This window comes from Massilia luteola (genome assembly GCF_034420155.1).
Taxonomy (GTDB): domain Bacteria; phylum Pseudomonadota; class Gammaproteobacteria; order Burkholderiales; family Burkholderiaceae_D; genus Telluria; species Telluria luteola.
This window is the reverse complement of the sequence record NZ_JAXOFN010000002.1, coordinates 115,344-173,014: the sequence shown is the minus strand read 5'-3', so window position 1 is coordinate 173,014 and position 57,671 is coordinate 115,344. Positions and strand designations below refer to the sequence as shown.

45 protein-coding genes (2 of these 45 cut by a window edge) are annotated in these 57,671 nt (G+C 66.0%); 20 read left to right on the top strand and 25 right to left on the bottom strand.

Features of this window, described 5'->3' with window-relative positions:
• The 7 genes from U9J41_RS03745 to U9J41_RS03715 form a co-directional block, all read right to left on the bottom strand.
• A protein-coding gene (locus tag U9J41_RS03745) for a TonB-dependent receptor (RefSeq protein ID WP_322400348.1) crosses the window boundary here: on the bottom strand, positions 1–2,551 show its 5' portion. Its footprint begins 599 nt before the window's first position; 2,551 of the gene's 3,150 nt are visible here — the first part of the coding sequence; its start codon is at positions 2,549–2,551; its stop codon lies beyond the left edge, outside the window.
• Positions 2,552–2,611: 60 nt separating this feature from the next.
• The gene (locus U9J41_RS03740) at positions 2,612–3,889 is read right to left on the bottom strand and encodes a hypothetical protein (RefSeq protein ID WP_322400347.1); all 1,278 of its coding nucleotides are present in this window, start codon (positions 3,887–3,889) and stop codon (positions 2,612–2,614) included.
• A 459-nt stretch (positions 3,890–4,348) separates the two neighbouring features.
• Positions 4,349–5,548, bottom strand: a complete 1,200-nt coding sequence (locus U9J41_RS03735) for a XylR family transcriptional regulator (protein WP_322400346.1) — start codon at positions 5,546–5,548, stop codon at positions 4,349–4,351.
• Positions 5,549–5,758: 210 nt separating this feature from the next.
• Positions 5,759–6,349 (bottom strand): PEP-CTERM sorting domain-containing protein, encoded by a 591-nt coding sequence (locus tag U9J41_RS03730; RefSeq protein ID WP_322400345.1) that lies wholly within the window; start codon positions 6,347–6,349, stop codon positions 5,759–5,761.
• Positions 6,350–6,377: 28 nt separating this feature from the next.
• A complete protein-coding gene (locus tag U9J41_RS03725) occupies positions 6,378–7,865 on the bottom strand; it encodes a cellulose binding domain-containing protein (RefSeq protein WP_322400344.1) in 1,488 nt (495 codons plus the stop codon).
• On the bottom strand, positions 7,808–8,890 hold the full coding sequence (locus U9J41_RS03720; RefSeq protein ID WP_322400343.1) for a WD40/YVTN/BNR-like repeat-containing protein: 1,083 nt from the start codon (positions 8,888–8,890) through the stop codon (positions 7,808–7,810). The genes U9J41_RS03725 and U9J41_RS03720 overlap by 58 nt, the downstream gene beginning before the upstream one ends.
• 443 nt (positions 8,891–9,333) lie before the next feature.
• Positions 9,334–10,533 (bottom strand): helix-turn-helix domain-containing protein, encoded by a 1,200-nt coding sequence (locus U9J41_RS03715; protein ID WP_322400342.1) that lies wholly within the window; start codon positions 10,531–10,533, stop codon positions 9,334–9,336.
• Positions 10,534–11,009: 476 nt separating this feature from the next.
• Here U9J41_RS03715 and U9J41_RS03710 point away from each other — a divergent pair, with 476 nt between their 5' ends.
• Both U9J41_RS03710 and U9J41_RS03705 read left to right on the top strand, forming a co-directional pair.
• Positions 11,010–11,417 (top strand): alpha-L-arabinofuranosidase C-terminal domain-containing protein, encoded by a 408-nt coding sequence (locus tag U9J41_RS03710; RefSeq protein WP_322400341.1) that lies wholly within the window; start codon positions 11,010–11,012, stop codon positions 11,415–11,417.
• A 145-nt stretch (positions 11,418–11,562) separates the two neighbouring features.
• On the top strand, positions 11,563–13,032 hold the full coding sequence (locus U9J41_RS03705; protein ID WP_322400340.1) for a glycoside hydrolase family 43 protein: 1,470 nt from the start codon (positions 11,563–11,565) through the stop codon (positions 13,030–13,032).
• Positions 13,033–13,436: 404 nt separating this feature from the next.
• Here U9J41_RS03705 and U9J41_RS03700 read toward each other — a convergent pair whose 3' ends face one another.
• From U9J41_RS03700 to U9J41_RS03690, 3 genes are all read right to left on the bottom strand, one after another.
• Positions 13,437–14,651: a glycoside hydrolase family 27 protein gene (locus U9J41_RS03700; protein ID WP_322400339.1), complete on the bottom strand. Its 1,215-nt coding sequence runs from the start codon at positions 14,649–14,651 to the stop codon at positions 13,437–13,439.
• A gap of 218 nt (positions 14,652–14,869) precedes the next feature.
• Positions 14,870–16,915: an alpha-L-arabinofuranosidase C-terminal domain-containing protein gene (locus tag U9J41_RS03695; RefSeq protein WP_322400338.1), complete on the bottom strand. Its 2,046-nt coding sequence runs from the start codon at positions 16,913–16,915 to the stop codon at positions 14,870–14,872.
• Positions 16,916–17,022: 107 nt separating this feature from the next.
• On the bottom strand, positions 17,023–19,185 hold the full coding sequence (locus tag U9J41_RS03690) for a dockerin (RefSeq protein WP_322400337.1): 2,163 nt from the start codon (positions 19,183–19,185) through the stop codon (positions 17,023–17,025).
• Between the two features lie 731 nt (positions 19,186–19,916).
• On the opposite strand from U9J41_RS03690, the gene U9J41_RS03685 reads away from it, so the two are divergent.
• The 4 genes from U9J41_RS03685 (at position 19,917) to U9J41_RS03670 (ending at position 24,459) form a co-directional block, all read left to right on the top strand.
• Complete coding sequence (locus U9J41_RS03685) at positions 19,917–20,888, top strand: PA14 domain-containing protein (RefSeq protein WP_322400336.1); 972 nt, start codon at positions 19,917–19,919, stop codon at positions 20,886–20,888.
• A 76-nt stretch (positions 20,889–20,964) separates the two neighbouring features.
• Complete coding sequence (locus U9J41_RS03680) at positions 20,965–21,501, top strand: hypothetical protein (RefSeq protein ID WP_322400335.1); 537 nt, start codon at positions 20,965–20,967, stop codon at positions 21,499–21,501.
• Between the two features lie 245 nt (positions 21,502–21,746).
• The gene (locus U9J41_RS03675; RefSeq protein ID WP_322400334.1) at positions 21,747–23,387 is read left to right on the top strand and encodes a pectinesterase; all 1,641 of its coding nucleotides are present in this window, start codon (positions 21,747–21,749) and stop codon (positions 23,385–23,387) included.
• 235 nt (positions 23,388–23,622) lie between these two features.
• Positions 23,623–24,459, top strand: coding sequence for a hypothetical protein (locus U9J41_RS03670; protein WP_322400333.1), 837 nt, complete (start codon positions 23,623–23,625; stop codon positions 24,457–24,459).
• Between the two features lie 8 nt (positions 24,460–24,467).
• On the opposite strand, the gene U9J41_RS03665 is transcribed toward U9J41_RS03670, so the two are convergent.
• Positions 24,468–26,906 (bottom strand): TonB-dependent receptor domain-containing protein, encoded by a 2,439-nt coding sequence (locus U9J41_RS03665; protein ID WP_322400332.1) that lies wholly within the window; start codon positions 26,904–26,906, stop codon positions 24,468–24,470.
• A gap of 185 nt (positions 26,907–27,091) precedes the next feature.
• Positions 27,092–28,888 carry a hypothetical protein gene (locus tag U9J41_RS03660; RefSeq protein WP_322400331.1) on the bottom strand — a complete coding sequence of 599 codons (1,797 nt, stop codon included), beginning with the start codon at positions 28,886–28,888 and terminating at the stop codon, positions 27,092–27,094.
• Positions 28,889–29,047: 159 nt separating this feature from the next.
• On the opposite strand from U9J41_RS03660, the gene U9J41_RS03655 reads away from it, so the two are divergent.
• Positions 29,048–29,419 (top strand): hypothetical protein, encoded by a 372-nt coding sequence (locus tag U9J41_RS03655; RefSeq protein ID WP_322400330.1) that lies wholly within the window; start codon positions 29,048–29,050, stop codon positions 29,417–29,419.
• 53 nt (positions 29,420–29,472) lie between these two features.
• Positions 29,473–29,904 carry a DsrE family protein gene (locus U9J41_RS03650; RefSeq protein WP_322400329.1) on the top strand — a complete coding sequence of 144 codons (432 nt, stop codon included), beginning with the start codon at positions 29,473–29,475 and terminating at the stop codon, positions 29,902–29,904.
• Here U9J41_RS03650 and fdhD read toward each other — a convergent pair.
• Entirely contained in the window at positions 29,889–30,758 is an 870-nt protein-coding gene (gene fdhD, locus U9J41_RS03645; RefSeq protein ID WP_322400328.1) for a formate dehydrogenase accessory sulfurtransferase FdhD, read from the bottom strand. The genes U9J41_RS03650 and fdhD overlap by 16 nt on opposite strands.
• A 38-nt stretch (positions 30,759–30,796) precedes the next feature.
• Positions 30,797–31,897 carry a catalase family protein gene (locus U9J41_RS03640; RefSeq protein ID WP_322400327.1) on the bottom strand — a complete coding sequence of 367 codons (1,101 nt, stop codon included), beginning with the start codon at positions 31,895–31,897 and terminating at the stop codon, positions 30,797–30,799.
• 191 nt (positions 31,898–32,088) lie between these two features.
• On the opposite strand from U9J41_RS03640, the gene U9J41_RS03635 reads away from it, so the two are divergent.
• The 10 genes from U9J41_RS03635 to U9J41_RS03590 all read left to right on the top strand — a co-directional run bounded on the left by U9J41_RS03635 (position 32,089) and on the right by U9J41_RS03590 (position 45,609).
• Complete coding sequence (locus tag U9J41_RS03635) at positions 32,089–34,416, top strand: FdhF/YdeP family oxidoreductase (RefSeq protein WP_322400326.1); 2,328 nt, start codon at positions 32,089–32,091, stop codon at positions 34,414–34,416.
• A gap of 130 nt (positions 34,417–34,546) precedes the next feature.
• Positions 34,547–35,173 carry a response regulator gene (locus U9J41_RS03630; RefSeq protein ID WP_322400325.1) on the top strand — a complete coding sequence of 209 codons (627 nt, stop codon included), beginning with the start codon at positions 34,547–34,549 and terminating at the stop codon, positions 35,171–35,173.
• A 70-nt stretch (positions 35,174–35,243) separates the two neighbouring features.
• The gene (locus U9J41_RS03625) at positions 35,244–37,214 is read left to right on the top strand and encodes a peptidase U32 family protein (protein WP_322400324.1); all 1,971 of its coding nucleotides are present in this window, start codon (positions 35,244–35,246) and stop codon (positions 37,212–37,214) included.
• Positions 37,215–37,307: 93 nt separating this feature from the next.
• Positions 37,308–38,075 carry a tol-pal system protein YbgF gene (ybgF, locus tag U9J41_RS03620; protein WP_322400323.1) on the top strand — a complete coding sequence of 256 codons (768 nt, stop codon included), beginning with the start codon at positions 37,308–37,310 and terminating at the stop codon, positions 38,073–38,075.
• A 566-nt stretch (positions 38,076–38,641) separates the two neighbouring features.
• A complete protein-coding gene (locus U9J41_RS03615) occupies positions 38,642–39,979 on the top strand; it encodes a sigma-54 dependent transcriptional regulator (protein WP_322400322.1) in 1,338 nt (445 codons plus the stop codon).
• 282 nt (positions 39,980–40,261) lie between these two features.
• Positions 40,262–42,532 (top strand): hypothetical protein, encoded by a 2,271-nt coding sequence (locus U9J41_RS03610; protein WP_322400321.1) that lies wholly within the window; start codon positions 40,262–40,264, stop codon positions 42,530–42,532.
• Positions 42,533–42,592: 60 nt separating this feature from the next.
• The gene (locus U9J41_RS03605; RefSeq protein WP_322400320.1) at positions 42,593–43,021 is read left to right on the top strand and encodes a hypothetical protein; all 429 of its coding nucleotides are present in this window, start codon (positions 42,593–42,595) and stop codon (positions 43,019–43,021) included.
• Positions 43,018–43,695, top strand: coding sequence for a C39 family peptidase (locus U9J41_RS03600; protein ID WP_322400319.1), 678 nt, complete (start codon positions 43,018–43,020; stop codon positions 43,693–43,695). The genes U9J41_RS03605 and U9J41_RS03600 overlap by 4 nt, the downstream gene beginning before the upstream one ends.
• An 11-nt stretch (positions 43,696–43,706) precedes the next feature.
• Positions 43,707–44,210, top strand: coding sequence for a hypothetical protein (locus U9J41_RS03595; protein WP_322400318.1), 504 nt, complete (start codon positions 43,707–43,709; stop codon positions 44,208–44,210).
• A 22-nt stretch (positions 44,211–44,232) separates the two neighbouring features.
• Complete coding sequence (locus U9J41_RS03590; RefSeq protein ID WP_322400317.1) at positions 44,233–45,609, top strand: acetate kinase; 1,377 nt, start codon at positions 44,233–44,235, stop codon at positions 45,607–45,609.
• A 131-nt stretch (positions 45,610–45,740) separates the two neighbouring features.
• On the opposite strand, the gene lpxO is transcribed toward U9J41_RS03590, so the two are convergent.
• From lpxO to U9J41_RS03570, 4 genes are all read right to left on the bottom strand, one after another.
• Entirely contained in the window at positions 45,741–46,640 is a 900-nt protein-coding gene (lpxO, locus tag U9J41_RS03585) for a lipid A hydroxylase LpxO (RefSeq protein ID WP_322400316.1), read from the bottom strand.
• Positions 46,641–46,833: 193 nt separating this feature from the next.
• Positions 46,834–47,061, bottom strand: coding sequence for a DUF6139 family protein (locus tag U9J41_RS03580; RefSeq protein ID WP_056446582.1), 228 nt, complete (start codon positions 47,059–47,061; stop codon positions 46,834–46,836).
• Positions 47,062–47,172: 111 nt separating this feature from the next.
• Positions 47,173–47,373 (bottom strand): hypothetical protein, encoded by a 201-nt coding sequence (locus U9J41_RS03575; protein ID WP_322400315.1) that lies wholly within the window; start codon positions 47,371–47,373, stop codon positions 47,173–47,175.
• Positions 47,374–47,648: 275 nt separating this feature from the next.
• Positions 47,649–48,572, bottom strand: coding sequence for a class I SAM-dependent methyltransferase (locus tag U9J41_RS03570; RefSeq protein WP_322400314.1), 924 nt, complete (start codon positions 48,570–48,572; stop codon positions 47,649–47,651).
• A 180-nt stretch (positions 48,573–48,752) separates the two neighbouring features.
• On the opposite strand from U9J41_RS03570, the gene U9J41_RS03565 reads away from it, so the two are divergent.
• Positions 48,753–50,150: a diguanylate cyclase domain-containing protein gene (locus U9J41_RS03565; protein ID WP_322400313.1), complete on the top strand. Its 1,398-nt coding sequence runs from the start codon at positions 48,753–48,755 to the stop codon at positions 50,148–50,150.
• On the opposite strand, the gene U9J41_RS03560 is transcribed toward U9J41_RS03565, so the two are convergent.
• Together U9J41_RS03560 and U9J41_RS03555 are read right to left on the bottom strand one after the other, a co-directional pair.
• On the bottom strand, positions 50,134–50,823 hold the full coding sequence (locus tag U9J41_RS03560; RefSeq protein WP_322400312.1) for an ankyrin repeat domain-containing protein: 690 nt from the start codon (positions 50,821–50,823) through the stop codon (positions 50,134–50,136). The genes U9J41_RS03565 and U9J41_RS03560 overlap by 17 nt on opposite strands.
• Before the next feature lie 3 nt (positions 50,824–50,826).
• Positions 50,827–51,609 (bottom strand): TatD family hydrolase, encoded by a 783-nt coding sequence (locus tag U9J41_RS03555; protein WP_322400311.1) that lies wholly within the window; start codon positions 51,607–51,609, stop codon positions 50,827–50,829.
• Between the two features lie 264 nt (positions 51,610–51,873).
• Between U9J41_RS03555 and U9J41_RS03550 the strand changes: the two genes are divergently transcribed.
• Positions 51,874–52,095, top strand: a complete 222-nt coding sequence (locus tag U9J41_RS03550; protein ID WP_322400310.1) for a DUF7661 family protein — start codon at positions 51,874–51,876, stop codon at positions 52,093–52,095.
• Between the two features lie 89 nt (positions 52,096–52,184).
• Here the strand turns inward: U9J41_RS03550 and U9J41_RS03545 are convergent, their stop codons facing one another.
• From U9J41_RS03545 to tmk, 5 genes are all read right to left on the bottom strand, one after another.
• A complete protein-coding gene (locus tag U9J41_RS03545) occupies positions 52,185–55,079 on the bottom strand; it encodes an FAD-binding and (Fe-S)-binding domain-containing protein (protein WP_322400309.1) in 2,895 nt (964 codons plus the stop codon).
• Between the two features lie 276 nt (positions 55,080–55,355).
• Positions 55,356–55,877 (bottom strand): GNAT family N-acetyltransferase, encoded by a 522-nt coding sequence (locus U9J41_RS03540; protein ID WP_322400308.1) that lies wholly within the window; start codon positions 55,875–55,877, stop codon positions 55,356–55,358.
• An 18-nt stretch (positions 55,878–55,895) separates the two neighbouring features.
• On the bottom strand, positions 55,896–56,297 hold the full coding sequence (locus U9J41_RS03535) for a PilZ domain-containing protein (protein ID WP_322400307.1): 402 nt from the start codon (positions 56,295–56,297) through the stop codon (positions 55,896–55,898).
• A 27-nt stretch (positions 56,298–56,324) separates the two neighbouring features.
• Positions 56,325–57,347, bottom strand: a complete 1,023-nt coding sequence (locus tag U9J41_RS03530; RefSeq protein ID WP_425260025.1) for a DNA polymerase III subunit delta' — start codon at positions 57,345–57,347, stop codon at positions 56,325–56,327.
• A gap of 2 nt (positions 57,348–57,349) precedes the next feature.
• Positions 57,350–57,671: the 3' portion of a dTMP kinase gene (gene tmk / locus U9J41_RS03525; RefSeq protein WP_322400305.1), read on the bottom strand. Its footprint extends 305 nt past the window's final position; the window shows 322 of its 627 coding nt (coding positions 306–627); the start codon falls outside the window, past its right edge; it ends in the stop codon at positions 57,350–57,352.

The window sequence follows — 57,671 nt, the reverse complement described above, 5'->3', positions numbered from 1 at the left end:
CCGGCACATTGTTGAAGTAGGTCTGGCCCGCCAGTTCCAGGCCCGTCACCGAACCCTTGGCGACGTTGTCCGGACCGGTGATCAGGAACGTCTGGTCGTTGCCGGCCAGATCCTTGTAGCTCCGGGTGAACGCCGTGTTCAGGATGATGTCACGCACGTTCTTGCGGAACACGGCCAGGGTCAGCGACGATCCGCTGCCCGGATACCATTCGAGCGTCCAGTCGAAGTTGGTGGAGCGGATCGGCTTCAGGTTGGCGTTACCCCTGTCGTTGCCCGTGTAGCTGATGCTCTGGATTTTGCCGCTGTCGGCGCCGGTGCCCGCCGTGATGTTCTGGTTCAGCGTGACGTACTCGTTCAGGTTGTCGAACGGCGGACGGTACATCGACTTGGCGAACGCGAAGCGGGTTTGCAGCTTGTCCGTGAGGTCGGCCTTCAGGTTCAGGCTGGGCAGGACATCGACGTACTGCTGCGACGCATTCACCGGATCCTTGATCGGGGCGAAGCGCGGGATCACCGGCGACGTGTCCGAGCCATACGTCGGATTGAAGATCGTGAAGCCGTGGGACTCGCTGCGCGTGTGGATCACGCGTACGCCGAGATTGCCCTCGACGGGGAAGCGCAGGTTGTCGAAGCCGAAGCGCAGTTGTCCGTAGCCGGCTTCGGTGCGCTCCTGCTGGCTGCTGGTCTGGGCCGGATCGTCATTGTAGGCCAGTGGTTTCCAGCCCCCATCCGCGGTCGAGCAATCGTTGTTGGTGCCATAGTATGCGTTGGCGTCCTGGCACTGCATCAGCATGTACGGCTTGAGCAGCGCATTATTGGCCAGGTTGCGGACAAAGGCCGGGTCCGGCACTACCATCGTCGGCACTTGGGGCACCTTGCCGTTGAAGAAGGTCGGGAAGTTATACTGGGTTGTCTTGACCAGGTCGCCGAAACGCGGGTCGCTGAAGTAACTGTTGTTTGCGCGCGATTGCCAACCCCTGTCCCCGACGAGGGGCAGCGTACCCGGAATCTTCGTCTGGTTGACGGACCACGGCTCGGCCACGCTCTTCCAGCCGCCGATGCCGCCGGTGGCGTCGACGTGGACCGCCGTACGCTTGGTCAGACGCACGCCGAAGCGCAGGTCGCGCAGGACATCGTCGTCGAAGCGGAAACGCGCATCGGTCTTCCAGGCATACAGGTCACCCTTCGCCTTCGTCATCGACGGCATCAGGAAGCCCATGTAGTAGTTGTCGCGATTCGCCAGGAAAGCGCGGTCATTGTCGTCGAACGTCACCTTCGGCAGATTGCCCGACAAGTCGATGCCCATGCTCGGCACGAACGTGCCCAGGGTCATGACGTTGCCTTCGGCGCTGTTCGTCGCATGCACCCACTGCACGTCGTTCTGGATCGCCCAGCGGTCGTTGATGGTCCACTTGAAGTTCCAGGCCATCTCGCGCGTCTGCGACCTGCTGGTATCGAAGCCGGAGTCGGACTGGAAACCCAGGCCGCCGGCCGCGAAGTTGTTCGCACCCAGGCCGCCGGTCGGGTAAGTGTAGAGGGCTTTCTGCAAGATGCCGTTCTGGTTGAACTCCGGATTGAGCGGCTTGACCAGGTACGGCGACTCGACGGCCGTGAACGTGGCGTTCTCGGTATTGGCCGACTTGTAACCGGAGTGGAAGTACGTCAGGGCCGATTCCATGCCGTTGTTCTTCCACTGCAGCGCGCCATAGATACCGGCACGGTCGTTCTGGCTCGTGTTGGTGCGGAAAGACGCGGACTTCGGTATCCAGACGGTCTGGCCGGCAACGAGGTCGGTGCGTGGGTAATACGCATCCACCTGCACCGTATCGTTGTGGGAATTGGTGCGGTTGACCGACAGGTCGATCAACGCGCCCCACTGCCCGGTGCTGGTATGCCAGCGCTTCGACACCAGGGCCGACAGGCCCGGCGATTTCTTGCTGCCCAGGGCGTTGTAGTTGCCGTTCGCCGACAGGGCGACCTTGCTGTCCTTGTAGTCGAACGGGAGCGCGGTACGCAGATCCACCTGGCCGCTGACGCCGCCTTCAACCAGCTCGGCGGGCGGATTCTTGTGCACGACCACTGCGGACATCAGTTCCGGCGGAATGTCGCCCCAGCTCAGTTCGCGGCCCGGATAACCGGCCGAGAAGGATTCACGGCCATTCAGCGTGGACGAACCCCAGGTGAGGCCACGCACCGAGATGCCCGAACCTTCGACCGAGAAGTGTTCCGGGTCGCCGCGCGAACGGTTGCGGTCGATCGTCACGCCCGCGATGCGCTGCAGCACTTCGGTGATCGACTTGTCCGGCAGTTTGCCGGCTTCTTCCGCGACGACGGCATCGACGACTTCCTCGGCGTTCTGCTTGAGCTTTTGCGCCGACTGCATGGCGGCGCGCTGGCCGGTCACGACCACCGTCTGCGTGGCCGGGTCGCCGGCCGGCGTGGACTGCGCGTGCGCCGCACCACCCCAGACCAGTGCAGCCTGCGCCACCGCGAACGACAGCGCAGTCATCTTGATCGGTTTCCTCACGATCTTCGTCTCAATTCTTGTCATTATCTATATCCTCTTGTATATGCCCTATTGCCACTGCGCCGGGGCAGTGGCCGTACGTCGTCATTGGAAGGTGATCGGTCCGGTGAGCGTGCCCCGGGTCCGGAAGGTCGCCGTCGTTCCCGAGAGCGGTACGGAGATGTTCGAGCTGTTCGCTGCGAAATCGACCTTGGAAACCGGGTAGTCCTGCAACTCGAACCAGGGATCAAGTCCGGTCATACCGCACGCATCCGCGATCGTGAATGTCTTCAGATTGACGCTGTAATCGGTCGGTGCCGCAGACGTCGGGGTGATCACCGACTGCAGGGTCACGTTACAGTCCATCGTCTTGCCGGCGTTGTTGGGGTCCGGCACCATCGCATGGTGGCCGAGGACCAGCCTGACGTTGACCTGATTGTTGCTCGACTTGAACCATTCGTCGTTCTCCGCGAAATTGAACTTGATCGCGGACTGGGCATCGATATGCAGGCCACCCGTCGTGTCCGCGTTCTTGACGAGATCGCGCACGCCGGGAGCCAATGCGTACATATCGAAGCCGGCGCCGATCCACCTGCCGTCGGGGGCGCTCGGCAGCGTGGCGGTAAAGTCGAACATATAGGTGCCGGCGCCGGCGTCGACCGTCGTAGTGCACAAGCCATTGCACCACCAACCGTTCTCGCTGGTGTAACCGTTGCCGCCAAGGTTGCCTTGCTCTTTGGTATTGGACGCATCCGTATAGCCGCTCAGGAACGTCAGTGCGTCCGCCTGTGCGGTGCCGATCGGGATGCTCCGGACGACCGTGCCGGGGGCATAGATATCATCGACCATCTGCGCGGTGATTTTGCACAGCCCGTTGTCGACCTTGGTCAGCGTGTTGCCGCTGACCGTGCAGACCGTAGGCGTGCTGGACGTAAAGGTAACGGGTTTGCCCGCAATGCTGGACGTTGCGACCAGCGGCACCGGCGTCGAGTCCAGCGGCAGCGTGCCCGGATTGCGGAAGGTTACCGTCTGCGGCTGTTTGGGAATGCCGAAAAGCTGTCTTTCCGAAGCCGGGGCGTAGCCGTCGCCACCCGCCTGGCTGGCGGTCACCGAGCACTCGCCCGGCTTGATCAGCGACAGCGTGGCGCCGTTGACGGTGCAGATATCCGGCGTATTCGACGTGTAGGTGACTGCACCACCGCCGCTCGCCGTTGCCGTCAGCGGGATGGTCGTAACGTCGGGCGGAATGGCGATCGGCTGCCCGCCCACGAACGGGAACGAAATGGATTGCGCCATCGCGCCATCGCCCGAACCGCCGCCGCCGCCGCAGCCGGCCAGCAACGTGGCGCAGGCCAGTCCGACTGCCGTCAGCTGGAATCTCATGGTATGTCTCCTCATTGGAATGTCCCTTTCTTTTGTGTTCGCTGAAATTGCTCGGCACCGGCTGGGCCGATGTCAAGAAAAGTTGGGTCCCTGCCCCGCTTCGCGTTCGCGGCATGGACGGTGGTCCTGGTCAAGGATGTATGGACTTGCACTGCCTCACTGTCGTTATGAAATCGTTTTCAAAAACGCAGGGCAAACGGCGCAAATATGTGCACAAGGCCGGCGAAGGAAGGGTCTGCGGGCCGCTTGCTGCCGCATTCGATTACCTCGAGGTACATGTCTTGTCTCCCTGCTTTTACTATCGATACCGGTCAATCGGCTGCTTCGATGGCGCCGTATTGACATATATTGCTTTTTATATATTTAAAACTCTCATCCCTTCAGAAGACCGGCCGAGTCACAATTTTTTAAGTGGTGCCTGGATCTCCGCCGCGCTCCCTGCGGACGCCAGGTGCAGTTCTAAGCTGGCGACAACTGTCCACGCTCGCTAAGCACGCGTTCGCGATAGGCGCGCGGCGTGCATCCAAGCTCGCGCTTGAACACCCGATGCATTTGCTGGACGGACGTGAGGCCGCTGCCGAGCGCGACGTCCTCGATGCTGCACTCCGCGCTCTCCAGGCCGGCCTTGGCGGCATTGAGCTTGAAACTCAGGATCACGTCGTGCACGCTGCATCCCAGTTCCTGGCGAAAGTTGGCGTCGAGCGAGGAGCGCGACACGCCGACGTAGTCGGCCACCTGTTCGGTCTTGATGCCCTGGCAGGCATACTGGCGGATGAAGTGGCGCGCCCGCATCACATTCGGATGCTTGACCAGCTGGTACTGGCTGGACGCGTGCACGTTGAGGCCGGCCGGCGGCACCACGATCGGCGTGTCCGGCGGGCGCACCCCGTGCAGCATCTGCTCCATCAGATGGGCAGCCACGCCCCCCATCTCATGCGCGCCCTGAATCACTGAGCTGAGCGGTATGCGGGTGAGCCTGCGCACCAGCGGGTCGTTGTCGATGCCGATGATCGCCACCTGTTCCGGCACTTCGATGTCGGCGATGATGCAAGCCTGCAATAGCTGGCGCGCGCGCGCGTCCGAGACGGCGATGATGCCGACCGGTTTGGGCAAGTTGCGCAACCAGTCGATCTGCCCCTGGACCGCCTCGTCCCACGACTCGACGCTGGTTTCGCAGCCACGGAAAATCTCCGCTTCCAGCCGGTCGCCCTCCATCAGGCTGCGGAATGTATTCTCGCGTTCTCGCGCCCAGCGGTTTTCCTCGGTGGCGGGAACACTGAACATGGCAAAAGCCGGCAGCCCGACATCGATCAGATGCTGCCGTGCCAGTTCGATAAGCTTGGCATTGTCGGTCGCCACGTAGGGCACCCCGGCGGGGTAATTGGCCGGGTCGGCGTAGGATCCGCCGACTGCCACCACCGGTACACGACAGCGCGACAATGCTTCCGCCACGGCCGGATCGTCGAAATTGGCGATAATGCCGTCGCCCTGCCATTGCTCGATGCCCGACAGACGCAGTCGGAAATCTTCTTCCATGAAGATATCCCAGGCCACCCGGGTACTGCCGAAATAGGCCGCAATGCCGGCAATGACGTCGTGATCGAATATATTGTTCGCGTTGAATAACAGCGCGATCTGGTGTGCTTTCGTCGTCTTCATTTTACTTGTGTGCTTGAAAAACATTTCCGGAACTACCACAGCTGCGTTTCGCTTCACTCACTGGCCGATCGCGGCCCGACTTGCACCGGCACACGTGCACCCATGCGTGGCCGTCTCAAAAAAGGGGGCAGCCGAAGCTGCCCCGCAAACCACTGCGGAAACCCGCTGCGGAGGAGATAAACTGTGTGAAGAACAGGACTGGCGCGGTCGTCAGCGCGGAAACCTGCGCCGCCCCGCCACCAGCGCCAGCAGGCCGATCCCGAGCATCAGGCCGGTGCCGGGCTCGGGCACCGTGGCGGCGGCGGCGGTGGTGAAGTCGTCCATCACATACCAGCCGCTGTCGCGTGTGATGCTCAGCGACGACACGTTGCTGAAGGCCGCGCCCACCCACAGATAGCTGGCGCCGATGGCGATGTTCCCGGTAGTGCCGATGAGCTGGTTGGCGGCATCGTAGGCACTGATATTGATCCAGTTCGCCTTGTCGGCGGCACCTGCCGGCGTGGCGAACCAGGCGCCGGTGAAATTGAAGCCGGTGGCGCTATCGACGGTGACGGCGTCCGAACCGAAACCGTTGACGGCGAAGTTGGCGCCGGAGTGGGCGGCGTTGGCGTAGCCGTCGATGGTGTTGTCGCCGGCGAACCAGTCGCCGCTCCAGTTCAGCCCTGCGTACGGGCTGATGTCGTTCAGGCTGGTGAAGTCGCCGTCGGTGGCCAGCTCGTCGAAGCTGGTCACGCCGGCGTGGGCGCCGCCCGCCAGCAGCAGGGTCGAGCTGGCGATCAATGCAAACAAAGTTTTTTTCATGACGGATCCTGATGAATTGGGAGCGTACTTATTTGCACACATCGCCGGTCACGACAGGCGTCGAGACGGGGTTCTCGGTCGCCTCGTTGCCGAACACGATGCCGAACGATACGGTCTGACCCGGCCAGATGTTGCGGCTCCAGTCTTCGTCGAGGTTCGTGGCGCTGAACGTCGGCGTGGTACCGGTCACGTTTGCGCCCCAGAAGCTGGGCACCGTCGACTTGTCTGCGTAGGTCCAGTTCACCGTCCAGCCGGATATGACGTCGGTGCCCTTGTTGGTGATGCTCACGACGGCGATGCCGCCGCCCCACCAATTGCTGGTCACCACGTAGGTGCACTCGTTGCGGGTCACCGGCGGCGGCACGTACACCTGCGGCACCACCTGGACGTCGCCGGCCGGGTCGATCTTGCCGTAGGCGATCCCGCGCCCGTTGGTGCTCATATAGACCGTGCCGTAGGTGTTCATGTCGCCAGTGACCCAGTCGCCGTGGCTACCGCCATATTGGTGGGCGTCGTCGTTGACGCGGTCCCAGCTGGCGCCCTGGTCGATCGAGCGCAGCAGGCCACGCGTGGCGCCCACCGCGCCCCACATGTACAGGGTCGGATAGGTGGCAGCCGGTGCTTCCTTGCCCAGGCCCATAACCGTGCAGGAGGCAACGCTGGGCACCTGGCTGAAGGTCGTCCCCGAATCGGTCGAATGGAACAGGCCCTTCGAGTCCATGCAGGCCCACAGGTCGCCCTCGCGGCCAGGTGCGGCGCGCAGGAGGTTCGAGCCCCACGCGGGCAGCGGCGTCCTGAGGCTGAACGAAACGCCGCCGTCGGTGCTCACCATCAGTTTGCCGGTGTCGCGTTCGTAGACATAGAACTTGTCCGGGTTGACCGGGTCGGCCACGGGACGCGCATTGTTCACGGCCAGGCCGGCCACGGCCGTCCAGTTGGCGCCGAAATCGGTCGACCGGTAGGTGGTCGTCGAATTCTCCGGGCTGTGCAGCAGCACGAATCCGTCGGCCGACAGGGCCAGGTTGCCGCGCGTGGCCATCTTGCTGGGTGCCTTGCTCCAGCTGGACCCCATATCGGTCGAGGTGTAGAGCTCATCCCCGACCCGTGCCATCACATGGGGGGCCTGGGCGGCAATGGCCAGGCCGGTGGTCGTGCCCATCGCGGGCATGTGGCGCTGGACGTACTCGGACGGATCATTCTGGATGAAGCCGTCGTAGTCGCCGATGATCGACACCAGCGGGCCGCCCGGAATGCTCTCGACGGCGAAGGTGGCGCTCTCTTCGATGCCGTGCACGTCGAATTTCCAGACGCTGTTGGGCGCGTCGATATTGCTGGTCTTGTACAGGCCGTTGCCCGAGATCGCCCACACGCTCTTCGGATCGAAAGGGTCGAACTCGATCGAGCCGAGCCAGTGGATCGAGGCGGTCTCGCTATACGGGACGCCGTTGGTGTCGACCGTCATGCCATTGGCGAACACGTCGGTCCAGGTACGGCCCGCGTCCAGCGAGGTATACACGCGGTCGCCCAAGTCGCGGTCGGCTCATGCTGCTGGTACTGCCAGGTGTTGATGCTCGAGGCCACGAGATGCTTGGGATTGCTGGGGTCGACACTGATGCCGCCGAACGGGGTGCTCACGCCGGCCGGCGTCACATTGGTCCAGGCGCCGCCGACGGTGTTGTATTCCCATACCTGGCCGGTGGTCATCGGCTCGCTATCGGATTGCCCGTGCGGACCGGCGCCGTTAGCGTAGGTCAGGTACAGGCGGCCCTTGGATGTGATGGCCGCGCGCTGCGGCATCAGGCCGGCCGGCGCGCCGGCGACCGGGACGAAGGTCACGCCCCCATCCTTGCTGAAGTACAGGTTCGGGCCCACCGAGCCGTAGCGCGACACGCCGACATAGATGCGCTTGGCCGTACCGTTGCTGACGCTGGCCGGGTCGAGAAGCACGAAGCCGATGCCGTTGCCGTTGGGCGTCTCGTTGACGTCAAGGCCGTCCACGTGGCTCCAGGTCGTGCCCGAATCGACGCTCTTGAACAGGCCGTTATGGCGGGTGCCGACGAACAGCACATTGCCCGAACCCGGATCGACCTGCAGCCGTTCGCCATTCGAGCGGCCCATGCCGTTGCCGTGCGCCTTGAACTGGGCCGTCACATCGATCACGTCGAAATGCTTGCCGTAGTCGGTCGAGCGCAGGATGGCGGTCTGGCCGTTGTTGTAGTATTCCGTGCCCGCCAGCATGTAGACATTGGCCGCGTTTTTCGGATCGATGGCCAGCGACTCCACACCCATCAGCCCGGTATTGGATTCGCCCAGCCAGTCGGTCAGCGCGATCCAGCGCCCGGCGTGGGCATCGTAGCGGTACGCGCCGCCCACGTCGGTGCGCACAAACACCACGCCGCGCTCGCTCTTGCTGGGGATCACGCCGGTGACGTAGCCGGCACCGCCCATCGCCACGTTATCCCAGCGATAGTTTTCAGCCGCGGCGCCGAACGACACCAGCAGACCCGCCATCAGGCAAGCCACCATTTTCTTCAATTGCATTACCGTCTCCCGTCTTTTTATTTTTTAATTTACGAGCTGCGACCACCGTCGGCGCACAAGTCTTGAAGCGAATTTATCGACGCCGTCCCTGATATACGAAGAGCTGTATGTCGCGTCTGCGGCCGGGGTAGCGGAACCCGGCCCATGTGTGAAGCATAGGCCGTCCATCGTGGGCGACGATATCGCCGCCAAGCGAATTTCTTTCAATCCGCAGAAATTGCAAGCAATGTCGCCAATGGTGAAAATCAGCCGTGGCGGCTGGCGTAAGGTCGGGGTGGTCTGGTCGCGGAACCGCCGTGGATCGGCCCGAGACAGGACGACCGGCGAGGCGTGGAATGGCAGCGGCTCAGCCGCGGCGTCCGGGCCGGGTGGCGAGGACGAACAGGATCAGGCTGCGTGGCCGGACTGGGCCGGCCCGGACCGGGCGCCTGGGATGAGGTGGTTCAGGCCGGTGGTTCCGACGGGGGGCTGTCGGTGGGCTGCGCCTGTTGCTGGGAGGCAAGCATCCGGAATGACTTCGGCGTGCAGCCGAATTCTTCCTTGAACAGCTTGTTAAAATAAGGGACATTCGCGTAGCCAACCAGATACGCGATTTCCGAAATGGCGGCGCTGCTTTTTTCAGTCAGCAGCCTGGATGCCTCACTCAGGCGCAGTTTGTTCAGGTAACTGGTGAATGTCATGCCGAGTTCGGATTTCAGCACTTCATTGATCTTGTAGCGGTTCGCGCCGGTCCCTTCCACCACGGCTTCCATGTCCAGCTTGGGATCGGTATAAGCGCTGGCGATGTACCGCAAGACCGATGCCTTTTCCTTGTCCTTGTAGGGCTCAAGCGTTAACTGGCGATAGGCCACCAAGGGCAAATTTGTCTTCAGTTTTGATTCCACACTGGCCAACAGCGCGCGGGAATGGGCCAGGAAGAACCAGACACCGAATGCAATCCAGCCACCGAGGACAATGGCCACCAGCGCGGCCAGGTAGCGGTAATCGCGGCCGTGCAGTGTCAGTTCGCTGATTTCAACATAAGAATCGACATTGCGCGGCGTGGCCGTGCTGGTACCAAACATGATCTTGGCGACCTTGTTCAGTTTATAGCCCTGGCGCGCCAGGTCCTCCTTCATCGCCGGAAACCACCATTCTGGAACCAGCAGCCGGGAAAGGTCGAGCGTCACCGGCATGCCCTGTTCGTTGCACGAAAAATACGTCCTGGGTGGACGATAGGTCTCGAACTGGCCTGGCTTGGAGATGTCCTCGTCGAAGGTGGACACCTCGAACATCAAGGAAGTGGCCGGCGCGCATTTGGCAACGAAGGTAACCGTACGGAACTTCGACCAATCCTCATGGATCTGCCGTCCTTTGTCAGTACCGAGGACCATGTCAGCGGCGGCAAACGGATAGGCGGCCACGTCCCGCAGCTTGAAGTCGAAGCGCAGCCGGTCGCGCGACGCATCGTGCAAGCGCACTGTCGACACGCCGCCAGTCGCCACATCGGAATACGTTCCGAAATGCCAGCGGGCGCGGTCTGGATGCGCCGGCAGCAGCGTCTGCGTCGGAAAGGTCAGGTAAACAAGAACAACCGCCAGCAGCGCGTCCGCGACGAGCAGGACGATCAGCGCCAGCAGCGCCTTCTTATAGAACTCTTGCATATCGGTAGAATCTTGAACTGTCTCGGCGCCGCACGTTTTTGATGAGTACGGTCCAGGCATCATAACAGGCCAGATATGTACAGTCCCAGGTATTTTTGCGGCGGACGAACCGAACGCCGGCCGGCTGCTCGTCTTCCTGTGTCATGAATGGCGGTTCGCCAGGCGCGGGGCCGCCCCTGCCGGTGCCCGTTTCTCCGGCCGATCCGCACCTGCGCCACGATTGGACCGTGGCATGGCCGCCAATTCTTCCCCTGCCTGCGCAACCGTCGGCCAGGTGCCGCGGCCAATTTCCACTGTGGCCAGGATTGCTTGCAATTTCTGCGGTTTGCAAGAAATCCGCTTGCGGGCGATATCGTTTCCCGTGATGTGCAGCCTATGCTTCAGGAACAAGGGGGGTAGTTCCGCAAGCGCTGCCGCGCAGCCGACGGCCCTGCAGCAATCATTCAACAACAACATATGGAGCCCCCCTTCCCTGCATGAACATCATCAAGCACAGCCTCGCCGTCCTCGGCATGATCGCGGCGCCGGCGTTTGCCGCCAGCCCGGTCACCATCAGCATCGACGCCGGCAAACCCGGCCGTGTCATCAGCAAGTACGTGTACGGCCAGTTCGCCGAACACGTCGGCACCGGCGTCTATGGAGGCATGTACGTCGGCGCGAAGTCGACCATCCCCAACACCAGGGGCTGGCGCAATGACGTCGTGGGCACCAAGGTAAAAGGTGCGGCCGGCAAGGTGCTGACCGCGGCCGCGATGGACGCGCACAACACGTTCCAGAATCCACAGGTCATCAAGCCGGCGGCGTTCAGCGCGCGCGCGGCAGGCGGCAAGCTGTCGATCGAGCTGCCTGCCAAGGCCGTGATGGTGATCGCTTTGGAGGAGTAAACGCCTTGCGCCCGAGCGCTTCGTGATCGCCTTCGGCATGCACGCCCCGAATGCCGACGCCGTCCGGGCGCGCACGATGGCACCGATATGCCCTGGCTTTCGCCTAAATCGCCTTCCTCTTTTCGCCCCTCGTTATCCTATCCTCATGAAAAAAGCAACCCGCTCCGCTGTCGTTCTCTTGTCCGTGTTGGCTACCGTGCCCGCAACGTCATTCGCGCTCAACCCGGTCGTTCAAACGATGTATACCGCCGATCCAGCCCCCGTGGTCCATCATGGCACGCTCTACCTGTTTTCCAGCCACGACCAGGACGTCGGGAAAAAAAACAACTTCAACATGAAGGACTGGGTGCTCGCCACCACGACGGACATGGTGAACTGGACCCAGCATGGCGCGATCGCCTCCCTCCGGGATTTTCCCTGGGCCGCCAAGGAGATCTCCGGCTGGGACGGTTTTAACAACGGCGCCTGGGCTCCCCAGGCGATCGAGCGGGATGGCAAATGGTATCTCTATGCACCGGTGCAAGGCCGGGGCATTGGCGTACTGGTGGCGGACAATCCCCTCGGCCCCTACATCGATCCCCTTAAGAAACCGCTGATCGCCGGCCAGGCCGGCGGCCTGTACGACAGTATCGATCCGACCGTCTACATCGACGACGAGGGCCAGGCCTATCTGGCCTGGGGCAATCCCCGCCTGTGGTCGGTGAAGCTGAACAAGGACATGATTTCCTACGACACCAGCATCGGGGACAAAGGCATCATTGGCCATCCGATGACCGTCCAGGCCTTGGGCGAGCGCACCCCTCCGGACACGCAAGGCACTACGCTTCCGACCCATTCTCTGCGTGGCACATCCTACGAGGAGGGCCCCTGGCTCTATAAGCGCAAGAATCTCAACTACCTGTTTTTTGCCGCGGGTCCCATCCCGGAACATCTCGGCTATTCCACCGGCCCCACACCCGAAGGCCCCTGGACCTACGGCGGCGTCGTCATGACCCCGCAAAGCGCCTTCACCAATCACCCGGGCGTGGTCGATTTCAAGGGCAAGACCTACCTCTTCTACCACAACGCCGCGCTTCCGGGAGGCGACGGCTTCAAACGTTCCGTGTGCGTCGATGAATTGACGTTCAACCCGGATGGCTCGGTCCAGACGGTGCAGCCGACCAAGGAAGGGCCGGCACCGGTCGCCACGCTCGATCCTTACCGGCGCGTCGAAGCCGAGACGATCGCCTGGTCTTCCGGTGTCAAAATCGAGCCCAGCAGCGCCGGCGGCCAGAATGTGCGGGACATCCACGACGGGGCCTACATCCAGGTGCGCAATGTCGATTTCGGCGCGATCGGCGCACGCGCCTTCATGGCCAGCCTTTCCAGCACAGCCAAGCTGAAGCAGGCCACCGGGGCGACGATAGAGATTCGTTTGGGCAAGGTCGACGGCAAGTTGATCGGCACGCTGCCGGTCTCGGGAACCGGCGGCCAATGGAACCCGCAGTCGACCCGGATCTCCGGCGCCTCCGGCATCCAGGATCTCTTCTTCGTGTTCCGCGGTGCGGCCGGCGAAGAACTGTTCAAGTTCGATTACTGGCAGTTTTCTCAGGCGGGCAGCAAGAACCGGCCCTGAACGGGACCGCCTCGACGATGCCTTCGCCCAGCCGGTCCGCCTTCGAGCGCGGCGGGGTGATCTCGATGTCCTCGGCCGCCCGGCCGGGGTGCCCGACCGCGATCCCAACCAGCTCGCTCCTGCGCATTCCCCCCAAACGCCGATCTGCACAAGCGCGTCGTCGCGCGCGGCCTTCAGTGTACCGAGGGTGGCCAGCCGCGCCACGATGCGCTCCAGGTCCCTGGTCGGCAACGCCCCGGCTTTCTTCTTCGGGCGGCCGTACGTGCGTGCGATCCCGGCCAGCGTCTTGCGCACCGTCGGTTCAGCGTCGGTGCATGGGCGAGCAAGTCGCGGATGACCGCCGCGCGACGCGCAAGAAGATCGTCCGGTGACGAGTCCTTGCGCGCCGCGCGGCCGGGCGCACCCTATGGCTTCACAGGGCCGCTCAGGAGCAGCATCAGCACGCTGTGCGGCGCCAGCCGGGCGTCCAGATTGGCGCTGGTGTCGCCTGTCTTCTTGCTCCACAGGTCGGACCAGCGGTAGACGGTCTGCTTGAAGTCAACCGACCGCTTGCTCAGGTCATCGGTCAGAACTTGCTTCTTCCAGTCATGGTGAACGTCGGCGGGCTGGTTGGAGCGGTTCAGGAACATCAGTGCCCATTTGCCGCCGTCGAGCGGCTTGGCATAGAGCTCCAGGGGACCGTCGGCCAGGACGCGCAGCGCCTGCACACCCAGCTTGTCCTGGTTCACCGCGATCACGTCCCGGTTGGTCAGGATGCGGCGGGCCGACCCGGACATGGAACGCAGGTCGTTGCCCAGGATGAGGGGCGACGCCATCATGGCCCAGATCGACAGATGGGCGCGGTCTTCATCCTCGCTCATGCCGTTGCCCACTTCGAGCATGTCCATATCGTTCCAGTGGCCGGGCCCCGCGAACTTGCGCAGGCCTGCCTGCTTGTCGAGGACGCGCAGCACGCCCAGGCCAGTCGAGAAGCCGGGACTGTATTCGCAGTCGAAGCAATTATAGATATCGGGCGTGGTGCGCCACGAATGGGCGACCTTGCCGGCCCATTCCCACGGCTTGCTCATGCCCCATTCGCACACGCTGAACACCATCGGGCGGCCCGACTTGGCGATCGCATCGCTCATCGTCGTGTAGGCCGGTTCGGCGTTCATGCCCGCGGTGTCGCACCAGTCGTACTTGACGTAATCGATGCCCCAGCGCGCATAGGTCCGCGCATCCTGATACTCGTGGCCGCGGCTGCCGGGGCGGCCGTCGCAGGTGGTCGCGCCGGCGTCCGAGTAGATGCCCAACTTGAGTCCCTTGCCATGCACATAGTCCGCCAGCGCTTTTATGCCGGATGGGAAGTGCTCGGCGTCGGGCTGGATGTTGCCGTCGGCGTCGCGCTGGCCTTGCCAGCAATCGTCGATGTTCACGTACTGGAAGCCAACGTCCTTCAAGCCCGACTTGACCATGGCATCGGCGGTCTCGCGGATCATGCGCTCGTCGATTTTGCAGGCAAACTTGTTCCAGCTGTTCCAGCCCATTTGCGGGGTGCTGGCCACGCCGTCGGCCTTTTGAGCCCAGCAATTGCCTGCCGCGCCAACGAACAGGGTCAATGCCGTGGCGACCGCTCTCATTGTCGTGCTCGTCAACAGCGGCTTGTGTGTTATGTGCTTTGTTTTCATTCCTAGATCACTCGCAAAAAAAAAGGGGACATCGTACAAACTCATGACGCAAAAAAGCTAACGTCTCAAAACGTGAACGCCGGCGGCGCGGAAGCCGAGGCCTCCGCGCCTCATGCCGTACAGTGAAGGCGGTTTTCGCCCAGACGGACGGCGTTGCGCTGCGGCGCTGCCTATTTGCTCGACAGCACCAGCACGGTCACCGAATATGGCGCGAAGCTGTAGCTGAACCGCTTGCCAAGCCCGCTCGCCTTGCTGGTCACCGGCACCACCTTGGTCGGCTCGGCGATGGTGTTGGTGTCCTCCTTCTGCGCCGAGCTCAGTACGATCGCCTTGCCTTCGGCAGCCACCTTGGCGGCGCCGGCCAGGTCCACCTGCACCGTCTGCGCACTGCCGATCGCGTTGACGACCTTCAGGTAGATCTCGCCGCGCTGCGCCGACCTGGTCGCCGAGAAGAACATGGTCGGCACTTCCTGCGCCGGCGGCAGCACCTGCGGCGTCTCCTTCCGGGCCGCCTCCTGCCAGGTCTGCGTACTCACTTTTTGCGCGGTCACCGGCAGCGACACGTCGCCCAGATAATTGCTGAACATTTTCTGCGCGTAGTACGACGGCGAGCCGTAGCTCGCTTGCGCGTCGTAGCCGACGAGGTTGTATCGCCACTGCACGCCGCCCGGATTGGCGTTCACCAGCAGCGGCGCGTAGCAGGCCATCTCGACGACGTCGGCGTTGCGCTCCATGCCCGTCATGAAGGCAGCGTCGGCCAGTGCGGAATGCAGGTCGGTGGTCGGCTCGCCCTCCTGCGAGGCCCATTCGCCGATGAACACTTTCGGCCCATTGCGCTCGTAGCTGTCGTAGCGCGCGGCGTCGTGCATCATCTGCATCGGCTTGTAGTAGTAGTGCTCGTCGACCAGGTCGGGCACCCGGCTGGTCACCTTCTGTTGCTGGCCCAGCCAGTCCTTGCCATTGACGGTAGAGATCAGCTTGAGCCGCGGATACTTCGCCTTGATGGCGTCGTGGAACTGGGTGTAGCGGCCGTCGTAGGTCTTCTTCTTGTCGAAGCCGTCCTCGTTGCCGATCTCGACGTAGCGCAGCTTGAACGGCGCCGGATGGCCGTCCCTGGCGCGCCGCGCGCCCCATGTCGTGCTGACGTCACCGGTGACATATTCGATCTCGTCGAGCGCTTCCTGCACGAACGGCTGCAGCGCCGGGCCGGCGGGAACGTTCTCGCCGTTGAGCGCGTAACCGGCGAACACCGCCAGCACCGGCTCGGCCTTCATGTCCTCGGTCCACTCGAGAAATTCGAGCAGGCCCATGCCGTCGGACGAGCGGTAGCCCCAGGTACCGGGATGGCCGGGCCGCTGCGCGACCGGACCGAGCGTCTCCTTCCACTTGAAGCGGGTATCCACGGTGACGCCCTCGAGGTAGTTCCCGCCCGGGAAGCGCAGGAAGCGCGGCTTCATGTCGACCAGCTTTTGCATGAGGTCGACGCGGTTGCCGTTCGGCCGGTCCTTGTAGGTCGGCGGGAACAGCGACACCTGGTTGAACCAGACGGTCCCGGGACTTTCGGTGGCGATCACCAGGCGCGCGTCGGCGGTCGGCTTGACGTCGGCGGCGGTCGTCAAGGTGACGCTGTAGCGCTTCCATTCGCCGTCGATGCGGCCGCCCTCGGCCTGCGCGTACACGGTCTTGCCGTCCGCGCCTTCGATGCTGACGGTCAGCGGCACGCCGCCGGCGCCGGCGGTCCTGGCGTAGAAGCTGGCGCGGTAGCGGGTATTCGGCTTGACCGGAATGCCCCAGTAGCCGTCGTTGGCGATGCCGACCCGGTGGCCCTGCGTGGCGTGCGCGGCGTCCAGGCGCAGGCTGGTGGTCAGCGCGGTGGCCGGGACCGGGTAGCGCCGGTCGAGCGCGATCGCGGCGCTGCCGCCGGCGTCCTGCACCACCGACCAGTGCACCGGCGCCTTGTCGTCGTCCTTGAAGACGCGGTTGCGCACCAGTTCGGCGTACAGGCCGCCATCGTAGGAGTAGTTGATTTCCTCCGTCATCAGGCCGTAGAAGGTCGGACTGACGGGAATGCCCGGTTTGGCGAGGTCGATCGTGACGGTGGTCTGCGCCATCGCCAGCGGCGCGATCAGGACAGCCAGCGACAGCAGGGCTGGGGCGCGGAAGCGGCGTTGCGCGACCGGCATGGCGGCGCTGCGCGTAGGGATATTCGATTTCATGGGGGACGGGTAGTGATGTTCGCGGCATGTACACCGCGAACGCGGTTGAAAAAAACTGAAGGCCAGGCGCTCGACAACATCGCGCCTGGCCCCTTCCTGCATGACGATCAGTTGCTGTAGAGCAGACCGCGGCCGATGCCTGAGACGTAGATCCGCCCGTAGGTGTTCCAGTCGCCGGCCATCATGCCGATGCCGCCGAACTGGTGCGCGTCGTCGTTGAAGCGCGTCCAGGTCGCGCCGGCATCGTCAGAGCGATACACGCCCCACACGCCGTTGATCACGCCCACGACGTAGACCGCAGCGGAGTAAGGCGCGCCGGCTTTGGCCTTGCCCAACGCGACGATGCTGGCGCCCTGCACCTGGGCCCACTGATTGCCGGCAAAGATCGACGCGAAGTTGCTGAGCTTGGCCCAGGTCGCGCCCGAATCGGTCGAGTGGTACACGGTGTTGCCATCGGCCAGCCAGAGTTCGCCCTCGGCGTTGGGGTTCACCGCCAGCGAGGTGTTCGCGAAATAATTGGGGGCCAGCCCCGCTGCCACCGAGCCCTGGCTCAGCGTGAACGTATGGCCGCCATCCGTCGACACATAAACCTTGCCCGCCGTGCCCCACCAATGGCCGCCGGAATCGTAGGCATAGACCTTGTTCGGGTTCTTGCGATCCGCGGCCAGGTGGTAGGCGCGGGGGAAGACGGTGTTGATTGCCGGCAGATCGGTGGGCACCCAGGTCGCGCCGTTGTCCGTGGTGTACGACGGTACCGAATTGCCGGGCGCCCAGATCGCCTTGTTGCGCCCGGTGACCGCGATGCTCGCTTCCTGGTTCGTGTTGGTCGCGGCGCCGGGCGCATAGGTGGCGAACTTCGCCCACGTCTTGCCGCCGTCGCCGGACCAGACACCGTAGCTGGTGTTATTGCCGAGGACGGCGCCGATGGCGGTCATGTATTGCGGATCGGACCACGCCATGTCGGCGGCGAAGCCGTTGCTCCAGCTGGTGGCCGGCGTCAGGGTCGGCTTGGTCGCGAGGTTGGTGTGCACCCAGGTGCCGACGTCGCCCGAACTGTTGATCACGGCGTACGTTGCGCCGGCCGGCGGCGTGGCCAGGCTCAGCACCGCGGTTTCCTCGATACCGTCGATCGCCTCGTTCCAGCTCGGCGTGGAGGACGAGGCGTTGCGGGTTTCCCAGACCCCGCCGCCGTGGACGTACAGGATGTGATCCCGGTTGGCCGGATTGATCTCGACGTCGTCGGGCCATCCCCAGAACGACCCGTCGGCCGGCGTGTGCGGCATGGCGGCCGCGATTTCGCGCCAGTTCCGGCCGGCGTCGTCGGACAGCTGGATGATTTTCTGGCCGCTGAAGTTGCCCCAGGTGTTGGTCACACCCAGCGCGATGCGCGTGGCCGCGCCGGTGCCGGAGACGGACAGGCCGCCGTAACCGGCCGCGTCGTTGCTGTCGAGCAGAGTCCAGGTGCTGCCGTCGAACTTGTAGAGCCGCGCGGGCCCCTCGGCGCCTGGTCCGGACCCCTTGGTGAAGGCAACATAGAACATGCCGTCCGCCGCGCGCACCACGTGCGGGATGTGGTAGCCGGAGACCGGGGTCGTGACCGCGGCCCACGACGCGCCGCCGTCGGTGGACTTGTACAGGTTCGAGGCGAGGCCCGCCGCGCTGACGTAGTCGGGAGCGATGGCGACGTAGATGGTCTGGGTGGCCGTGCCGCTCCCTGTCCTGTTCGTGTCGAACACGACCGTTTCGATGCCCATCCCGCTGCCGCCGGCGGCCTTGACCTGGTCCGCGTTCATCGTGACGGACGACAGCGCCGTGACCTGGACCCAGGTGTGCCCCGCGTCCGCGCTCTTCCACAGGCCAGCCTGGCGCGAGCCGTAGAACAGCGTCGACGGCTTGTTGGGGTCGACCATCATGCGTTCGCCCATCGCACGGCCGGGATTGTTGCCGCCAAGCGCGAACGGCAGGTCGTAGTGCGTCCAGGTGTCGCCGCGGTTGCTCGAGATGTAGATGCGGCCATTGCCATCGGCCGTGTACATGCCGGCGGCCATGTAGACCCGCTGGTCGTCGTTCGGATCGAGGGCGATGCTCTCCACGCCGTGAAACCTGCTTTCGACGGCGCCGAAACCCACACCGTCGGTGATGGGCGTCCACGACGATGTGGCCTGGTTCCAGCGATAGGCGCCGCCGATATCGGTTCTGGCGTACACGAGATTCGCGACGGTCGGATGGAACACCAGGCCGGTGACGTAGCCGCCGCCGCCCCACTTCACACTGCTCCAGGTGGCAGCCGTTGCGGCGCCGGGCGTTGGAGTCGGCGTTGGTGTCGGCGTTGGTGTGGGAGTCGGCGTCGGGGCCGGGGCAGCCGAAGCCGTCTGGCCTGCATTCCCGGACGAGCCGTAGCCGCCGCCACCGCCACCGCAACCGGCCAGCAGGACCACGGCCAGAAATCCGACCGAACGACGTAAGTGGTTCGTGATCGTCGGACGTTGTGTCAGTGTACGCATTAGCATCTCGCTACGTGATGAGAGAAGCGCGACCGGCCAGTGCAGGCCGCGCCATGGTTCTGAAAAAAATGCAGCCGCAACCACCCCAATCTGCCTGGCTGGCAGACGAGAAAGACCTTGCTACATTGCTCTGTGCGTGCCAGGTCGCCGGCGAGCGCCTGGACCGAGGGACAGCCCGTAAGAGCGGGCGTGGCTGATGTGATGACGCACGAATCGCCTCCGACGGTTTGTTCTGCATTCTGCGCACTTCTCGTGTGCGTCGCAATTCTCCAAATCGCCAATGCGCGGAGTCATTTTTCGCCGGGCGAGGCCGTCCATTTTTTTCAGGCGCCGGTCCAATTGCCAATCCCGCATACCGTTCCCAGGGCTCCCGTCGACCATGAAATTTGGTTCACCTTGTTGGTGATTTGTGGAATATCGCCGCCGCGGTGTCTCGCGCAAAATAATCATCAGCCGGTTGATTTCGATAAATTTGAACAACATTATTTTGGAAACAAATGCGCCCGCCAGAGCAGGAACCCAGCCCCCACCAGCCCGACGCTGAACCAGATCCGCGATGGCGGCGGGCAAACAAGCGCCGTGCGCTGGCCATTGTGGTGCTCGTCCATATCGGCTTGCTGACGATGGCGCTGCTGTCGCGCGCCCCCCGCCCCGAGCTGCCTAAAGCGCGCACCACCGATGTGACCCTGTTCCAGGAGAAAGTGCCGAAGGAAAAGATCCTCGAATCCAAGCCGGCCGAATCGAAGCCCTTCGATCTGCCGCCCCCCACGGTGCCCGAGATCAAGATCCCCCCGCCGCCGGTGCTCGACGTCGCGTCCGACGCGATTCGGTCGCCGGTCACCGCGCCGACACCGGCCAGTGCTCCCGTGCCGCCCCCGCCGCCGCCGCCGCCGGTCAAGGCCGTGGCCAGTCCCGCCGTAACGGCAACTGCCACAGCCCCCAAGCTGTTCGAAGAATGCGGGGACGCATCGGATCGGCATATGGTTGCCGACGTCTATCGCCTACGCAGGGACGCCCAATCGGTCACTGAAATGCGCGACCGCCGGCCCATCAAGCGCGTCTGTCTGTCCCAGCTCGATATTACGCCGCGCAGTTTCCTTGAGGGATTTCCGGGCATGGGCTCGACGGTAGAGTGGTTCGGTCTGGATATTCGCTTCACCGTGACCGTTGCCGAAACCACGACCAGGGAAATTTTGCTGCTGGCCGACGACGGCGCCATTCTCAGCATCGATGACGTGAACGTAATCGACAACGATGGCATCCACGCGCCGACGCCGGTGGCGACCAAGGTGACACTGGAGAAGGGACCGCACAATTTCCGCGTCCGCTACTTCCAGGGCCCAGGCCCCGATCTCGCATTGATGCTTGCATGGAAAAAGCCCGGTGCGGCCGATTACGGCTATTTGCCACGCAGCCTGATCGGGCGGCCGCCTGCCGCCATGCTGGCAGCGCGCCAGCCGAAAGAGTGATCTCACGGTACTGCCATGTGGGCCCTGATCGGCGTGGGGCTGTTCAACTCGATCATGCTCACCCACGATCGTCGGCATGGCGCTACGCGGACTCCGCCCGCACGCCGGCGAAGGCTCGGACCTGTTGTGCACGGCCATCGCGGGCGGCGCCATGGTCCCGTTCCTGCAAGGACTGCTGGCTGGCGCCGCCGGGCTGCACCTTGATCCTGTCCTACGGCATCCGCTGCGCGCGACCCGTTCGGGGCGGGTAGCCTTTCCGGCTTGGCCGCGGCCAAGCCGGAAAGGCGGCTATGTCTTCGAAGCTGTCAGTCCCACGACGAACGCGATCTCATCTGGATGGACCCCGTTGATGAAAACGCTCGCACCGAATGCGTCCGACCCGGACGACGCCTCGCCCTTTTCGGCGGCGGTTGTCGCGGCGCAATTCGACAAGCCGACCATTCCCGCGTCGTTCAATGCCGGCAACGCGCCGATGACGCTGCATGTCCGCACGGCCAAGAAGAACGGGCGCGCGGTGTACGCGTTCACGCAAGTGGCAACAAGGTCGAATTCTCGGAAAGCACGTTTGCGGACTGACATGACCAACTTCGCTGCGGTCCTGGCACGGGCGTAGACGTACCGCCTCCCGCACGGATCGCGATCATCGGCGCCGCCCACAAGCCGGATGTCCGCGGACGCGGACGTTTGCGTACATGCCGTCGCGTGCAGCCGGCCAGGCGTTCAGGCCAATCTGGTCGCCGGTCAACATTTTGGCTAGACCAATGCACTTCCGGCCCGACCAAACTGTTACACTCATCCTCGCAACTCCGCGCAGGAATTTTTCATTCCCTCAACCGAAGATTCAACTAGGAGGCGTTCATGCCGCTGAAATTGTCGACTCTGGTAGTAAATGCAGCGCTCGTCACGTTGGTGTCTCCCGGCGCCCATGCCGGTCCGTTCGCTCCCGACACAGGCGACACGGCAGCCTATAGCGACACCCGCCTGGCGATTACCTTCGATACGGCGCCCTCGTTGGGCTCGGCAGGCAAGATCAAGGTCTTCACGACAGACGGCACGCTCGTCGACACAATCGACGTCAGCGATGCCGTTTCAAAAATGAGTGGCGAAACGCAGACATTGTTTTCTGCAAGGAACACGGAAATCGACAAGCTCGGCGGCAATGTGCCCTCGCTGGCCCAGTGGCGCTATGTCTACTACCGGCCAGTGGTCATCAGCGGCAGCACGGCCAGCATCAAGCTGCACGACGGTGCGCTTCGGCCAGACACGGCCTATTACGTGAATATCGACAACGGGGTCTTGAACGGCAAGGTTGCAGGTGCGTCCTTCAGGGGCGTCAGCGGCACCAGTGCGTGGACCTTCAAAACCAAGGCAACGCCTGGCTCGCCCACCGCCGTGACGGTGGACGACGATGGCCCTGCCGATTTTCGGACCGTCCAGGGCGCACTCGACTGGATCATGCAGAACGGCTGCGTTACGTGCGCCTATGCGGGCGCAGCCAAGACGATCACGGTCAAGAACGGCAACTACAGGGAGCTGTTATTCCTACGCAATGTCAACAATCTGACCATCACCGGCGAAAGCCGCAGCGGCGTCATCGTCTTCTACGACAATTCTGATTCGTTCAATCCCGGCACCGGCTTCGGCACCACGTCGGCCGGCGCCACGCTGGTCAGCGCCGGGCCCAATGTCGGCACGCGCCGTTACCTGGGCGGCGGCCGCAACGTGCTGCTGGCCGAGAATGCCGACCTGCTGAAGCTGACCAACTTCACCTTGTGGAATGCGCATCGCAAGACCAGCGGCTGGGACAATCAGGCCGAGACCATGTATTTCAACAGCAGTACGCTGGGCGGCAGCCGGCTGAGCGCCCTCTCGATGAACTTCATGAGCGCCCAGGATACCCTGCTGCTCAAGGGCTGGAGCTGGTTCTACAAGTCCTATGTCTCGGGCGACGTGGATTTCATCTGGGGCTCCCCCTATGCGGCGCTGTTCGAGCAAAGTGAGTTGCACACCATCGTCGACGGCACCAACGCCAGTTCCGGCGGCTACATCTTCCAGGCGCGGGCCGCCTACGGCTACCCCGGCTTCGTCGTCCTGAACAGCAAACTGACGGCGGACGCCGCGATTCCGGCCGGCAGCACCTGGCTGGCCCGCTCGGGCGGCCTGGCGCCGCCCACCTACTGCACCACCAAGACAACCACGGGAGGTCTCGGCAGCGCCAACCTCGGGTGCGACAACCTTGCCTACATCAACACCAGGATGGGAACCCATATCCGCACGGCCGGATGGCAGGCCACCCCAGCGCCCACACCGGCGACGCCCACGGCCACCGCAGGCTGGCGCGAACGGGGCAGCATGGACCTCAGCGGCAACACGCTGAACGTGAGCGGCCGCAACCAGAACGTGTCGTCGACCGGGATCGACCTGTCCGGTCTCGATACCCGGACCGAGGTCTTCCAGGCGTGGAACAACGGTGCTGGCTGGGTCCCGGCGACGCCTTGAGACGCATTGCCGGCGAACGCGGCCGGAAGCCGTGCGATGGGCGCGCGGCGGCAAGCGCCCTGCTCCCTCGTCACGTGGCGGGATCAAGCCGACATCCTTCGCCGATGAGTTCCGTGACGCGTCACGGAACTTCTTGTAAAGCCAAGCTTTATTTGCCCTCAATGCTTTGGCATGATACCAATCAGCGCACAATATCGAAATTCTGCCTGTTCGCCCACAGCCTACGGAGGCAACGATGCCGCACATCTATAAACCCGAGGAACGGTGGGACAACGCCGACATCGGCTTTCCGTCCGCGCTCGCCATCGGGGATTCGTGGTTCTGGTACGTCAACAACAATATCCTGGGCACGATGATCAATCACCCCGCCCTGTCCGACGACCATCGCAACGTCCAGCTGGTGGGCTATAACGGGGCGCGCCTGAAGGATTATGTGGGCGAAGGCAAATTTGCCGACACCGTGGAGCACTTCCTGCGCCCCGGCTTCGTGGAAGGGTTCTCGGAGTTCTACATCAGCGGGGCCGGCAACGACGCCGTCGACGTCGACATGGCGCTGCACGACCACCGCCCGCCGGGGACGGACGCGGAAGGCTGGTTCGATGGCAGCGGGATGGACGACATGCTGTTCCGGCTGCGCCAGGCGCTGACCCGGCTGATCGCGGCCATCCGCTTCGCCAAGCGCGACGCGCCCAGCCTGGCGCCGATCTTCGTGCACGGCTACGATTATCCGGTGCCGGACGGCCGCGGATTCGAATTCGGCCTGATCCACGCCGGCCCGTGGCTCAAGCCGGCGCTGGACCGGCACGGCGTGCCGGACGACATGGCGCTGCGCGGCGAGATCGCGCGCATCCTCATCGACCGGCTGAACGACGACCTGCTGGCGCCGCTGGCGGCGACGACGCCGGGCGTCGTGCACATCGACAGCCGCGGCATCCTCCCGCGCGACGGCACGTATCGCGACTACTGGTCCAACGAACTGCACCCGACGAACCTCGGCTTCCGCCGCATCTTCGAACAGGCGTGGCTGCCGCGCCTGTTCGAACACGGGATCGCACTGCGCCCGTCGCCGTAAGCACCGGCTTACGACCCTCCGCCACCGCCGCCTCCTCCGCCACCGCCACCGCCGAATCCGCCGTTCCCGAAGCCGCCATTGCCCCGTCCGCCCGGCCCGCCGCGGAACATGCCGCGGCCGCCGTTGCGGATGCGCTCGTCGCCCGGCACGCCGCCCCACTGGTAGCGCAGGCCGATCTGGACGACGCGCGGCTGGCTCACGTTGAGCGTATGCAGCCGCAGCACCTCGTTTTCGATGTCGCTTTCCATATTCCCGGTGTGGAACACGTTGTACACGTTCAGGTTCAGCGACAGGCGCTGGCTCAGGTTGTGCCGCCACGTGAAATTCGTCATCGTGACGGCGCTGTTGGTGCCCTGCCCGTTCAGGCTCGCGCCGTTGCGGTTCACGCTCAGCTGCAGCGATTCCATGCCCGCCTGGTAGGCCAGCCGCAGCTTGACGTTTTCGCGATGGTTCGACTGCTGCACGCCCGCCGTGTCGGTCGTGAAATTGGAGATGCGCTGGCGCGTCTCGTTGGCGAGCGTCGCCCCCAGGTTGGCCGACAGCCCGGGCACGAACAGCTTGCGCACGTTGAAGTTCAGGTCGACGCCGACGGAATCGTTGGCGCCGAAATTGATGGGCGACGTGACGATCACGTTCGGGTCGGACGCCAGTGCATAGCTGCGGTTGCCGATCACGGGCGATTCGCGCCGCTTGAACAGGACGAAGCTGCTTTCCACACCGAATAGGCGGTCGTAGTAGCCCAGCTCGAACGAGTCGTTGTTCACCGGCTGCAGTTGCGGATTGCCCTGACGGGCGCTGAAATCGCTCAGGTAGACGAGGTTCGGATTCAGGTCGCGCTCGTTCGGCCGCGCGATGCGCCGGGCCGCGCGCAGCCGCAACGTACCGGTGTCGCTGATGTCGTCCGTGACGTAAAAGCTCGGCAGCCAGTTCATGTAGTGATACTGGTCTTCCTCGTTCAGCAGCGGCTGGTGCACGTCGAGCGCCGTGTATTCGCCGCGCAGGCCGCCCTGGACGCTGAGGTTCGTGGACAGCTTCGTGGCGAGGATGCCGTAGATGGCCGCATTGCGGTCGTTCGATTCGAAATCGCTGATCCGGCTGGCCACCGGCACATAGTCGCCCGTCACGGGGTCCTGCGCGAGGTAGTCGGTCGGGTTGCTGTTCTTGCTGTCGGCGACCTTGGCGCCGGCCTTCAGGTGCCACGTGTCCCAGACGTTGCGTTCATAGTCGACCGAAATGTCGAGGATGCGGTTGCGCGGGTCGGACGAGCGCCGGCTGTTCGGGGTGAACGGCGTCGGGCGCAAGCGGTAGTCGTAGAAGACGTCCGAATCGGGACTGCTGTTCTGGCCCGTGTAGCGCAGGTCGAACTTGAGGTCTTCGGCCGGCGTGCCGCTCTTGTGGTCGTACGACGCGCCGAGGCCGAAGTTGCGGGCGTCGGACAGGTTCTGCGAACGGCTCGTGTAGTCGGCCAGCGGCGCCATGTCCGCGCCGTAGCGCTGCGTCGTGCCGGTGTTGTCGCTCTCGTTCCTGAACTTCGAAAAGCTGGCGGTCGCGCCGAACTGGTCCCGTTCGCCGACGTTGTACGTGAATGTCGACGACATGTTCAACGACTTCGATTTGCCCTGCCGGTTGCCCACCGAATTCCGCGTGCCCGTGACGGCGCCCGTGGCCGGATCGAGGTCCTCGCGCTGCGATTCGCTGTAGCTGTTGCGCACCCGCTCGGCCACGCCGACGTTGCCGCTGATCGAATACGGGCCTTCCGCATGTTCGCCGTTCAGGAACGCGTTGCCACGGCCCTCCGTGCCCTTGTTGGCGCTCAGGTTGGCGCGCGATCCCGCCTTGCGGTTGCGCTTGAGGACCAGGTTGATGATCGGCCCGTTGCCGCCCTCATTGCCGAACTCGGCGCCCGGCACGTTGATCACCTCGATCGATTCGATGGCCTCGGCCGGGAACGCATTCAACGCGTCGCCCCGGTTCTGCCCCTGGAATTGGGCGTCGCGCTTGCCGTTGACCATGATCTGCACGTTCTGGTTGCCGCGCAGGGCCACGTTGCCGTCCTGGTCGACGGTGACGGACGGGACGTTGTTCAGGATATCGGCCGCGGATGCATTGCTGACGCTGATGTCGTTCTTGAGATCGTAGACGTCGCGGTCGACCTTGTTGGTCGGGCGCGACGCGACCACTTCCACGGTGGCGACGCCGTCGTCGGCGCCCGCGCCCGGGGGCTGCGTGCCGCTCGTCGCCCCCTTCGCCTGGCCGTCGGCGGCGGCCGTGGCCTTGGCCGCGGCCGGAGCCGGAGCCGGGGCCGACCTGGCGGGTTGTTTGTCGCGAACGGGGTCGGGGGCCGTCGTCTGGGCCCGCAGCGGTTGCGCGGCCAGACAGCTCAGGAGTAATGCGGGCAAGACCTTCAGCGCCAGGCCATCGCGGGCGGCGAACGTGGTATGAGTCATCGGTTAGTCAGGTTGTGGTAAATGCCGGGTGCATGAACGTAACGCGGCGGCGGGCCCGTGGATGACGCCGGCTCCAAACACTCATCGCCTTGATTGCATGTCAAGACAGGTCGGGAGCCGCGCGACGGACGCCGGCCAGCTTCGCTCCAGTTCAGTATTCCCGTGCCAACCCGCTAAAGTTCCAACTATCTGCGCACGGGCGCGTTCGTCAACGCCTTCGCCGGGTTCGGGTTCTGAATCAGCTGGTTGATGATGCCCTGGGCGTCCTCCAGCCCGGCATTGTATTCGACGTCCTGCATCAGGCTGATCTGGTCGAGGGTCCATTCGCTGGCACCGCCGCCTTCCTGCGCCAGGCGCATGTCGGCGGCGATGGCGGGGAGGGTCAGGCCGGCATCCAGGCGGCGCTGGAATTGCGCGGCCCACGCGGCCGTGGCTGGGTCGCGCCGGTCGGTCACGAGCATGTGGAGGATGTGCTCGGCCCGCGGCGCGTCCACGAGGTAGCAGTACGCGAGGACGGCCGCGCGCGCCAGCGGCCCCGAATCGCGCGTCGTGCGCCAGGCGGCGATGACGCCGTCCAGCGCCGCGCGGCTGGGCGTGCCGTCCGCCAGCAGCGACAGGTCCAGCTGCGCCAGCGCGACGGCGCCGGAGCCGGGCTCGCGCTCGCGCGCCCGCGCGAGGCCGGCGCGGGCGGCGTCGAGGTAGGGCCCGCGCGCGCCGGGGGCCGCCCGGGCCGCCAGTTTCAGGTTGGCGCGGCCCAGCAACAGCAGCACGTCGGCGCCGGCATCGGCGCGGCGCGCCGCGCCTTGCAACCACGGCAGCGCGGCGGCCGGATCGCCCCAGTCGACGCGGGCGCGGCTCAGCGCCAGCTGTCCGGCGTCGACGTTCGGCACGGCACCGGCATCCGCGGTCAGCGTGCGCAACAGCCCTTCTCCCTCGGCCCGCGCGGGACAGGCCTTGAGCGCGGCGTCGGCCAGCAGGAAGCTGCCGGACGTCGCGGACATGGTCGAGAACACGGGTTCCGGCCGCGCGCCCGGCGGCAGGTCGACGCGCAGGACCTGGGCCGCCTGCAGCCGGTAGCGCCACAGCGTGGACGACGCGTCATCCACCTTGAGGCCGAACGCATCGTGCAGCGCGGCGGCCGGATTGCCGCCCTTGTACACGGCGTTCAGGAACGTCCCGAGCCGCTGGCGGCGCGCGCTGGAGCCGAGGATGTAGTGCGCGAGGATCCAGGAGCGCGCCTCGAATTCCACGCTCGCGGCCACGGCCCGCGCGCCGCCGAGATTGCCCAGCGGGTCCGGCCCCAGCACGTCGTCGTAGTCGAGGTTGTAGCGATGACCCTGGTCGAGGAAGGCGAAGTAGCGCCCCACGCCCGGCGGCGTGCGGCCGATCACCATCTGCTTCGCGCCGAAGCGCACGCCGGCAAAATAGTTGGCGAAGCCCTCGATCCACGCCGACGGGCCGCGCACGTCCGTGTGGCGATACAGGAAATGACGGGCGTACGCTTCCGACACGTACGACAGCCCTTCATCCAGCGGTGTCTTGGCGAGCTGGTCGTCCTTGATCGCGGCCAGCGGCGCCGTGCGCACGAGGAAGCCCTGCGCGCCGTCGGCGCAATCGCGGAACAGCGCGATGCCGTCCGCCGGCCGGTCCGCCGCCACGCGATCGAGGTCGCGGACGTCGTTCAGGTAGACGAGGTTCAGCTTGGGTTCCGCGCCGGGGCCCGCCGCCCGGTAGTCGTCCGTGTAGATGCGCAGCAGGCCGTCGAGGCGCTCCAGGTGCTCGACGAGCCGGCCGACGTCCTCGCGCGGCGCGTCCGACAGGACCACCACGTGCGCGCTCTCGGCCCGGATCCACGGCGACGTGCCGCGCTGGCCCGTGACGACGATGCTCTGCGGACCCGCGTCCGGTGCCGCACAGGCGCCGCCCGCGAGCGCGCAAACCGCCGCGACGGCCACCGCCGTCCTTTTGAATTGTATTACCACGATCCCGGCCTCCCCGGCAGAATTAACGAAGAATTAACCTTGTCATTCTAACCGTGTCGTCGCGGGATGCCTACGGGCGAGGCTCAGACCGCATTTGCTTTCGATTATTGTCCATTGCTACCTATTGCTTTATTGAAATGCGTCACGAATAATAGGAACATGACCACTCCCGACCGCACCATGAAGCAACCGGAAGACCTCAGCACGATCGAATTGCCGCTCGATGCGGCGCCGGCGAAAAAGCGCGGCCGTCCGCCCAAGGACGACAAGCTCAGCGATGCGGAGCGGGCCCGGCGCTACCGCGCGCGCCAGAAGATGCTGCCGAAAGGCGCCTGGAACTACGACCAGGTGACGGCGCTCGCGCGCGCGGAAATCGAACGGCTGGTGCACGGCGCGGCGGCGCGTCCGGCCGGCGAAGCGGAACTGGTGGCGCAATGGGCCTACGGCATGTTCCTGCTGTGGGACCGCGTGACGGCCCAGCGCCAGCAGGCGGCCGACCGGGCGGCGTTGCTGGCGCTGGTGGCGGGCTGACGCCGCCGCACGGCGCTTGACATGCCGTCATCCGATGGTACACCATGTCCGCCATGACGATCTCTTCCAACCGCCGCCAACTCCTTGCCGGCTCGGTGGCGCTGGCCGCCGTCGGCACGGCCGCCGCGGCACCGGCGCCGACGGCGTACAAGGCCGTGTTCCAGGTCACCGATGCGGATCCGGGGAAATGGCATATGACGCTGAATAACGTTCGCAATGCCCAGGCAGAATTGGGAGCCGCCAACGTGGTCATCGAAATCGTCGTCTACGGACCCGGCATCGCCATGCTCAAGGCCGACTCCGACGTCGCCGCGCGTATCACGGAGGCCAGCCACGCCGGCATCCACGCGCTGGCGTGCGAAAATTCCATGCGGGGTTTCAAGCTGACGCGGGAACAGATGGTGCCGCAGGTCGGCTATGTCCCGTCCGGGGCCGCGCACCTCATCCGCAGGCAGGCGGAAGGTTACGCCTACATCCGTCCCTGATCGCCGTCCAGCCCCAGCCGGTCGGCGTGGGTATAGCAGACGAAATCCTGCCCGCGCGCGAAGGCGAGCAAGGTCATGCCGGCCCGGTCGGCCAGGTCGACGGCGGCAAGGGTTGGCGCCGACATCCCGACGAGCGCGGAAACGCCCGCCATGGCCGCCTTCTGCGCCATCTCGAAGCTGACCCGGCTCGTGATCAGGAAGAAGCCGTCGCCGGGACGCACTTGATCGCGCGCCAGCGCCCCGATCACCTTGTCGAGCGCATTGTGGCGGCCGACGTCTTCGCGCACGATGCGCACCGCGCCGTCCATGCCGCACCAGGCCGCCGCGTGGGCGGCGCCGGTCTGGCGGGTGAGCGCCTGCGCCGCACCGATCGCGGCCACGGCGCGGCGCACGCCGGCCGCGTTAAAACCCTGCGCCGGCCGCAGCGCCGGCAAGCCGCGGCAGACCTGGTCCAGGCTGTCGACGCCGCACAGGCCGCACCCCGTGCGCCCCGCCAGGCTGCGGCGGCGCTCCTTCAGCGCCATGAAGGCGCTGCCGGCGATCTCGATCTGCACGGCGATGCCGCCGGCGTCCGGTTCGACCTCGATCCCGTAGCACTGGCCCGGCCCCGCGATGATGCCTTCGGAGAGCGAAAAACCGAGCGCGAATTCCTCCAGGTCGGCGGGCGTCGCCATCATGACGGCATGCGAAATGCCGTTGTAGACGAGCGCGATGGGCACCTCGTCGACGAGCATGTCGTCCACCTCCGCGCACGCGCCCGCGCGCATGCGCAGCACGCGGCGGCCGCGCGCCGGCGCCGGGAGGACGGGCTCCGGCGGGACAGCGGGCTCCGGCTGGTAATCGGGCGAATTCATCGGTTCAAGCCATGCGTGACACGGGAGCGCCGATCATATCAGACGCCCGCGTCCCGCAAGCCGTCGAGGTCGCGGGGCTCGGCGATCGCGATGCCGTTGCGCTCGGCCCGGAAGCGCTTCGACATCGCGTACACCGCCTTGCGCACCCGCATGATGGACCCGAGCGGCCGGTGCGCGGCCAGTGCGTGCCATGGATTGAATTGCATGCCGTCGTCGATGCGGCGCGCCAGCGTGTCGCCGTATGCCTTCTGCGGCGGCGCGCGCAGCCGCGCCACCGTCACGTACGGGCTCGCGGCCTCCGGCCATTCGACGGACGCGTCCTCGATCGGCATCGTGTCCAGGTCGGTGCACAGCTGCACGCGCACTTCCCATTCGCCGCCCTGGCCGGCGAAATGGCCGACGACGGCGTCGCGCAGGCCGTCCGGCCTGCCGTTCAGGTCGACCGGGCTGCCCGCGAGCGCCACCAGCGCCGGCGCGACGGGCGCCACCTGCACCTTCGCCATGTAGCGGCCGTACAGGATCGGCGCCTGGCTGTAATACGTCTCGCCGAGCGGATGCGTTTCCGGATGGCCGCCCAGCGCCTTGATCGTCGCGCTCCCCGCACCGACGGCTTCCAGCGCGTGCTCCGCGCCGCGCGCCACCGCCGAGAACAGGCGCTTGAGGTTCGGCGCCTTGTCCGTCGTCGCGGCCAGCAGCCGGGCGCCGCCAAGGAATTTCTTCGCGGTCGGCGCGTTGAACACGGGGCCGTTGACGAGCACGAAATCCTGCGTGACGTCGTTCTCGCTGCCCTCGACGCGCGCGCCCGGCACGCCGACGACCTTGATCGCCATGCCGCGCGGCGTGGACACGTCGTCGGCGAGGATATCGCCCGGCGTCGTCGACAGGCGCATCACGACGGGATACGTGCCGGGCGCGGCGAACAGGCCCTGCGCATACGCCTCGGGAAGGCCGGCTTCCACGACCAGCTCGCCCAGCAGCAGGCCGTGCGTCTTGGCATGCACGCTGCGCAGCGCCCGGCCGGAATCCTCGTACGTCTTCGTGGCGATGCTGCGCATCGTCGTCTGCAGGTCGAAGGCCGTCTGCGCTTCGTCGTCTTCGGCGGTCTCGAAGGCGGGTTCGTAAGGAATCGGCGGGTTCATGGTGGGATCCGGTTGGAATGATGATGTGCAGATCATGGCCGGGTTCCCTGCGGCGCTCTGTGCAGCGCCGTACGCACGTCGATGCAATGTGACTGAATCGCGTGTGCGCTGTCGAACAGACACAGCCCGAAGGTTGGGCACAAGCTACAACTATTGAGCCAATATGTCTTTGAACGACACGGAGTCACGACATGAGCAAACAAGGCGGCAAGGAGCCCGGCAAGACGGGCGAACCCAACGAACCCAAGGTCCCTGCCGGCGGCTGGGGCTCGCTGAAGGAAGTCGGGACGATCCTGTTCAGGGAGCGCGTCCCGTTCGAGGGCGCCCAGTTGCTGGTGCACCAGAACAAGCCGGACGGTTTCATGTGCGTCAGCTGCTCGTGGGCCAAGCCGGCCCATCCGCACCCGGCCGAGTTCTGCGAGAGCGGCGCCAAGGCGACGGCGTGGGAAGTGACGAGCAAGCACATCGGCGCCGATTTCTTCAAGCGCCACACGCTGCGCGAGCTCGAAGGCTGGCACGACCACGAACTGGAAGAAGCGGGCCGCCTGACCGTGCCCATGCGCTACGACGGCGCCCTCGACCGCTACGTCGAGATCTCCTGGGACCGGGCATTCGCCGAAATCGGTGCCGAGCTGCGCAAGATGGACCCGAAGAACGTGGTGTTCTACAGCTCGGGCCGGGCATCGCTGGAAACGTCGTATATGTACCAGCTGCTGGCGCGCATGTATGGCAACAACAACCTGCCGGACAGCTCGAACATGTGCCACGAGAGCACGTCGGTCGCGCTGCCCAAGACGATCGGCGTGCCGATCGGGACCGTCGTGCTGGACGACTTCGACCAGACCGACTGCATCTTCTTCTTCGGCCAGAACGTGGGCGTGAACAGCCCGCGCATGCTGCACCAGCTGCAGGACGCCCGCAAGCGCGGCGTGCCCATCGTCACGTTCAATCCGCTGCGCGAACGGGGCCTCGTCAGCTTCGTCAACCCGCAATCGCCGACCGAAATGCTCACCGGCCACGAGACGGTGATCAGTACCCAGTACCACCAGGTCAAGGCCGGCGGCGACACCGCCGCGCTGATGGGCCTGTGCAAGGCCGTGCTGGAGGCCGACGACCGCGCCGTCGCGGAAGGCGGCCCGCGCGCGGTCGACGCCGCGTTCATCGCCGAGCACTGCCACGGCTTCGACGAATTCGCGGCCGCCGCGCGCGCCTGCGGCTGGGACGAGATCGAGCGCGAAGCCGGCCTCACGCGCGCCCAGATCGAACAGGCCGCCGGCACGTACATCCACGCGAAAAGCGTCATCGGCGTGTACGGCATGGGACTCACGCAGCACCGCAACGGCGTGCAGAACGTGCAGATGCTCGTCAACCTCCTGCTGCTGCGGGGGAATATCGGCAAGCCGGGCGCCGGCATCTGCCCCGTGCGCGGCCACTCGAACGTGCAGGGCCAGCGCACGGTCGGCATCACGGAAAAGCCGGAGCTGGCGCCGCTCGACAAGCTGAAGGAGCTGTACGGCTTCGAACCGCCGCGCGACAAGGGCATGAACACGGTCGAGGCCTGCGAGGCGATCCGCGACCGCAAGGCGCAAGCGTTGATCAGCCTCGGCGGCAACCTCGTGCGCGCGGTGCCGGAGCACGGCGTGATGGACGCCGCCTGGCGCGCGTTGCCGCTCACCGTGCAGATTTCCACCAAGCTGAACCGCAGCCACCTCGTGCACGGCAAGACGGCCTACCTGCTGCCTTGCCTGGGCCGCATCGAGATCGACCGCCAGGCCGGCGGCGAGCAGTCGGTGTCGATGGAGGATTCGACCGGCTGCATGCACGGCTCGCGCGGGCGCGCGGAGCCGGTGGCGGACACGCTGCTGTCGGAACCGGCGATCGTGGCCGGCATCGCGAAAGCGACCCTGGACGCGAATCCGAAGGTCGACTGGGACGGCTGGGTGGCCGATTACGCGAAGGTGCGCGACGCGATCGCGGCCACGTATCCGAAGATCTTCCACGACTTCAACGAGCGCATGTGGGCCCCGGGCGGCTTCCGCAAGCCGGTGGCCGCCTCCAAGCGCGAGTGGAAGACGCCGACCGGCAAGGCCAATTTCACGGTGCCGGACACCCTGTCGACCGACCCGGACATGCCGGTGCCGGCCGACGCCCTGCGCCTGTTCACGGTGCGCAGCGACGGCCAGTTCAACACCACCATCTACAGCCTGGAAGACCGTTTCCGCGGCACCACCGACCGCAAGGTCCTGCTGATGGCGGGCGCCGACATGGCCCGGCTGGGCCTCGCGGACGGCGACATCGTGACGGCCAGCACGGCCGTCGATGACGGCATCGAGCGCAAGGTGGAGGGCCTGAGCGTGAAGGAATACGGCGTGCCGGCGGGCTGCGTGGCGGGCTATTATCCGGAGTGCAATCCGCTGATCCCGCTTTGGCATTACGCGAAGGAAAGCAAGGTGCCGGCCGCGAAATCGATCGCCATCCGTATCGAACGCACGGGCGGCCCGGCGCGGCCGCTGCACTGACCGGCGGCGTCATCCGGGGCGGCGGCGGACGTCCCGGATGACGATCTCGTAAATATTGCTGTCACACGTTGTGATTATTTGATAGATTCCTGAGTGCATCAGCGGAATCTATCATAACGTGACGACAGCCATGACCTCGCTACTCAGCCCCAACTCGCCCGAGCAAGATTTCGACGCCGCCGCCTATTGCTCCACCCGACAGGCGGCAGCCCTGCTCGGCGTGTCGCACCGGACGGTGCAATTGTGGGTCGAAAGCGGCCTGCTGTCGGCATGGAAAACTGCCGGGGGCCACCGCCGCATCGCCGTGGCGTCGATCGAGCGCCACGTCGAGCGACGGCGCCAGGCGATGCTGGACCGCACCGCCCCCGTCCGGCACAAGGTCCTGCTCGTGGACGACGACCCGGCCATGCTGGCGCTGTACGAATCCGCGCTCTCGGGTGGCGAGCTGCCGCTGGACGTCGTCCGGGCCGTCAACGGCTTCGAGGCGCTGATCCGCATCGGCGAAACGCGGCCGCACCTGCTCATCGGCGACCTCAGCATGCCGGGCGTGGACGGCCTGCGCATGATCCGCACCCTGCGCGCGAGCCAGGCGTACGGGGACATGGCCATCGTCGTGATCAGCGGCCTCGATCCGACGACGATCCGTGCGATGGGATTGCCGGACGACATCCCCGTCCTGCCCAAGCCGGTGGCGCCCGACGCCCTGCGCGCGGCCGTCGAGGCGGCACTGCACGGCGCGGCCTGGGTCGCACAGTAGCGAGGAACGGTGACATAAGCCGTTGATCTGGCTATAATTTCCGCCTTTCGCGCCTCGCCAGGAAACCGCCATGTCACTGCTCGCCCACCAGTTGGAACTGCTGTCCCCCGCCAAAACCGCCGAGATCGGCCGCGAAGCCATCCTGCACGGGGCCGACGCGGTCTACATCGGCGGCCCCGCGTTCGGCGCGCGCCACAACGCGAGCAATACGCTGGAAGACATCGCGGCGCTCGTCGAATTCGCGCACCGTTACCGCGCGCGCATCTTCGTGACGATGAACACGATCCTGCACGACGCCGAACTGGAGACCGCGCGCAGCCAGATCCATCAACTGTACGACGCCGGCGTCGACGCGCTGATCGTGCAGGACATGGCGATGTTCGAGATGGACCTGCCGCCGATCCAGCTGCACGCCAGCACCCAGTGCGACATCCGCACGGTCGAGAAGGCGAAATTCCTGTCGCAAGTCGGTTTCTCGCAACTCGTGCTGGCGCGCGAGCTGACCATCGAGCAGATCAAGGCGATCCGCGCCCAGGTCGAGACCCCGCTCGAATACTTCATCCACGGCGCCCTGTGCGTCGCGTTCTCCGGCCAGTGCTACATCTCGCACGCGGACACGGGCCGCAGCGCCAACCGGGGCGACTGCTCGCAGGCGTGCCGCCTGCCGTACACGCTGTCCGACGGCCAGGGCCGCGTCGTCGCCTACGAAAAACACCTGCTGTCGATGAAGGACAACGACCAGAGCCGCAACCTGGAAGCGCTCGTCGACGCGGGTATTCGTTCCTTCAAGATCGAAGGCCGCTACAAGGACATGGGTTACGTGAAGAACATCACGGCCCATTACCGCCTGCTGCTGGACGAGATCCTGGAACGCCGCCCCGAGCTGGCGCGCGCGGCGAGCGGCCGGACGCAGGTCATGTTCACGCCCGACGTCGACAAGAATTTCCACCGCGGCCACACCGATTATTTCGCCCAGGGCCGCCAGCAGACCATCGGCGCCTTCGATTCGCCCAAATACGTCGGCGTGGAACTGGGCACGGTCGCGCGCATCGGCGGCGACAATTTCGATCTCGTCACGAACGAGGCGATGGCCAATGGCGACGGCCTGAACTACATGCACAAGCGCGACACCGTCGGCATCCAGGCCAATACGGTGCAAAAGCTCGGCGAGGATGCCGACGGCCAGCGCTGGCGCGTGTTCCCGAACGAAGGGCTCGCCACGCTGCCGGGCCTGAAGGTCGGCACCGTCGTCCACCGCAACCGCGACCACCAGTGGGAAGCCGCGCTCTCGAAAAAATCGGCGGACCGCAAGGTGCGCGTGGACCTGCGCCTGGAAGACGTCGCCGGCGGCCTGCGCCTGACTGTCACGGACGAGGACGGCATCACGACGACGACCGAAGCGGCGCTGGCCCTGCAGCCGGCCCAGCAGGCCGAACAGGCGCTGGCGGGCCTGCGCGCGAGCGTGGGCAAGCTGGGGAACACGATGTTCGAGGCGGGCGCGATCGACGTCGCGCTGTCGCAACCGTGGTTCGTGCCGGCGAGCGCCATCAACGGCCTGCGCCGCGACGCCATCGCCGCCCAGGAAGCGGCGCGCCTGGCCGCCTGGCAGCGCCCGCAACGCGCGCAAGCGGTGGAACCGCCGGCCGCGTATCCGGAGACGCATTTGAGCTACCTGGCCAATGTGTACAACGAAAAGGCGCGCGCGTTCTATCACAAGCACGGCGTGCAGCTGATCGCCGCCGCGTACGAGTCGCACGAAGAACCGGGCGAAGTGCCGCTGATGATCACCAAGCACTGCCTGCGCTTCTCGTTCAACCTGTGCCCCAAGCAGGCGAAGGGCGTGCAAGGCGTGCAGGGCCAGGTGCGCGCCGAACCGATGACCCTCGTCAGCGGCGACGAGCGCTACACGCTGAAATTCGATTGCAAGCCGTGCGAGATGCACGTGGTCGGCGCGATGAAACCCGGCGTCCTGAATTCGCCGCCGCCGTCGGCCATTCCGTACAGCCCGCTCGTGTTCCACCGCCAGCGGCCGCGCGCCTGAAGTGCCCCTGTCGACATCCCTTGTTTGCTTTTGGAGCAACAATTTCCGTATACTGAGCCGTATTAGTCACCGGAATTGGAAAGAGCAAGAGATATGAAACCGTCCCGGACCCGCTTCGCCACTGCCTGCCTCGCGCTGGCCGTGTGGTTGCCTTCGCATGCAAATGCCGGCGTGTTCGACGACGACGGGGCGCGCCGCGCGATCGTCGCCATGCAAGGCAAGGTCGAGGCGATCTCCCGCGACCTCGGCGCCATGAGCGCGAGGATCGACACCAAATCCGACCAGTCGGTTGCGCTCGATATGCTGAACCAGCATGAGCAGACCATGCGGGAAATCGCAAGCCTGCGCGGCCAGATCGAGGAATTGAAGAACCTGGTCGAAACGGGGCGGAAAAACCAGAACACCCTGTACGCCGACCTCGACGCACGCATGCGGAAGCTCGAGCCACAGCAGCAGACCATCGATGGCAAGGCCGTCGACGTGACGCCGAGCGAACAACGGAGCCATGACGCGGCATGGAACCTGTTCAAGTCGGGCGACTACGAGGGCGCCGCCAACGCATTCGCCGATTTCATCAAGCGTAACCCTTCGTCGGCCTACGTGCCGGATGCGCAGCACGGGTTGGGCAACGCGTACTATGCGCTCAGCGACTACAAGCGGGCGATCGCCGCCCAGGAAGTCGTCGCCAGCACGTATGGAGACAGCGCCAGCGCACCGGATGCGCTGCTCAACATTGCCAGCAGTTACACGGCACTGAAAGACAGGAAGGCTGCCAGGAACACGCTGGAGCGGCTGATCCGGACGTTTCCGGATTCGCCCGCGACGCAGGAAGCGAAGGACCGGCTCGCCGGCCTGAAATAGCGGAACCTTGGCTCGCACCCGGCAGCATCCGTTCGACACGGTGCGCCGGGAATCGGTGGCACCGCCGCGTCACCAGAGGTCGGTCGCGCCCGCTGAGCGGCCGCTCCGCCCCGTCACGCGCTGCCGTCCTTCCGGAGGCACGCTCCCCATCCGTATCCCAGCGGAATCTTGCCGTATTGTGCGCCGCAAATAAGCAACGCGGCGTTATGGCAAGCTTGACACATGTAACCACAAAGTACAAAGTTGTAACTCACTGTAACAAGTGGCGGCGCCCGGTTTGGAGGGGATGGCGGTACGACCCGGTACCGAGACGACACGCGCGGGCGCGCACGCGCGCGGCGGCGACACCGGGTCGTCAAACCAGTCCACCGTCCAGTTTGTATCGTCCGACACGAATGTTTCACACGCGGCATAATGTTGATCAAAGTTCAACTGATAGTAAGAAATTGCCAACAGGCTACTGAGCGGCATAATTCTTGCAAATAGTTACACTCGTAAAGAGATTGCCGGTTCTCCCGTTCGTCCGCCGCGCTGCGTGAACCGGCCGACTGCCCGAAGGAGGATGGATGACCCGAAAACGCTTGCTGTGCATTGTCCCGGACGCCCCGGGTGCCCATGCGCTGCTGGACGAGGCGATGCACGACTGGGAGATCCGCAGTGTCTGCAACCTCGGCGACGCCGGGCGCGAACTGCGTGACGACCGCTACCTGGTCGGCCTGCTCGTGCACGACCGCGAGCAGCACCGCCCGGCCGACGTCGACAGCTTCCTGCGCCGCCACAGCCACATGCAGTGGGTCGGCGTGTTCAGTCCGCGCGACCTCGAATCCGGTCCGTGCCGCGACCTCGTCGTGGAACACCTGTGCGATTACCACACGGCCCCCGTCGACCCGGTGCGGCTGGCCCACACCCTCGGCCACGCGCACGGCTGGGCGATGCTGCGCGGGCGCCCGAACCAGGCCGACGCGCCGGGGGACGATCCGGCGTCGCCGCTGATCGGCAGCTGCGACGCGATCGCGCGCTTGCGGGCGCAGGTCTCGCGCGTGGCCAAGGTCGCGGCACCCGTGCTGATCTGGGGCGAAAGCGGCAGCGGCAAGGAGTTGACGGCCCAGGCGATCCACGCCCAGTCGGACCGCGCCGCGGGCCCGTTCGTGCCGATCAACTGCGGCGCCATCGCGCCCAGCCTGATCCACTCCGAGCTGTTCGGCTATGAACGGGGCGCGTTCACGGGCGCCACGCGCGGCAAGGCGGGCCTGATCGAATCGGCGGACGGCGGCACGCTATTCCTCGACGAAATCGGCGACCTGCCCAAGGACCTGCAGGCGAACCTGCTGCGCTTCCTGCAGGAGAAGACGATCTGCCGCCTCGGCAGCACGCGCAACATCCGCGTCGACGTGCGCGTGATCGCCGCGTCGCACGTGCACCTGCAGCAGGCCGTGGCCAGCGGCGCGTTCCGCGAAGACCTGTACTACCGCCTCGCCGTGCTGCCCGTGACGGTGCCGCCGCTGCGCGAACGGCGCGACGACCTCGTCACGCTGGCCGAGCACTTCTTCCACGTGTACGCGAGCGAAAAATCGCCGCGCCTGAAGGGGTTTTCCAACCGCGCGATCGAGGCGATCCTCGATCACGACTGGCCGGGCAATGTGCGCGAATTGATCAATCGGGTGCGGCGCGCGCTCGTCATGTCGGACGGACGGCTCGTCATGCCCGAAGACCTGGGCCTCACGCGCGGGATCGTCGCGCCGGCGCCCGCGGCGCTGGACGACACGCGCCTGCGCTCCGAGCGGAGCGCCCTGCGTGAATGCCTGGACCGCAGCGGCCACAACGTGAGCCGGGCCGCGCGCGACCTGGGCGTCTCGCGCACGACGATGTACCGATTGCTGAGCAAGCACGGCATGCGCGCGTGAGCGCACGCCGCGTGGCGCACAAGTGGACAAGGTGTCCACTTTTTTTTGTGCGGTGGCGTACCCAGCGTTACACAGTTGTACCGGAACTGGAACACTTTTTCGATATTTTCGGCAAATCGTGCCAGATTTTCTCTGACAGGCTTGTAGGATGATGCGCACAAAGTCAACAAAAACAATGGGTTAGCGAACTCTTCAGTATGGCTGGCACTGAAAGTGCAAAGGGATGTATGTCGGCGCTACGGCCGACCCATCACCAACCATCAAACCCAGAGGGGAACTCGAATGAACAAGACCTTGCTCGTGACTGCTATTTCGCTGGCTTTCTCGTTGAGCGCACAAGCCCAGGACTCGAACCTCGCGCGCGGCGGCAGCACGGCCACGCAGACCACGACCCGTTCGACGGACAACAGTACCCACGACAACAGCAATAACAGTACGCACGACAACAGCAACAACAGCACGAACACCACCACCAACACCAGCACCGCGACGACCACGAACACCAACAACAGCACACACGACAACAGTACGCACAACAACAGCACGCACGACAACAGCGACCACAGCGTCAACACGACGACCACGGACAACAGCGACCACAGCACGCACGACAGCAGCAATAACAGCACACACGACAGCAGCAACAACAGCACCAACACGAGCACGAACAACAGCAACCACAGCTCCGGCGATGCGACGGCCTCCGCCATCGGCGGCACCGCTGCGAACAACGGCGGTACGGCCACGTCGACCTTCTCGAACAGCTTCAATACCTCGTCGGCCAACGCCACCGCGAACCTGAACGGCAGCGTCTCGGGCAACAACATCCAGAACATCGGCAACGTCGCGACCAACAGCGGTAATGCCAACGGCGCCGCCGGTACGGCCGGCGCCGGCGCGGCGGGCACGGGTGGCGGGATCACGGCGAGCACCGGCGCGGGTGGCGGCTCCGGCAACGCGAACGGTGCCGCGGGCGCTGCGGGCGGCTCGGCCTCCAACGGCGGCGCGAGCGCCGGCGCGGCCACGACCGGCAACGCCAACGCAGGTGCGGCCACCACCGGCGGCGCAATCGCCGGCACGGGCGGCGCGGGCGGCGTGGCCACGGGCGCGTCGAGCGGCGCGGGCGGCGCGGGTGCGGCCGGCGGCTTCGGCGGATCGACCGGCGCCGCGAGCGCGTCGGGCGGTAACGGCGGCCTGACCGGCGGCGCGGCCGCCAGCGGCGGCGCCGGCGCCGCAGGTGGTGCCGGCGGCCTGGCTTCGGGCGGCAACGGCGGCGCCACCGGCGCCACGACCGGCGGCAACGGCGGCGCCAGCGGCCCCACGATCGCCGGCACGGGCGGCATGGGCGGCGGCACGGGTGCCGCCACCGGCGGCGCGGGCGGCGCAGGCGCGGCCGGTGGTGCGGGCGGAGCGGGTGCGGCCGGCGCAGCCGGCGGTGCGGGCGGTGCGGGTGCGGCAGGCGCAGCCGGCGGTGCGGGCGGCGCGGGTGCTGGCGGCGGCTCGGGCGGCTTTGGCGGCGCGGGCGGCCTGGCCGGCGCAGGCACCGGTGGCGGCTCGACGGCGGCCAACGCGGCCACCGGCGGCGCGGCCAGCAATGGCACCCACACGGCGACGTCGGGCGCTGGCGGTCTCAGCGGCAGCGGCAACGCCAACGCGGGCACGTCGACGGCCACGAGCGGCATGGCCACGGGCGGCGATTCGACCTCGACGGCCGGCATGGGAACGGGCGGCGCCGGCGGTGCGGGCGCGGCTGGCGCAGCCGGCGGCACGGGCGGTTCGGGTGCGGCCGGTGCGGCCGGCGGCATGGGCGGTTCGGGCGCGGCCGGTGCGGCCGGCGGCATGGGCGGCTCGGGTGCGGCCGGTGCGGCCGGCGGTGCGGGCGGCTCCGGCGCCATGGCATCGAATGCCGGCGGTGCCGGCGCAGCGGGCGGTGCCGCAACCGGCGCAGCCGGCGGTGCGGGCGGCGGCCTGACCTCGACGGCCGGTAACGGTGCGGCCAATTCGGGCGGCGCAGGCGGCGCGGGCGGTGCAGGCGCGGCCGGTACGGCGAGCTCGGGCGCAGGCGGTGCGGGTGCGGCAGGCACCGCGAGCTCCGGCGCGGCAGGTGCCGGCGCAGCGGGCGGCGCGGGTGCCGCCAGCGGCATGGCATCGAACACGGGCGGCGCAGGCGCGGCCGGCGGTGCGGCATCGAGCGGTGCGGCCACGACCGGCTCCGCCAGCAGCGGCGCAGCGACGACCGGCTCGGCCACGGTGGGCGACTCGACCGCCGGCAACGGCGGCAATGGCGGCAACGGCGGCACGACCACCGGCGGCGCCGGCGGCGCGCTGGCCAACATCACGGCCGGCATCGGTACCGGCGGCATGGGCGGTGCTGGCACGGGCGGCAACGGCGGCTCGAACTCGGTCAATGCCGGCACCTTCAACATGTCCAACACCATGAGCGGTGTCGGCCAGTCGGCTGCGGGTGTGATGGTGGTGAGCCAGAACAACGGCTTCTCCTCGCTGGTGCAACAGAGCGTGAACGTGCAGAGCAACCTGGCTGTCGGCAAGTAAGGCGGTGGACCGCCGTGCCGACCGGCACGGCGGTTTCTCGAAGCAACCCGGGGGTAGACAATGCAGTCATCACTCAAGAGCAAGGCCAGCAACCGCGTGTGCAGCTTCGCTGTGCTCGCGGCCTGCGCATCCGCGGCCTGGGCGGGACCGGAACTCGCGGTCCCCGTCCAGGGCAGCCCGCCGGCCGCCAGGCCGGACACGGGTGCGGACAAGACGGCAAAGGCACCGGATTCGCTGGGCTTCGGTCCGGCCGCCGACCTGGGCAAGCTGGAGCATTCGCGCGGTGGAACGGACACGTACGTCACCACCAACAACGCGAATCTCAGCGGCGTCGTGACCGGCAACAGCGCGGTGAACGTCGTCACGGGGTCGAACAGTATTGACACCGGGGCGTTCGCCAATATGTCGGGCATCCCGGTGGTGATCCAGAACAGCGGCGCGAACGTCCTGATCCAGAGCGCCACCATCGTCAACCTGCAGTTCAAATGAAACACAGCGCCCTGCCCCTGCTGTGCGCACTCCTGGGCGCCACCTGCGTGAACGCGGCCGACCTGCCGATCGCGGGCGGCGCCCGTTTCAACGTGCCGGTGAAGAGCATGCGCGAATTGCGCTTCACCTCGACGACCCGCCAGCAATACGACTTCAGCTGCGGCTCGGCCGCGCTGGCCACGCTGCTGACCTATCACTACGGCTATCCGGTCAGCGAAACCGTCGCCTTCAAGGCGATGTGGGACAACGGCGACCAGGCCAAGATCCGGCGCGAAGGCTTTTCGCTGCTCGACATGCAGCGCTATCTCGCGAAGATCGGCTTCAAGGCGGACGGTTTCCAGGTGCCGCTGCAGAAGCTGTTCGACAGCAAACTGCCCGCCATCGTGCTGATCTCGGAAAAGGGCTACAACCACTTCGTCGTGATCAAGGGCGCGGAGGACGGGCGCATCCTGCTGGGCGATCCGTCCAGCGGCACCCGCTCGATCACGCGCGAACACTTCGAATCCATCTGGCCGACCCGGCTGCTGTTCGTGATCCACGACGCGCCGGGCAAGCCTTCGTTCAACGCCGACGTCGACTGGCGCGCCGCACCGCGCGCGCCGCTGGCCGACGGCGTCGCCCGGACCGCGATCGACATGACGACGCTGCCGAAATTCGGTCCGGGCGATTTTTGACAGGAGACCCCATGCGCATCCCCGTCCAGATCGGCCTCGTGCTGGCCAGCGCCGCGATCGCGACGCAGGGCCATGCCGGCGGCCCGGACAATCCGTTCAGCAGCGCCAACGCCGTCGCGTCGACCCAGCTGGACGACTACCGCGGCGGTTTCGTCACCGACAACGGCCTCGCGGTGACGCTCGGCATCGAGCGCATCGTGACGATCAACGGCAACCTGGCCGAGCGCAGCGAGCTCAACCTCGGCGACCTCGGCCGGCTGACGAGCGGCCAGAGTACGCTGTCCGCGGACACGGCCGCCCAGGTGCGCCTGATCCAGAACGGCGGCGGCACGTTCAACGTCCAGATGGGCGACACGACCCTGGGCGGTACCGTCATCCAGAACAGCCTGAACAACCAGTTGATCAACAACCAGACCATCATCAATGCAAGCGTGAACGCGCGCGGCCTGCTGCAGGCCATGAATTTCCAGTCCAGCCTCGCGAACGCGCTCAATACCGCCGCCACCGGCAGGTGACGGATCTACCTGGAGAAGACTTATGCAAAGAATTCCAGCGCTGTACGGCGTGATTGGTGTCAGCGTGGCACTGGCGGCCATTCCGGCCGGCGCCCAGTCCGGCACTGACCTCCTCGAGCAGCTCAAGATCATGCGACAACAGCTGGAAGAGCAGCGCGCGCGCGTCGACGAACTGGAACGTCAGCTGCGCGCGAGCGGCGTCGTGGCGCCCGCGAACGCGGCCGCGGCGGCGCCGTCCCAGCTCGAACGGATGCGCGGCACCGGCAATCTGCCGGCGCCGCAACCGGGCGACCCGCTGCAGGCCCAGGCCGCGCCCGCGGTCCCGCTCGCGCAACCCGTCTATCCCAGCCGTCTCGCGCCGCTGCGCGGGACCGGCGGCGCGCTCGCCGACGCCGGCCAGGCGCAGGGCGACGCCGCCGTCGGCCGCCCGCCCGCGCCGCGCGCACCGGAAGTGGCGCCGATCTTCGAGACCCCGGGCGTGCTCACGCCGCGGGGCAAGGTCGTGTTCGAACCGTCCGTGCAGTACGGCTATTCGTCCAGCAACCGCGTGGCGCTCGTCGGCTACACGGTGATCCCGGCCCTGCTGATCGGCCTCCTGGACGTGCGCGAAGTGAAACGCAACACCACGACGGCCACGGCCACGTTCCGCTACGGCGTCGACAATCGTCTGGAAATCGAGGCGAAGATACCCTACGTCTACCGCAGCGATTCCACCGTCAGCCGCGAGCTGTTCACCGGCACGGCGGCCGAGCGCGCGTTCGAGACCAGCGGCAAGGGCATCGGCGACATCGAACTGGGCTGGCGCTACCAGCTGAACGACGGCGGCGTCGACACGCCGTACTACATCGCCGGCCTGCGCTTCAAGTCGCGCACGGGACGCGACCCGTTCCAGGTCATCACCGACTGCCAGACCCGCTGCGTGGGCCAGAACGTGACGGGGACGGGCCTGCCGCTGGACCTGCCGACCGGTTCCGGCTTTTACTCGGTCCAGCCGAGCCTGACGTGGCTGCTGCCGTCCGACCCGGCGATCTTCTTCGGCGGCTTCAGCTACACGAAGAACTTCAAGCGCGGCAACGTCTACCGGACCGTGCTGAACGGCGACAGGGAGTTGCTGGGCGAGATCGATCCGGGCGACGTGTTCGGCTTCAACTTCGGCATGGGGCTGGCGCTGAACGAGAAGGCGTCGTTCAGCATCGGCTACGACCACAACTCCGTCGGCCGTATGCACCAGAACGGCGTCGTGATCCCGGGTTCGGTCCGGGTGCAGCTGGGCACCCTGCTGCTGGGCTACTCGTACCGGATGAAGAACAACCGCACGCTGAGCGTCTCGGTCGGCGCCGGCCTCACGCGCGATACGCCCGACGTCACGCTGATGGTCAGGATGCCATTCACGTTCTAGCATCCCCTTTGGCCGCAAGGCGCGGCCCACCGAAAAGGGCCGCGCTTGCGGCTCTTTTTTTTTCCGGCGCAGCCGGTGCGGCCGCGTGGGCGGGGGCCGCCCACCCGACCTTGCTTGCTGCCCTTTTTTGATCAGATGTAGTAGACGAGCGCCGCCAGGCCGACGATCAGCGCGACTTTCGTCGCCTTGTACGCCGTCTTGTTCCATGCCTTGTAGCGGCGCCGGTACTGGCCCATCACGTGGGAAACGCGGAACAGCTTGCTGACGAGCCCCGTTTGATCGCCGGTCTCGTTCGGCGACGCGGCCGCCGTCATCATCGTGCGGCCCAGCCAGCGGTTGACGGCCTGCATCCAGCCGAAGCGCATCGGGCGCTCGACGTCGCAAAACAGGATGAGACGGTCGCTGTCGCTCGCGTTCTCCGCCCAATGGATATACGTTTCGTCGAAGATGACGCCCTGGCCGTCGCGCCAGCTGTAGCGCTGGCCGTCGACTTCGATGAAGCAGCGGTCGTCGTTCGGCGTGGCCAGGCCCAGGTGGTAGCGCATCGAGCCGGCGAACGGGTCGCGGTGCGGATTCAGCTTGGCGCCCGGCGGCAGCTCGGCGAACATCGCCGCCTTCACCGACGGGATGCGTTGCAGCAACGCATGCGTTTGCGGGCACAGGCGCTCGGCCGACGGATGGCTGGCGTCGTACCACTTCAGGTAGAAGCGCTTCCAGCCCGTCTTGAAAAAGGAATTGAAGCCGGCGTCATTGTTCTGCTCGGACGCCTTGATCTTCTTGAGCTCGATGAGGCGCAGGCCTTCGTCGCGGATCGTCGGCCAGTTTTCCTGCAGCACGGCCAGCTCGGGGAATTCGCGCACGGGAATATAGGGCGTGCTCGGCACCTTCGAAAACAGATGCATGAACATATTGATCGGCGCCATGAACGACGAATGGTCGAACAACTGGCGGCCGAACGGCAGCCGGACCTTACCGCGGAAATGGATGTGCAGGACCGACAGCACCAGGAAACCGACGACAAACCACTTCATTACGCCTCCGACCTGTCCCGCCGCGTCGTGCGGCCCGGATCAATTTAAACGAGGCGCAAGGATACCATATGCGATACGCGGCCGTACGCCATCCGCCCGGCTGCCCCGGACGGATGGGATACGGCCGCGCGCTGTAAATCGACTGTCGTTCAACTTGTCGTGACAACGCGACAGCGCCGGGGCGACTGCGCCTTCAGTGCATCAACGACGTGACGGCGTATCCTTTTTCGGCCAGCTGGCCGGTGAGGTTCTGGATATCGTAATCCGGCAGGTCGCCGGCGTCATCGTCGACTTCGAAGGCCCGTGCTTCGACTTCCCAGTCGGTATTCGTGGCTTCCTCGGGGATGTTACGGGTCTCGGGGACGGCCAGGTAAGAAAACTTGCCGTCGTGTTCGGCTCTGCGGTAGATGTCCAGGCGCATAGTCATATCCTTTAAAAGCATGACCTTCGAATGAAAGCCATCAGTATGGCACGATAGGCGAACGGTTCGTCATCGTCTGTTAATCCGCGCACACTGGCCGGCCGTCAACGTTCAGCGACCGACACCGCCCCCGAGCACGCGCGCCGGCAGCATGACGACGGCGCGCAGCAGTTCGAACACGGCTTCCACGCCGATCCCGAGCAGGCGGAACGGCAGCAGCAGGAGCCAGACGAGCGGATACATCACGAGCGCCAGCAGCGCGATCGGCCAGCACAGGAACAATAACATCAACCACACGAGGAAACCCAGCATCGCCAGCTCCATCAGTCAAAATAGGCCGTTGCGGCCCGACGTTGTGACTGTAGTTGTATGGACGCCAATGCGCAATCGTTCTGCGATGGACGGCCGGCGGGGCGGATGGACGGGGAAAAAGCGGGGGCGAGCGGTGGGGCGGACGAACGGGGGATGCAGGGGCACGCGGATGTTAACAGCGTCGTCCCCGCGAAGGCGGGGACCCAATTTCTGCACGCGTCACGCTAAACCTGGGCCCCTGCCAGCGCAGGGGCGACGATGCCAGGCGCCCGGACTCAGGCAAACGCCGTGTCGCGCACCTGCACCGGCTCGCCCGCGCGCACGACGACCTCGGCCCGCATCGACGCTTCCAGCGACGGAATCGACCCGCCCGCGCGGTACGCGAAGCTCACCTGCACGACGTCGCCCTGCTGCACGTCCAGCGGCGTGGCCAGCGGCAGCATCATGTAGTGGTTCAGCCAGTCGATCGTCGTGCCGCGTTCCTCGATGATCGTCAGGACGTTCTTGGTGATGAAACGCAGCGCGTTGAGGCGGCCGCCCTGCTCCATGCGGAACTGGCCTTCCCACGCGATGGCGTCGCCCACGCTCTGGCTGAAATCCATGACGGAATACACGCCCGGCTGCGCGAGTTCGATGGTGCCCGGGTAGATCACGTTGGTCGGCTGGAACTGCACGATCGGCGCATAGAAGCCTTCGAAATCGTATTCGAGCTGCAGCGGCTGCGCGGCCATGATGACGGCTTCCGGCATGAAGATCGGCAGCGGGCCGCCGAAGCGGGCCAGGTAGCGGCGCTTGAACGACTCGATCACCTCGACCTGCTTTTCGCGCAGCATGCCCACGTGGATCATTTCGCAAATGACGATGTCGACCGGCTCCGGCGGCAGGTATTCGAACGCATCCGCATGGACGACCTCGACCTTGTGCCCGTTCGGGTTCATGGCGAGGAAGCGGCGCGCTTCGCGCACCATGTCCGGATTGAACTCGACGCAATAGACCTTCGATGCGTTCTGGGCCGCGAAGAACGACAGGACGCCCGTGCCGCCGCCCAGTTCCAGCGCTTTCATGCCCGGCTTGACCGCGTGGTAGATCGCCGACTTGAAGCTGTGCATGCGGTTGTGATCCATCAGCATGTTGTGATGGTAGTGGACCGGAATGAACTGCCCCAGGTAGCAGCTCTCGATTTCGCGTTCGTTCAGCATTGTGTCCTCGTTGTCGGGCCCGCGGTCCTGCCGGCGCCATTGTTGATCTCAGGCTGCATTATGTGCATGCCAGGAAGCAACTGATGCGCGGATCTGACGGGGATTTTCCGCCCAGTTTGTCGGATCGATGGGACAAGCGCGATGTGTTGGCAAATACAACTAGCTATTTGCCGTAAGGGAATGTTAGGATTTTCCCACCATCCGTCACCCGCGCCGGCCGCCATGGTCCATTCGATCCGTTCCCTCTCGGCGAACATCGCCGACCTCTTGCTGGACGTCGTCTTCCTGGTGGACCGTTGCGGCATCATCGTCGACGTCAGCGCAGGCTGCGAGCGCATGCTCGGCTACCGGCCGACCGAGCTGATCGGACAATACGTGCTCGATTTCGTCGTCCCCGGCGACCGCGACGCGACCGCCGCCGAAGGGGCGCGCGTGCTGGCCGGCCAGGACCGCAGCGGCTTCGAGAACCGCTACCTGCACAAGGATGGCCACTGCGTCGACATCATGTGGTCGGCGCGCTGGATCGCCGACCAGGGCCTGCGCCTGGGCGTCGCGCGCGACGTCAGCCTGCGCAAGCGCGCCGAGCGGCGCCAGGCCGCGACGTATGCCATTTCCGAAGCCGCCTACCAGGCATCCGACCTGGCCGGACTGTGCGGCGAGATCCACGGCATCCTCGACCGGCTGGTCGGCGCGCCCGGCATGGTGGTCGTCACCGACCCGACGCCGCAGCACGGCTTCAAGGTCATCTACCAGCGCGACCACGACGAACGGGGCCGGCTGCCGTCGCGGGCCTGCCTCGCGCGCTGGCGCGCGACCGCATCGACCCCGGACGCGCTCGCGCCCGCCGCCGTCCGCCACGCCGCACGAGGACGCCTGAACACATGGCTGATGGTCGAATTGAAAGGCCCGGCCGGCACCATCGGCGCCCTGCTGCTCCGCGACCGCACCGGCACCGGATATTCCCCGGCCGACCGCGGGCTGCTGCACTTCGTCGCGGCGCAGGTCGGCCTGGCGCTGGAGCGCAAGCGCCTGCACGACGACCTGATGCGCTCGGCCTGCTACGACGAGCTGACGGGATTGCCGAACCGGCGCCTGTTCTTCGACCGTATCCGGACGGCCGTCGCGCGGGCGCGGCGCTGCCAGTCGCGGCTCGGCCTGCTGTACGTGGACGTCGACGATTTCAAGCAGGTCAACGACCGCCACGGCCACGCCGCCGGCGACGCCCTGCTGCGCGAGGTCGCGGCCCGGCTGGTGGAGTGCGCGCGCCAGTCCGACACGGTGGCCCGCCTCGGCGGCGACGAATTCGTGCTGCTGCTGGAAGACCTGCAGGCGCCCGCGGACGCCGAACGGTGCGCCGACAAGATCCGCGCCGCGCTGGCGCGGCCCGTGCCGACGCAGTGCGCGCCGCTGCACATCGGCGTCAGCATCGGCTGCGCGCTGTTCCCGGACCATGCGGACCAGGTCGAGACGCTGCTGATGCATGCGGACGCGCGCATGTATGCGAGGAAGCGGGCCCAAAAAGCGACGCCGGACGCCGCCGCATGGCCCGTGCCGGATCCGCTCAGCGAGCGGACTTAGCGCGCTTGTCGAGCGCCGCCGCGATGGTGCCGTGATCGGCCCGTCGTGCGATCTGCGCCGCCGTCAGGCCCTCGCCGTTCTTCAGTTGCGGATCGGCGCCCTGGGCGAGCAGGAACAGCGCGCTGTCTTCATGCCCCTCGCGCGCCGCCATCATCAGCGGCGTGTACTTGCCGCTCGCGGGCGGCGATTGGGCGTCGATACGGGCGCCGTGCGCGAGCAACAGGCGGGCGATGTCGTCGGCGCCGCTGGCGGCCGCGTAGTGCAGCGGCGTCCAGCCGGGACGGTTCACGGTCGCGCCCTTCGCGATCAACGCCTCGGCCGCCGCCTGATTGTTCTTGAACGCCGCCATCATCAGCGCGGTGTTGCCGTTCAGCGCGGCCGCGTCGACGTTCGTGCCCGGGTGGCGCAGCAGCACGTCGAGCACCCGCATCGCGCCTTCGCGCACCGCGAGGACCAGGGCCGGTTCGCCGCCGATGGGATTGGCCTCGTTCGGATCGACCTTGCCCAGCAGCGACTGCACCGTGCGGGGGTCGTCCATCTGCACGGCGCGGAAGAAATCGGTCACCTGCCCGCCCGTCGGCGCGGCCGTCGCGGGACGGATCCCGGCGGCCAGCGCGGCGGCGAGCACGCAGGAACGAAGGACGGTACGGCGCAATGGGCTGGCGGGCATCATGGATCAGGTCCTCGCGGCTTGGAACAGGTTGAAGAAATTGGCGGTGGTGCGGTCGGCGATCTCGCGCAGCGGCACGTCCTTCAGCGTCGCGAGGTATTCCGCGACGTGCGCCACATAACCCGGCTCGTTCATCCTGCCGCGGTAGGGCACGGGCGCCAGGTAGGGCGAATCGGTCTCGATGAGGATGCGGTCCAGCGGCACCGCCCGCGCCACCGCCTGCAGGTCTTTCGCGCTCTTGAACGTGACGATGCCGGAAAACGAGATGTAGAACCCCATCTCGATCGCGGCCTGCGCGACATCCAGCGACTCCGTGAAGCAGTGCATCACGCCGGCGACGCCGCCCTGGTCCGTGCCCGCGCCCTCTTCCCGCATGATGCGGATCGTGTCGGCGCTGGCGGCGCGCGTGTGGATGATCAGTGGCTTGCGCGTGGCGCGCGACGCGCGGATGTGCGTGCGGAAGCGCTCGCGCTGCCATTCGAGGTCGCCTTCCAGGCGGTAATAATCGAGGCCCGTCTCGCCGATCGCGATGACCTTCGGGTGATCGGCCAGCCCGACCAGTTGCGCGACGGTGGGTTCGGGCGTGTCTTCGTAGTCGGGGTGGACGCCGACCGACGCATAGATGTGCGGATATTGCTCGGCCAGGGCGAGCACGCTGGGGAAATCCGGCAGGTCGACGGACACGCACAACGCGTGCGAGACCTTGTTCTCGGCCATCTTGGCCAGGATCTCCGGCATGCGCGCGGCAAGCTCGGGGAAATTGATGTGGCAGTGGGAATCGATGTACATCCCGATATTGTACGTGAGCGCAGCCGGGACGGCTCATCGTCCACGTGCCATCGTGAGTATCCACGCATTTTGCCGCGGCATTGTTCGTGTAATCTCGCTGGCGTCGACTCTTCAAGGGAATGATGCGCTCTTACGTCATGAAAGCGATAACGCCGGCCGAAGCACCCTGGATGAACGCCGCTGCCGGCGAGCGCGGCGTACGATGGCTCCCCGTCGGACAAACCAACCCTGGCATAGAACTTAACCGCCCAAAACAATCACAAGATGAAATTCGACATCTATGGCCGCTTTCAGGTGGAAGTACGTCGCGAGAACGATTTGTGGGTGGTGTATCGCTCGGGCCTGGGAAAAAGAGTCCCGTTGAATGACGTCGTCATTCCGTCGGATTTGGCCGCGGGCGACCTGGCCACTTATCTCGACGACGTCTTTCATGAATTCGCGCGACCCGGGGAAAATGTGACTGCACTCTCTTGCTCACTCCGCTAGCAAGCGCCTTGTACGGCGAGCCGTCGGGCACTGCGCGCCTCGTCGGACGAGACGGGGCAGCGTCGCCACACGGTTCTGTCAGGCGGTCTTTACGGCGCGCCGGCGGCGCCGTGTATTCCGTCCAGCAGCACTTCGGCCAGGTGTTGCGGGCGCCGTCGCGTGCCCTGGTGCACCTGCTCGCGGCAACTGAAGCCGTTGGCGATCACGCGCGTGTCCGGGGCCGCCTGGCGGACGGCGGGCAGCAGAACCAGTTCGGCGATCTTCAGCGAATCGTCCACGTGGGCGGGCTCGAATCCGTAGGAGCCGGCCATGCCGCAGCAGCCGGAGTCGAGCACCTGGAAATCCAGCCCTGTCCTTGCCAGTACATTGCGCTCGGCATCGACGCCAAGCACGGCACGGTGGTGGCAATGGAGATGCACGATGGCCTTGCCCGTCAGCCGCGCCGGCGCATAGCCTTGCCGGTCGAGGAATTCGCCGAGCAGCCATGCCTGGCCGCCCAGCTTGCGTGCGAGGCCGTCGTCCGGAAACATGTTCTGCAATTCGTCGCGGAAGGCGGCGAGACAGCTGGGCTCGAGGCCGACGAGCGGTATCCCGTCGAGGATCGGCTGGCGTAGCGCCGCGAGGATGGCGTCGAATTGGCGCCGGGCCTGATCCAGCATGCCGAAGTCGAACAGCGGCCGCCCGCAGCAGAGGGGCTCGCGCGGCACGATGACGTGGTAGCCCGCATGTTCGAGCACCTCGACCGCGGCTTGCGCCGTCTCTGGATGGAAATGGTTGTTGAACGTGTCCGGCCACAGCAGGACCTTGGGCTTGCCTTCGTTCTTCGATGGCCGCCGGCGGAACCACTCGATGAATGTCTGGCCGGCGAAGCGCGGAATTGCGCGCCGGTGCGAGATGCCCGCCACCGACTTCGCCAGGGTGCACAGGCCCGGGGTCTGCGTGAAGAAATTCGTCACGCCCGGCATGAGGGCGCCGATGCGCGCCCAGCGGGCGATCTGGCCGATCGTATGTGCCTGCAGGGGACGGCGCGCGGTTGCGTAAAACTGCGCCAGGAACTCCGCCTTGTAGGAGGCCATGTCGACCTGCACGGGACATTCGGTCTTGCAGCTCTTGCACGACAAACAGGTATCGAGCGATGCCTTCACGTGCTGGTTCGCGGCGCCGTGCTCCATGGGCGAGTCGCCGTTCATCATCTCGAACAGCAGCCGTGCGCGGCCGCGCGTCGTGTCCCGTTCCTCGAAACTGGCACGGTAGCTCGGGCACATGGCGGCGCCCTCGTGGCGGCGGCATTTGCCGGTGCCGATGCAGCGCTGCGCGGCATGCAGGAAGCTGCCGTCGTCGCTGCGGAACGCAAAGTGCAAGGGCTTGAGCTCGACCGGCGCATACGTGGGGCCGAGGCGCAGGTTGGCGTCGACGGGATGCGCGTCGACGACCTTGCCGGGGTTCATGCGGCCTTGCGGATCCCAGATGCGCTTGAAGGTGCGGAAAGCCTCCACGATGTCGTCCCCGAACATGATCGGCAACAGCTCGGCGCGCGCCTGGCCGTCGCCATGCTCGCCGCTCAGCGATCCGCCGTAGCTCGCCACCAGGCGGGCCGCCTCGACCAGGAAGCGGCGCCAATGGGCCACCTTCCGTGGCGTGCCGAAGTCGAACGTGACGCGTCCATGGATGCAGCCGTCTCCGAAGTGGCCGTAAAACGATGTGTCGTAGCCATACTTGTCGAGGAGTGTGCGGTAGTCGCGCAGGTAGGCACCGATCCGGGCGGGGTCGATGCCGGCATCTTCCCAGCCCGGATAGACTTCCGGCTGGCCGGGCACCGCGTTGCGCGCCGGCGCCGCCGCTTCGCGCACCGCCCAGACGCGCTGCTGCGCGGCCGGATCCGTATAGATTTGTTGCGCGACCGAGCGCGGCGCCTGGGCCCGCATCAAGGCGTTGGCCTTGCCTTCGGCATCCTCGGGCGTATCGGCGCCGAACTCGACCAGCAGCCACGCCTTGCCCTCAGGCAGGCAGGCGACGTTGCCCATGTCGAGGTTCTTGCGCCGCATGCAGTCGATCAGGCTGCCGTCGAGCCCTTCCAGGCAGATCATGCCGAACGGCAGGATGGCGGGCGTCTGGTCGGCAGCGGCGTAGATGTCGTCATAGCCAAGCACGACCAGGACGCGCGCACGCGGGCTCGGCACCAGGTTCGCCTCGGCCTGCAGGATGCACGCGCATGTCCCTTCGCTGCCGACCAGCGCGCGCGCCACATTGAAGCCGTTTTCCGGCAGCAGCGCTTCGAGGTTGTAGCCGGAAACGCGGCGCGGGATCCTTGGGAATTTCATACGGATCAGCTCGGCGTACCGGTCGCGCAGCGCCTTCAGCGCCGCATAGATTTCGCCGCGGCGCCCGCCCGCCTGGATGATCTGCTCCAGTTCCCGCGCCGGCGTCGGCCCGACCCACATGCGCGCGCCGTCATAGGTGGCGATTTCCAGGCGGTGGATGTTATCGCCCGTCTTGCCGGCCATGACCGAATGCGCGCCGCAGGAATTATTGCCGATCATGCCACCGAGCGTGCAGCGGTTGTGCGTGGCCGGGTCGGGGCCGAACGTGAGCGCGTGCTGTTCGGCGGCGTTGCGCAGCGCGTCGCATACGGCGCCGGGCTCGACCCGCGCCAGGCGCGCGTCCGGATCGACCGACAGCACCCGGTTCAGGTATTTGGACGTATCGATGACGACCGCCTCGTTGCACGTCTGGCCGGACAGCGACGTGCCCGCGCCCCGCGGCAGGACGGCGATGTCGTACCGGCGGCAGATCCGCAGCGTTGTCAGCAGGTCGTCGACAGTGCGTGGCAGCACGACGCCGATCGGCACCTGGCGGTAATTGGAAGCATCGGTCGCATAGAGCGCGCGGCTGCCGCCGTCGAACCTGACTTCGCCGGCGATGCCGCGCGCCAGCTCGGCCGCCAGCGCCTGGGCGTCGGGCGCGCGTGATCCAGAGTCGTCCATGGCTGTCCTTCGCGAAAGATGTCGTCGTTGGACCGCCGCCGTCCGATTCGCGCCGTCGCGGGGCGGTCCCCTGCCACTTCCTTCCCGCTACTATATGCTTGCCATATGAAACAAGCGCACGCAATCGACATAGCCCTGGTGCGCTATCCCGGCCTCGAGCAGACGGCGCTGCCGGGCTGCGACTTCAGGAATTCCAGGGAGAATTTCCCTCTTGGATACGCACATTCACGCGTATTTTTGCGATCCTGCGAACGCTGCGAGCAGAGGAATAGCGATTCAGGACGCGACCCGCTTGCCGAGAATGATCAGGTCGCGCTCGATGCCGTCGAGATTGGCCACGCGCGGGAAATTCGCCCAGGTATCGAAGCCATACTTGCGGAACAGGGCCAGGCTCGGCACATTGTGCCCGAAGATAAAGCCCAGCAAGGTATGCACCTTGACGTTCGGTGCGAACGCCATCGCCTGTTCCAGGCAGTAACGCCCCACGCCCTTGCCGCGCCAGCTTTCCGCGATATAGATCGACAGCTCGGCCGTGCCGGAATATGCCGGGCGGCCGTAGAAATTCGAATACGAACACCAGCCGATCACGGCCGGGTTCGCCGACGTGTCCGCCGCATCGTGGATCACCCACAGCGGCCGGCGCTCCGGCGTGTGCTCGTGGAACCAGCCTTCGCGCGACGCGACCGTGACCGGTTCGGTGTCGGCCGTGACGTCGCGCGATGCGATGGTGGAATTGTAGATGTCGACGATGACGGGCAGATCTTCGGGGCGGGCGAGGCGGTGTACGTAGGACGGCATGTTGAAACTAAGTAAAAGCTACAGGGTATGGGTGGCGCGCGACGAGCGCAGCGCGGCGCCGAGGATTTCTTCGATGCGCAGGCGGGCGCGCTGGCCGGTCTCGTCGGCCGGGAAGTGCACGCCGATGCCCTGCGCCTTGTTGTTGTTGGCGCCGGCCGGCGTGATCCACGCGACCTTGCCGGCGATCGGGTATTTGTTCGGGTCGTCCATCAGCGACAGGATCAAATAAATCTCGTCGCCGATCTTGTACGGCTTGTTGGTCGGCACGAACATGCCGCCGTTTTTCAGGAACGGCATATAGGCCGCGTACAGCGCGGCCTTTTCCTTGATGGCGAGCGACAGCACGGACGGCCGCGCGGGCTGCGGCGTGTTCGGATCGGCGGGCAGGCCGCTGATAGGTCCGTTCTGCGAAACACTCATCGTCGTCCTTTCGTCATGGGCCGTGCATCATGGGCCGCAGCGGGCAGTGTAATCAAGCAACATGTCTTCGACAAACAGTTTCGGAGACAAGGGGTGATCGGCCACGGCGCGGCGCTCGTTCGTGGATTTGATTACCTGCAGCAAGTCGGCCACGTGCACGCGTCCGGCGAGCGCCGCCAGTTCCCGTTGATACCTCGGATAATACCGGATCACCCCGGAAAGCTTGTACGAAAACACATCATACAGCCAGCGCTGCTGCCACGCGACGAGGGACGCCAGCGGCGCCTTGCTCAATTTGTCGGCACTGCGCAACGCCGCATCCACGCTCGGCTGCGCAAGTATCTGCAACAGCCCGTCGAGCTCGTCGCGGCTGCCCGTCTCGGCCTGGACCAGCGCCGCCAGCGGGGCGCCGCCCTGCTCGCGCAGCCAGCCGTCCGCATCGGTCACGCCCTGCGCCTCCAGCCACGCGAGCGCTTGCGCGTGGTCGGGCAGCGGCAATGCGAACTTGCGGCAGCGCGACAGGATCGTCGGCAGCAGCCGGTCCAGGCCATTCGATGCGAGCAGGAACACGGTGCCCGGCGGCGGTTCCTCGAGCGTTTTAAGCAGCGCGTTCGACGACGGCATGTTCAACGCCTCGGCCGGATACAGCACGACGACCCGCAGCCCCTGGCGGTGCGTCGAGATGTTCATGAAGTCGGCCAGTGCGCGCACCTGCTCGATCTTGATCTCTTTCGATGCCGTCTTCGATTTGGATTTCTTGTCCTCGGCCGGCGCGTCCTCGCCCTCGCCGGACGCGACCTCGTCCTCCAGCGCTTCCGGACGCACGCGGCGGTAATCGGGGTGATTGCCCTGGGCAAACCAGCCGCACGACCCGCACGCGCCGCACGCGTGGCCGTCCGGCCTCACGTCTTCGCACAACAGCACCTGCGCAAACGACTCGATGAAGTCGGCCTTGCCGATGCCGGCCGGGCCGTGGAACAGGATCGCGTGCGGCAGGCGCGCGCGCATCGCCTGCAGCCGCGTCCAGGCGTCCTGCTGCCAGGGATACATGCTCACAGCCACGGCTCCAGTGCGGATTGCAGGGCCGTGCGCACGCCGGCGATGGACTGCGTGGAATCGATGACGACGATGCGTCCGCCGGATTGCGCGGCGCGGCGCAGGTATTCGGCGCGCACCCGCGCGAAGAAATCGGCCTGCTCCATCTCGAACTTGTCCGGGGCGCGCGTCGCGGCCAGGCGCGCGCGCGCGACGTCCAGCGGGACGTCGAACAGCAGGGTCAGGTCGGGCTGCAGGTGCGGATGCACCCATTGCTCCAGCGCGTCGAGCTTCGCGCGATCCAGGCCGCGCCCGCCGCCCTGGTAGGCGAAGCTGGCG

Excerpts from the sequence above, each read along its gene's own strand:
- U9J41_RS03580 (WP_056446582.1), bottom strand. The coding sequence starts at position 47,061 with ATGCGCCTGGACATCTACCGCAGAGCCGAACACGACGGCAAGTTTTCT.
- U9J41_RS03705 (WP_322400340.1), top strand. The coding sequence starts at position 11,563 with ATGAAAAAAGCAACCCGCTCCGCTGTCGTTCTCTTGTCCGTGTTGGCT.
- U9J41_RS03590 (WP_322400317.1), top strand. The coding sequence starts at position 44,233 with ATGCAAAGAATTCCAGCGCTGTACGGCGTGATTGGTGTCAGCGTGGCA.
- U9J41_RS03635 (WP_322400326.1), top strand. The coding sequence starts at position 32,089 with ATGAGCAAACAAGGCGGCAAGGAGCCCGGCAAGACGGGCGAACCCAAC.
- U9J41_RS03680 (WP_322400335.1), top strand. The coding sequence starts at position 20,965 with ATGGCGCTACGCGGACTCCGCCCGCACGCCGGCGAAGGCTCGGACCTG.
- U9J41_RS03605 (WP_322400320.1), top strand. The coding sequence starts at position 42,593 with ATGCAGTCATCACTCAAGAGCAAGGCCAGCAACCGCGTGTGCAGCTTC.
- U9J41_RS03715 (WP_322400342.1), bottom strand. The coding sequence starts at position 10,533 with ATGCAAGAGTTCTATAAGAAGGCGCTGCTGGCGCTGATCGTCCTGCTC.
- U9J41_RS03570 (WP_322400314.1), bottom strand. The coding sequence starts at position 48,572 with ATGCTGAACGAACGCGAAATCGAGAGCTGCTACCTGGGGCAGTTCATT.
- U9J41_RS03595 (WP_322400318.1), top strand. The coding sequence starts at position 43,707 with ATGCGCATCCCCGTCCAGATCGGCCTCGTGCTGGCCAGCGCCGCGATC.
- U9J41_RS03740 (WP_322400347.1), bottom strand. The coding sequence starts at position 3,889 with ATGAGATTCCAGCTGACGGCAGTCGGACTGGCCTGCGCCACGTTGCTG.
- U9J41_RS03550 (WP_322400310.1), top strand. The coding sequence starts at position 51,874 with ATGAAATTCGACATCTATGGCCGCTTTCAGGTGGAAGTACGTCGCGAG.
- U9J41_RS03710 (WP_322400341.1), top strand. The coding sequence starts at position 11,010 with ATGAACATCATCAAGCACAGCCTCGCCGTCCTCGGCATGATCGCGGCG.
- ybgF (WP_322400323.1), top strand. The coding sequence starts at position 37,308 with ATGAAACCGTCCCGGACCCGCTTCGCCACTGCCTGCCTCGCGCTGGCC.
- U9J41_RS03655 (WP_322400330.1), top strand. The coding sequence starts at position 29,048 with ATGACCACTCCCGACCGCACCATGAAGCAACCGGAAGACCTCAGCACG.
- U9J41_RS03720 (WP_322400343.1), bottom strand. The coding sequence starts at position 8,890 with ATGCAATTGAAGAAAATGGTGGCTTGCCTGATGGCGGGTCTGCTGGTG.
- U9J41_RS03615 (WP_322400322.1), top strand. The coding sequence starts at position 38,642 with ATGACCCGAAAACGCTTGCTGTGCATTGTCCCGGACGCCCCGGGTGCC.
- U9J41_RS03565 (WP_322400313.1), top strand. The coding sequence starts at position 48,753 with ATGTTAGGATTTTCCCACCATCCGTCACCCGCGCCGGCCGCCATGGTC.
- U9J41_RS03675 (WP_322400334.1), top strand. The coding sequence starts at position 21,747 with ATGCCGCTGAAATTGTCGACTCTGGTAGTAAATGCAGCGCTCGTCACG.
- U9J41_RS03685 (WP_322400336.1), top strand. The coding sequence starts at position 19,917 with ATGCGCCCGCCAGAGCAGGAACCCAGCCCCCACCAGCCCGACGCTGAA.
- U9J41_RS03545 (WP_322400309.1), bottom strand. The coding sequence starts at position 55,079 with ATGGACGACTCTGGATCACGCGCGCCCGACGCCCAGGCGCTGGCGGCC.
- U9J41_RS03575 (WP_322400315.1), bottom strand. The coding sequence starts at position 47,373 with ATGCTGGGTTTCCTCGTGTGGTTGATGTTATTGTTCCTGTGCTGGCCG.
- U9J41_RS03640 (WP_322400327.1), bottom strand. The coding sequence starts at position 31,897 with ATGAACCCGCCGATTCCTTACGAACCCGCCTTCGAGACCGCCGAAGAC.
- U9J41_RS03630 (WP_322400325.1), top strand. The coding sequence starts at position 34,547 with ATGACCTCGCTACTCAGCCCCAACTCGCCCGAGCAAGATTTCGACGCC.
- U9J41_RS03730 (WP_322400345.1), bottom strand. The coding sequence starts at position 6,349 with ATGAAAAAAACTTTGTTTGCATTGATCGCCAGCTCGACCCTGCTGCTG.
- fdhD (WP_322400328.1), bottom strand. The coding sequence starts at position 30,758 with ATGAATTCGCCCGATTACCAGCCGGAGCCCGCTGTCCCGCCGGAGCCC.
- U9J41_RS03625 (WP_322400324.1), top strand. The coding sequence starts at position 35,244 with ATGTCACTGCTCGCCCACCAGTTGGAACTGCTGTCCCCCGCCAAAACC.
- lpxO (WP_322400316.1), bottom strand. The coding sequence starts at position 46,640 with ATGAAGTGGTTTGTCGTCGGTTTCCTGGTGCTGTCGGTCCTGCACATC.
- U9J41_RS03535 (WP_322400307.1), bottom strand. The coding sequence starts at position 56,297 with ATGAGTGTTTCGCAGAACGGACCTATCAGCGGCCTGCCCGCCGATCCG.
- U9J41_RS03670 (WP_322400333.1), top strand. The coding sequence starts at position 23,623 with ATGCCGCACATCTATAAACCCGAGGAACGGTGGGACAACGCCGACATC.
- U9J41_RS03735 (WP_322400346.1), bottom strand. The coding sequence starts at position 5,548 with ATGAAGACGACGAAAGCACACCAGATCGCGCTGTTATTCAACGCGAAC.
- U9J41_RS03560 (WP_322400312.1), bottom strand. The coding sequence starts at position 50,823 with ATGATGCCCGCCAGCCCATTGCGCCGTACCGTCCTTCGTTCCTGCGTG.
- U9J41_RS03695 (WP_322400338.1), bottom strand. The coding sequence starts at position 16,915 with ATGAAATCGAATATCCCTACGCGCAGCGCCGCCATGCCGGTCGCGCAA.
- U9J41_RS03540 (WP_322400308.1), bottom strand. The coding sequence starts at position 55,877 with ATGCCGTCCTACGTACACCGCCTCGCCCGCCCCGAAGATCTGCCCGTC.
- U9J41_RS03600 (WP_322400319.1), top strand. The coding sequence starts at position 43,018 with ATGAAACACAGCGCCCTGCCCCTGCTGTGCGCACTCCTGGGCGCCACC.
- U9J41_RS03700 (WP_322400339.1), bottom strand. The coding sequence starts at position 14,651 with ATGAGAGCGGTCGCCACGGCATTGACCCTGTTCGTTGGCGCGGCAGGC.
- U9J41_RS03665 (WP_322400332.1), bottom strand. The coding sequence starts at position 26,906 with ATGACTCATACCACGTTCGCCGCCCGCGATGGCCTGGCGCTGAAGGTC.
- U9J41_RS03610 (WP_322400321.1), top strand. The coding sequence starts at position 40,262 with ATGAACAAGACCTTGCTCGTGACTGCTATTTCGCTGGCTTTCTCGTTG.
- U9J41_RS03555 (WP_322400311.1), bottom strand. The coding sequence starts at position 51,609 with ATGTACATCGATTCCCACTGCCACATCAATTTCCCCGAGCTTGCCGCG.
- U9J41_RS03650 (WP_322400329.1), top strand. The coding sequence starts at position 29,473 with ATGACGATCTCTTCCAACCGCCGCCAACTCCTTGCCGGCTCGGTGGCG.
- U9J41_RS03530 (WP_425260025.1), bottom strand. The coding sequence starts at position 57,347 with ATGTATCCCTGGCAGCAGGACGCCTGGACGCGGCTGCAGGCGATGCGC.